23 protein-coding genes and 1 pseudogene are annotated in these 42501 nt (G+C 63.0%); 9 read left to right on the top strand and 15 right to left on the bottom strand.

Annotated elements, in window-relative coordinates; all coding sequences use genetic code 11:
* The 7 genes from AMD30_RS20055 to AMD30_RS20025 form a co-directional block, all read right to left on the bottom strand.
* Positions 1-2110: putative dsRNA-binding protein (locus AMD30_RS20055; RefSeq protein WP_055476854.1), on the bottom strand; the 2110-nt coding region annotated here is incomplete at its 3' end.
* 802 nt (positions 2111-2912) lie between these two features.
* Positions 2913-5021 (bottom strand): DEAD/DEAH box helicase, encoded by a 2109-nt coding sequence (locus AMD30_RS20050; protein ID WP_055476853.1) that lies wholly within the window; start codon positions 5019-5021, stop codon positions 2913-2915.
* 3 nt (positions 5022-5024) lie between these two features.
* A complete protein-coding gene (gene brxD / locus AMD30_RS20045) occupies positions 5025-6320 on the bottom strand; it encodes a BREX system ATP-binding protein BrxD (protein WP_055476852.1) in 1296 nt (431 codons plus the stop codon).
* Complete coding sequence (pglZ, locus tag AMD30_RS20040; protein ID WP_055476851.1) at positions 6317-9151, bottom strand: BREX-2 system phosphatase PglZ; 2835 nt, start codon at positions 9149-9151, stop codon at positions 6317-6319. The genes brxD and pglZ overlap by 4 nt, the downstream gene beginning before the upstream one ends.
* Positions 9148-12933, bottom strand: coding sequence for a DUF6079 family protein (locus AMD30_RS20035; protein WP_231632802.1), 3786 nt, complete (start codon positions 12931-12933; stop codon positions 9148-9150). The genes pglZ and AMD30_RS20035 overlap by 4 nt, the downstream gene beginning before the upstream one ends.
* Positions 12934-12951: 18 nt before the next feature.
* A complete protein-coding gene (gene pglX, locus AMD30_RS20030; protein WP_055476849.1) occupies positions 12952-16536 on the bottom strand; it encodes a BREX-2 system adenine-specific DNA-methyltransferase PglX in 3585 nt (1194 codons plus the stop codon).
* 40 nt (positions 16537-16576) lie between these two features.
* Positions 16577-20761: a protein kinase domain-containing protein gene (locus AMD30_RS20025; protein WP_055476848.1), complete on the bottom strand. Its 4185-nt coding sequence runs from the start codon at positions 20759-20761 to the stop codon at positions 16577-16579.
* Between the two features lie 180 nt (positions 20762-20941).
* On the opposite strand from AMD30_RS20025, the gene AMD30_RS20020 reads away from it, so the two are divergent.
* The 3 genes and pseudogenes from AMD30_RS20020 (at position 20942) to AMD30_RS25550 (ending at position 24182) form a co-directional block, all read left to right on the top strand.
* Positions 20942-21742, top strand: coding sequence for a hypothetical protein (locus AMD30_RS20020; RefSeq protein WP_055476847.1), 801 nt, complete (start codon positions 20942-20944; stop codon positions 21740-21742).
* A gap of 100 nt (positions 21743-21842) precedes the next feature.
* A pseudogene (locus AMD30_RS25840) lies at positions 21843-22604 on the top strand (LEM-3-like GIY-YIG domain-containing protein); the annotation flags it as partial.
* Between the two features lie 492 nt (positions 22605-23096).
* Positions 23097-24182: an ADP-ribosylglycohydrolase family protein gene (locus AMD30_RS25550; RefSeq protein WP_055476856.1), complete on the top strand. Its 1086-nt coding sequence runs from the start codon at positions 23097-23099 to the stop codon at positions 24180-24182.
* A 718-nt stretch (positions 24183-24900) separates the two neighbouring features.
* Here the strand turns inward: AMD30_RS25550 and AMD30_RS25115 are convergent.
* From AMD30_RS25115 to AMD30_RS19995, 5 genes are all read right to left on the bottom strand, one after another.
* Positions 24901-25956, bottom strand: coding sequence for a glycosyltransferase (locus AMD30_RS25115; protein ID WP_156354346.1), 1056 nt, complete (start codon positions 25954-25956; stop codon positions 24901-24903).
* A gap of 2 nt (positions 25957-25958) precedes the next feature.
* Positions 25959-26765, bottom strand: coding sequence for a sulfotransferase family protein (locus tag AMD30_RS24735; RefSeq protein WP_197282817.1), 807 nt, complete (start codon positions 26763-26765; stop codon positions 25959-25961).
* On the bottom strand, positions 26762-27859 hold the full coding sequence (locus AMD30_RS20005) for a glycosyltransferase family 2 protein (RefSeq protein ID WP_084817327.1): 1098 nt from the start codon (positions 27857-27859) through the stop codon (positions 26762-26764). The genes AMD30_RS24735 and AMD30_RS20005 overlap by 4 nt, the downstream gene beginning before the upstream one ends.
* Positions 27856-28596, bottom strand: coding sequence for a PIG-L deacetylase family protein (locus AMD30_RS20000; RefSeq protein ID WP_197282816.1), 741 nt, complete (start codon positions 28594-28596; stop codon positions 27856-27858). Before AMD30_RS20000 ends, AMD30_RS20005 begins: the two co-directional genes overlap by 4 nt.
* Before the next feature lie 416 nt (positions 28597-29012).
* Positions 29013-29678, bottom strand: coding sequence for a nitroreductase family protein (locus AMD30_RS19995; RefSeq protein WP_055476843.1), 666 nt, complete (start codon positions 29676-29678; stop codon positions 29013-29015).
* A gap of 64 nt (positions 29679-29742) precedes the next feature.
* On the opposite strand from AMD30_RS19995, the gene AMD30_RS19990 reads away from it, so the two are divergent.
* Positions 29743-30888, top strand: a complete 1146-nt coding sequence (locus AMD30_RS19990; RefSeq protein ID WP_231632801.1) for a radical SAM protein — start codon at positions 29743-29745, stop codon at positions 30886-30888.
* Positions 30885-31787 (top strand): hypothetical protein, encoded by a 903-nt coding sequence (locus AMD30_RS24730; protein WP_084817325.1) that lies wholly within the window; start codon positions 30885-30887, stop codon positions 31785-31787. The genes AMD30_RS19990 and AMD30_RS24730 overlap by 4 nt, the downstream gene beginning before the upstream one ends.
* Here AMD30_RS24730 and AMD30_RS19980 read toward each other — a convergent pair.
* Genes AMD30_RS19980 through AMD30_RS19970 form a run of 3 tightly spaced genes read right to left on the bottom strand, consistent with a single transcriptional unit; the run spans position 31775 to position 37769 of the window.
* Positions 31775-34336, bottom strand: a complete 2562-nt coding sequence (locus AMD30_RS19980; protein WP_156354342.1) for an nSTAND1 domain-containing NTPase — start codon at positions 34334-34336, stop codon at positions 31775-31777. The genes AMD30_RS24730 and AMD30_RS19980 overlap by 13 nt on opposite strands.
* The gene (locus tag AMD30_RS19975; protein WP_156354340.1) at positions 34333-36417 is read right to left on the bottom strand and encodes a hypothetical protein; all 2085 of its coding nucleotides are present in this window, start codon (positions 36415-36417) and stop codon (positions 34333-34335) included. The genes AMD30_RS19980 and AMD30_RS19975 overlap by 4 nt, the downstream gene beginning before the upstream one ends.
* Positions 36417-37769, bottom strand: coding sequence for an ATP-grasp domain-containing protein (locus AMD30_RS19970; protein ID WP_055476839.1), 1353 nt, complete (start codon positions 37767-37769; stop codon positions 36417-36419). The genes AMD30_RS19975 and AMD30_RS19970 overlap by 1 nt, the downstream gene beginning before the upstream one ends.
* A gap of 1419 nt (positions 37770-39188) precedes the next feature.
* On the opposite strand from AMD30_RS19970, the gene AMD30_RS25110 reads away from it, so the two are divergent.
* The 4 genes from AMD30_RS25110 to AMD30_RS19950 all read left to right on the top strand — a co-directional run.
* Positions 39189-39479, top strand: a complete 291-nt coding sequence (locus tag AMD30_RS25110; RefSeq protein ID WP_156354338.1) for a hypothetical protein — start codon at positions 39189-39191, stop codon at positions 39477-39479.
* On the top strand, positions 39476-40594 hold the full coding sequence (locus AMD30_RS19960) for a hypothetical protein (protein ID WP_055476837.1): 1119 nt from the start codon (positions 39476-39478) through the stop codon (positions 40592-40594). The genes AMD30_RS25110 and AMD30_RS19960 overlap by 4 nt, the downstream gene beginning before the upstream one ends.
* Positions 40595-40712: 118 nt before the next feature.
* The gene (locus tag AMD30_RS19955; protein WP_084817324.1) at positions 40713-41621 is read left to right on the top strand and encodes a vWA domain-containing protein; all 909 of its coding nucleotides are present in this window, start codon (positions 40713-40715) and stop codon (positions 41619-41621) included.
* Between the two features lie 255 nt (positions 41622-41876).
* Positions 41877-42501: hypothetical protein (locus AMD30_RS19950; protein WP_231632800.1), on the top strand; the 625-nt coding region annotated here is incomplete at its 3' end.

The following is a 42501-nucleotide window of genomic DNA, read 5'->3' as shown; positions in this document are numbered from 1 at the left end:
GGAAATCCCGGGAGGGATCACTGCGCCGTTGCGCGGTGAGGACAGTGGTGTAGTAGTCAGAAAGGTGGCCCGCGACCGCCGAACCCGAGGCCGGTAGCAAAGGCGATCGTAGTCGTGCCCAGTCGGCAAAGGCGCTGTAATCACCCGCGGCGAGATTGTCCACGCCCAGCCGTCCCGACGCAATCTCTTTGCCGTAGCTGAGGTTGTCTGTGTCGCTCGCGCGGAGTTCGGCCAGGAGCAGGCCGCGCAGTAGTGACCGTCTGACGTCGTCGGAATTGACCGTGTCGACCACCGGCGCGCCAAGTAGGAAGTCGAGCACACCGCTTGCCGCCGATTGCTTCGCGGGAGTGCCCCCACTGCGCCAGCTTCCACGCCACGTGGGCCTCCCATCGACGTCAAAGGTGAGGGTGGCACGAAACTCTGCCTGGTGGTCCGGTCCTCGCCGCTCGAACTCGGCAGCATACGTCGACTTGAGGTGACGGGCGCAGTACTCCTGCAGGAGCGTGGACGGGTCGCGGGGCGGGTTGAACGACTCCACCCATCGTGCGAGCGTGGCGGGCTGACGTTCCATCAGCAGGTCCCCGTTGGCGCGCCATGCCGCGCCCACGATGGCCTGTGTCACATCTTCTTTGATGTCCGCGCTGATCGCCGTCCCTCGCGAGCAGAGAATTCCCCCTGCCACCGGCATCTGGTCGAAGAGTCGGGTGATCACCTCGCCGGGAAGCGCCGGTGAGGTCACCGCCGAGGCCGGTACTCGCACATTCTGGTTGAGAATGTGAAGCACGTAATGATGCCTCACCACGTTCGACAGCGCTTCGGAACCTTCAGTCGCCAACACGCCGTAGTCGCGTTGATGCGCTCGTGCTATCACCTCACGGTTTTCGTGCACCCAGGATCTGTGCGTCAGCGCTTGGCTCATCAGGCCGCCGCCCGCGACCTCGAAGGCCTGTTGCGCCCACTGCCGTGCGCGATGGTGCTCGCGCTGAGTAGTGGGCAGCGCGACGGGCTGTGATGTCTGACGACGACCCGCGGCACGTGAGGGAACGGCAGCGGGCAGGAATCTTTGAACATACGCGCGTGCAGCCAGCCTGCGTGCAGCCTTGGCCGAGCTGGCCGTACCCGATGCCGAGCGTCCCCGCGCCTCGACGGTGACCGTGAACTGTTTGTCGTGGTCGGGCCCGACCTCGGTTCGTGTGTAGGTGGGCTCCACTTTCAGCTGCGATGCCAGGAGGTTGACCCACTCCGGCTCAGCCGTTTCCAGCTCGAAGTCGAGCCGCTCCAACAACCCGTCGGCGGGTACCTGGGACGCGGCCACCATCGACAGGGCGCCGAGAATCTGTAAGCCGACCACTTCTGGTGCGGTGCTGCGACTTCCGGCGGCGAGCAACTGCGCCTCACCGTGGCCGAAGAACGGCGCGCCGATGGCGGTGACCCACCGCGCGAGCGCCTGCCGGACCTGCTTGTCCGAGGCAAGGATGACGCTGACCTCGTTGTTCGATTCGAACTCGCCGCGTTGCACGCGCACCCGGTCGAGGAGCGCCATCCGCATCCAGCCCTTGCCGAGCGCCGCAAGGAGATCGAGGGTTTCGGCGGAGACCGGACTGTCCGGGACCGACTCGTAGACATAGCTGCGGTGCAAGCACGCCCATCGCACCCAGCGCCGGCCGTCGTCGTCGCATTCGAGGCCGATCGCCTTGAGCTCGGCGGAGAGAGCGTCGGGCATCGCGGGCAGCAGCGCCGACTCCGGTGCGCGTGGGCAGGACTCAGCCCAGTTGGTAGCGACGATCTCCTCCAGCGGCGGCGCGTCACGCCGGGCGGATGTGGGCGTCGCCGTCGTGGCTGGCGTCCGGCGGGTGGCGTCGGCGGGACGCTTCGGCGCGTGGATCGCCTGGATGTCGCGGCGCAACCACTGCCGCAGTTGGGGCTTTCGGCCCGATCGGATCGCTCGCTCGACGACCAGGCATTCGTTCGCACGTGTATCGAGTCCAGCTATCGACATACGCTGCCGGATGCGGATCAATGACTGCAGCAGTTCGTCGGCCCGCAACTGCAGCTGGGAATCGATGCGGATCGATCGTGACCGCGAACGCTGCTGTAGCCGCAGCGCCATCTTATGCAGTGGTTCGGGAGGCGGGGGTGTGCCCAATGCGACGATCCCGACCCAGCGATTGCCGAAACTAAATGCTGAAATGCTAGTTCTCCTCGCGACCGACGCGGGCGACGCATGTCCGAGCCCGACGTATCCGACACAACAGAAGACTAGCGCTCGAGTCTGACAACCGAGCCTGTCACTCCCGATCGCCCGGCTCACGGCGCGAGCAGCTCGTCGCGGTAGCGTCCGACCCTCTCTGTAGGTTCCAATCACAGCTGGAAAGGCGGAGCGCTCTGAGCTGGAGATTTCCTACCTCAGACCGCTGGCCATTCCGGCCAATCCGCATCTAATCCCACACTCGTAGGCGGCGTTTGAGAACCAGTTTTGCGAGTGCGGGCGTTTCACGCCACTACTTCTTTCCCCTCCTGTTCGGGCACACCACCGCGCTTGGCGGGCACCTTCCGAGGGCTCTTGTTGCAGCGGACTGCCCGGCTCGACCCCGAGAGTCGTAATGTGAACGCAACAGTCCATCGGAAGTCGAAAGTGATGACGACAGACCAACCAGTCGGCTAGGAAAACCCGGTATCTGAGAGTGATCCTTTGTCTCGGCTGAACAACTAAGCGCACAACGGGTTGGATCGAATTGCGACTCGAGATTCATCGAACCGCAGGCAGATGAGACGAGACAAAGCGATCCTTAGTCTTAGAGCGCCCACTCAACTGGCTCTTTCTGATTCAGAGTGCATGGGGGTTGAGCTCATGTTGGGAGCGACTGACTGACTACCAATCCACTACCGAAAGAACGAAGACACTCCCCGAGTCAGGGTTGGGTCGCAACCACGCTTCTGAACCGGACCAACTCATCGAGCACAGCTTCTGCATGTTCAGCGTCCATCATCCGCACCCCGAGGGTGCGACGAGCCAAGTCCTCTGGAAGTGCTGCGGAGAACTTCAGCCCGCTGATCGCGCCACGATCGACAGCAGGTGTGGGCCTATCGGAACCGGTACGCACAACAGCGAGTTTTCGCTTGATGTCATCAACACTCAGATCCGGATGCAGGCGAATCGATTCCGCCCCGATGCGCTGGCGCGCAGGCACCAGGTCACGCGCCCACGCAGCCAGCGTGCGATTTGCCTTGACACCGGCCCACGTCCACCAACGCCAGTCACCCCGCGAATCGCGCTCGACGACGAGTGACCCTTCGTGGACGTCGCCGGACCGCTGTGCGCAGTAGCCGTCGAGTGCCTCGACGGCACGACGTGACAGCGTCACCCCGGTTGGTGTGTCTCCGAGCAAGACGCTGCGGACGCCTCGGGTGATCTCGAACGACAAGCCATCCGGGATCGACTGCCAGCGTGCCATTCCCTGGATGTCGGTGGCTTCGACGTACACCTGGCGCCGCTTCCAGTCGATGTGGGTGACCAGCCACGAACGCCCCCCCAGCAGCAACACCCGGACATCCTCGACCTCCGCGGTGAGCATTCCGACGTCGACCATGCCGATGTCGTTGCGGCCCTGCAAAACCCGAAACTCGGGTGCCGCGGTGAAGACGGCGAGCAGCTCCATGAAGTGCCGGCGTCCGAAGTGCTTCTCTGCTTCCACACCGATGAAGGCGCTACCCGCGTCGTGGTCGAGGAAGCCGTTGTCGAGGAGGTGATCGAGGATCTCCTGCCCGTCGTCGCCGAACAACGGCAACGAACCCCACTGCTTTTCCCACCCGACAAGCGGAAGCCGCCTGGTCTGCAAGGCCGATGCCAGGATCTGCTGTGCCGCGATGTGTCTCGGTTCGGGGGTGGCTACCACCGGCTCGACCCACCCGGACGCCCAGCAGTGCAACATGCCGAGAGTTTGGGCGAGGGCGGCGTCGTCGAGCGCGAGGACCAGGCAGTTGCGGGTGGTTCCCGGTCGTCGGCCGGTGCGTCCGAGCCGCTGCAGGAACGACGAGACGGTCCGCGGAGCGTTGATCTGTATGACCCGGTCGAGGTCGCCGACATCGATGCCGAGTTCGAGGGTCGAGGTCGCGACGATGACGCAGTCGCGTGCCTCGGCGAACGCGGCCTCCGACTCCCGACGCTGTGCCGCCGACAGCGACGAATGGGAGATGAACGTCTCGATCCCACGAGTACGCAGGATTGTGCCGAGCTCTTCGGCCAGCCGGCGGGAATCAACAAACACCAGCCGCTTCTCGCCGTGGTGAAGCGCGGCGATCACCTTGGCAGCGTTCTCCACACTGCCGACCGCGTCGACCGTGATCTTTGGGACCACGGCGTTCTCGGCCATCGGCGACACCACTCGCCCACCGGTAACGGCTCCCCCGCGCAGCCACTCCATCAGCTCGTCAGGATTGCCGACCGTCGCCGACATGCCAATCCGCTGCAGCCGCCGCCCGATCAGCGACTCCAATCTCGCAACTACCGCCAGCAGGTGCCAGCCGCGGTCATCACCGGCAAATGCATGGACCTCATCCACCACGACAGTCTGCAGACCACCCAGAAACTGAACGGTGTCAACGCTTTCCGACACGAGCATCGATTCGATCGATTCGGGGGTGGTGAGCAAGATGTCGGGCCGGTCGCGCTTGATGTGTCCGCGAGCAGCTTGACCGACATCGCCATGCCACACCGCAGCGCTTCGTCCCACCCAGCCGGCATAGTCATCTAGTCGCGGCCCCAAGTTGTTCAGCAGCGCCTTGAGTGGACACACATACAGAACCGAGGTCCCGGCCCAGCGTTGCGCCTGCATACGAGTAAGCAACGGGAACATCGCGGCTTCTGTCTTGCCGCCGGCCGTGGGAGCGAGCAGGAGGGCGTCGTCGCCGTCGACGATGCCCGGAATCGACTCCTCCTGTAGCGGACGCAACCCGGGCCAACCGAGGGAGTTGACGATGTGATGTTGAATCGCCGGGTCGAGCTGCGCGAAACCGGTCATCGACTACAGCTCGACGTCGTCGGGGGTGGTGGCGGCCCGTTCGGTGTCGGTCAGTTCGTGGTCGGCCAACGTCAATGCATAATCCCGCCGGGGATCGAAACCCGGGTGCAGGTCGACCCGGTCGAGGACATCGAGCACCAACTTCTTCAGGAAGATGCGTGGTGCGACACCGACCTGCCCGCCGAGTTTGCCGCCCACCGCTTTCGCCAAGTCAGCTATGTAGGCGTCGTCGACGACCGAGCGGATACGTGCAGGGTCCGACGCACCATCGGCGAAGAGCCCTCGGACCCGCACACCAACCTCCACGAGACGGTCGAGGTCGAAGTTCTGCAACCGGATCTGGGGGGCGCGGGGGTTGTCGAAACGCGCATCAGTGGTGAAGTCCGTCGCCAGTCGCTGCGCCAGCGGCGGCAGAGACTGCACCCCCATCCGGCCGTCGAAGAACGCCGGCGTTCCGGTGATGAGCAGGTACAGACCCGGGTAGCGGCCCGAGTCGAGCTCATCGATCCACTGCCGCAACGCATTCAAGGCTTTGGAGCGGCTGTCGGAACGCATCCGCTGCAGCGTTTCCACCTCGTCGACCACCAGCAACAGACCCGGATGCCGGGCGCCCTTGAGGACCGCGAGCAACCCCTGGAGGAAACCCATGGCGAGGAAATGGTCGACGTCCTGTCGCACACCCGCGGCCCGCTTGGCCGATGCTGCGACGTGCGGTTGGCCACCGAGCCAGGCGATCAGGGCGTCAGCAGTCACGGCGTCACCGTTCTCCACTGCGGTGCGGTACGCGCGCAGCACCATTGGGTACACGGGTGTCGCGGTTGCCACCGCGGCCAGCCGCTGCTCCAGCAGCGCCCCGACCTCCTCGGCGGTCGGTTCGTCCCCGGCGGCCGACGCCGCGGCGTCCTCCTCGATCTCGAACAGCCACGCATCGATCACCGACCGAAACGCCGACGGCGGGAACGCAGACGTGCGCAGCGACTCGGTGGTCCGCCGATACACCGTCTCCAACTTGTGCAGCGGCGTTTCGAGCTCACTGATCTGTACCTCGGCGACGGCGAGACCCTTGCGCATTGCGCGCTGCTGGACCCAGCGTGCAAAGAAGGTCTTGCCGGAACCGTATTCACCGCGCACCGCCTTGAATGCCGACCCGCCCGCGGCCACCGCGTCGAGTTCGTCATCGATGGTCGGTGCAAATGTGTCGATCCCGACGGCGAGTACGTCGAGGTTGCCCGACGGGACGCTGCCTTGACGCAGGGCGGTCAAGATCTCGCGGCGGCGAACCGGGGAGAGTTCGCTCATCGGGCCACTCCGAACTGCTCGAACATCAGCGGGAGCGCGAAGGTGATGTCGTCGCCCTGCGCGCCGATCACCGCGACACCGTCGACGTTGAAGATCTGACTGATGTGCGCGATGGCCCCGCGTGCCTGAGACGGTCGCATGTGCAGGATCGCGGCCGCCTTCGCACGGGACACCACCCCGTTGGCGGCGTCAGCCTCACGGAGCAAGGCGCCCACACCCAGCTTGGTGACGTTGCGTCCGTAACGCCGGAACTGCGCAATGAACAGGTCGCTCTCCAGCAACCGGCCAACCGCATCGAACGCGGCATCGTCCGTCGTCGGGTCGTTGTCGGTTGTGGTGGTCGGCTCCCCCACGTCGAACAGCGATCCCTGGCTGCGCGACTGAACGGGCTTGGGAGGTCTGACCGTCGGTCGTGAGGTGGCCGGTGGCGCCGTCACCGCCAGCGTGTCCCCTTGTGCCACCTGCGTTCCGACGCCGTCGAGGTCCCACCACGCCGGCGGGGCGAAACCGGATGGCTCCAGGCCTTCGGGGATTGTCCCGTTGACGAGCACCGACACTGACACCGCCACTTCCGACAGGGCTGCGCCCCCGTGGTAGCCCGCCTTGATCCGCGTATAGCGCAGCTGCTCGTCGACCGCGAGCACCGCCCGATGATCGTCGGTGAGCACCCGTTCGCCGTCGACGAGCACCTCGTCGTCGCCGACGTCGCCAACCACAGCACGGTATCGAGCCGAGATCTGATCGCCACGTTGCACACTCGGCTGTTCGCGGCGCTCCACCACATGACCGTGGTCGCTGACGAGGACCACCGTGCGACCCACTGCCGCGGCCTCGGCGAGGAGGGCATCGAGGTGCTTGAACGACGACACCGACCACGAGGTCCCGATCGGGTCGGACCGATCGAGCGCGTCGTCGATGTCATTGAGAACACAGGCGACGACGCGGCGATGCCTGGTGTCCTGCACGGCCTGACGGACCTCGGCGGCCAGCGAGTGCCCCTTTGACACCGCTTCGAGGTCTGCCTTGTGAAACAGCACCGGACCACCGCCACGAAGTCCGTGCCGCTGCAGCCAGTCCGCGAAGCCGCTCCGTTCCCGATCCTGGCCACCGACGGCGAGCGCGCCGCTCAACAGTGAGCACCGGGAGAACTGGGTGACGCTCGGCAGCGCAGCCAAAGCGGTCAGCGGACCGTCGTCGTCAACGCGGATGCAGTTCTGCCACTGGGGCCGTCGGTTGCGGGTGGCGTCGGTGACGATGTCGTTGGCCGACGCCACATCCATACCGTCGGCGACAACGAGCAACACCGACGGCTTGACCTTGTCATCGGAGAGCCCGAGTCCACTGCCGGTGCCCTCGGCGTCAGTGATCGGGGCGACGACGCGATCGAGCACGTCCTCGATGTACAACGGTGCACCGGAGCCGGTTTCCCGATGCACGCCGGCCGATGCGAGAAGCGAGGCGAACTCGCGATCGAGCCGGGCCCGCCACACCCGAACCGCGTCGAGCAGCAGGTGGTTGGCGGCCGCCAGCTGCGGATCGTCCGCGCCGACGTAGGCACGGTTGATCGCGGAGTCGACCCACGACAGGTCGGCTCGATACGCGGTCAACCAGCCTGCCATTGACACCGCAGCAGGCGCGGGTGTGGCCACCAGTCGGTGCAGCAGGCGCAGCGCCGCCGCTCCCACCTGAACGTCGTTGGGCGCGTTGTACGTATCGAGGTGTGCGTCGCGGTGGGCGCGCACCGAGGCCCAGGCGTTGTCCACAGGCGACAGGTCGACAGACCGTGCCTGCTCGCCGTCGGCGATCACCTTTCCGGCTGCGGCGGCCAAGCGGACCGCAAAGGTGGTGATCCGTACCGGCAATGCGGACGGGAGAACATCGGACCGCGCGAGCAACGGACGGGCTTGCAGCTCAGGCACCAGCGCCTCTGCAGCGGTCAGCACCGGGCCGGGATCCGAGATGGTGGCAACCGCCACCGATGCGACAGCTCCCCATGCGCCGAGCTGGCGTTCGGTCACCGCGATGTCGTCGACCTGCATCTCCAGCCGGGCCCGTATCCGTGGGATCGCTTCTGCGGCATCTTCTCCGGGCTGCGGGGATGCGGCGAGCAGGCCGGCGACGAGGCCGAGCGGCACGATGCCGGCCGGGCCGCGTCGCCGCCAGGCCGACACCAGTACCGGGCCCAGCTCGCCGAGTTGTCGGCCCAGCCAGTCGAGGAACTCGTCGGCCAGCGCCGTGTCGGCGTGCGCCACCCAGGTGTCGTACTGCCGGGTGTGCAGCGGGTCGGCCGACCACACCGCGACGTGATGCGGTGTGACGTCGGTGCGTTGCCAGCCGAATCGGGAGACCGCGAGCTCGGTGAACACATGCTCGTTGGTGAGCACTCCGCCCGGGGCCGGCGTCGGATGCTCGCCGACCTCGCGCAGCACCGCCCGTGCGATCGCGGAGTTGTTGCCCAGCAGCCCGAACTCCTGTTGCGACGCGGCAAACGCACTGCGCAGCAGAGGGAACGGGTCGAGGTTCACCAGGCGCCCGGTTACCAAGTGCTCGGCGACCCCGCTCGGGATCTCGGTCGCCGGCCGGTCGGTGAGCATCACGAGCCAGTCGGTGTCGGTGCGGCGGCGGAGCACGTCGCGTAGCGCCAGTACGCTAGGCGCAGTCGCGATCGCCACCTTGTCGCCGCCGATGGTGAACTCGTGCGGCCCCGACCACGCCGGTTCGGCGGCCACCGCCACCGGACCAGGCTGGTAGGACTTTCTGTCCTTCAGCGCGGTGAGCAGACCTTTGATCGACGCCAGATCCGCTTCGGGTAGGCCCGTTGCCGCGGTCATCGCCCGGCTTCGGAAGTCGTCAACTCGGCGATCGTCACGCGATACGTCACACCGGGGTGCCGCTCGAGCAGGGCGGAGAGCGTTTGCTCCACCGTGGAAAGCCCGGTGTCGGCGGATACCTCGAGCTGCACCGACTCGGCGTGCGGCGGCTTGGGATCATCTCGTCTCGGTCCCGGAGGCGGCGTCGGTGGCTGCGGCGGGTTGACGATCTGGGCGTCGGCCCATCGTTCCCGACGTTCCCGGATGCGGTTCAGTGCCGCCACCAGCGGCACCACGAGTTCCTGGGCGACCAGTGCGTTGTCGAGCTCGCGGAGGATGCTCGCCGCATCAAGCCCAGCATCCGACTCGGGATCCGTTTCAGCGTGTTGGCGCAACGGGTCGAACCGCGCGAAAGGGAATCCCTCGATCGCGTCGGCGACGGCGGCCGAGTTGGTGAGGGCACGGCCGGCCTCGATGTCGGTTGCTCCGCCGAGGTCGGCGTCGGCGATCCGAGCGACGACGCCCAGATTGTCGAGGTTAAGCACGTCAGAAGCGATCACAGTGTCGAGCGCGGCGGCGGTCGTCAACCGGGCACCCCCGTCGATACCGCGTTGGGTATAGGCACGTTCCAGCGCGGCGGCCAGCCGGTTGCGCTGCCCTTGCCGTTCGCTCGTGTAGGCGCGGACCGCGTCGGCGAACGCAGCCACATTCGACGGCGTGAGGAAGTCGTTGAGATGTTGTCCGGTGAGCTTGGTCCACCGGGTGTTGGCATCGTGCCAGGTCTGTTGTGCCGGCAGTGGTTCGAGCCGCAAGGTGAGTCCGCGGCGCCGGAACTCACCGATGGCGGGTTCGGCGACGGCGGACCCGTGCAAGAACCACGACCGTCGGGTCTGCGCAGCCCAAGCACCGGTGATGAGGTCGACGATGTCGTCGGTCAGGCCACGTCGCGGGTTCGATGCGATGATCGCGGTCCTGATGGCCTCGACCGGGATCTCCGATTCGGCACCCGACCCCGACTCGTCACCGGCCCCGGCTCGGCTGAGTTCCTGGGTGATCCGGGAACGCCATCCGGCAAACTGATCGGCGGAAAAGATCAGGTGGGTCTCACTGGTCTTGGCCAGGGCGAGCGGGGTGACGATGCGCCGCACCGTCTGGATTTCGCCGCGGTCCAACGCCAGCCGCCCTTCCGGGTCGGATTGGGCGTCGCGCAGCCGGTCCAGGGTGAGCGTCAGATCGCGGCGGACGATGAGCTTGTCGGCCGGGGTGAAGTCCGGATGGTCGGGGTAGAGGGCGTTGAACGCGTCGGCGATCAAACGGTCGACCGCCTCGCCGAGGGTGGTACCGATCGGCGGCTGCGCGACGAAACTGGCGTGCAGCGACCGCAGCGGCGGCTGGTCGGCAAATAGTCCGGTACTGCCGGAACCGGCTGCCGATGCCACCCCGTAGTACACCTGGATGGCCGAACCGATCTGGCTCCGCAACTGTGTTTGTTGCTGCTGCAGAATCGATCTCGCCGCGGCGCGGTCGGCTTCGGCGAGTTCGTTGGCGAAGCTCGCCCACCGGTCACCGGCGAGTACGTAATTGAGGATCACCAGGCGGCCGAGCTGCCGAGTCATCTTCTCCGGGAAGAACTCCGGCAACCAGCACACGGTGAAGCGATCGTTGGCCGTGCGCAGCAGTGCATCGACGCGGTCGTGGTCCTCGGCTGTGGTGTGCCCGGCCTCGTCGAAGGGCAGGTCGACGATCATCCGCAAGACGCCGTCGCGCGAGGGCCGGAACGCGGTGTCGGAGAGGTAACCGTGGTCGCGAATGTTGCCGAACACCACCTCAACATCGCGTGCGGTGGCTCGCCAGGTGACGGTCCGCAGATAGGCGCCGTCGACGGTTTGCTCCGCGGTGGCCACGCCGAAGAACTCGCTGAGCATCTCGCGCATCAGTTTGCGGCGTTCACCGTCGGTGTCGTTCTCGCGGCCGCGTTCGATGATCCGTTCGTAGTCGACCGACTCCAGGGTCACCGAGAAGATCGGATTGGCGTCGCCGGAGACGGTAATCTCCGGGGCGTCGGCCGACCACCGACGGACCTTGGTGACGATCTGCCCGACCTGGTCGCCGGGCACCAGGCTGATCACGCTGCCGTGGTTGAGGGAGGCCAGCCGGGAGGCATCGATCTGTTTGAGCGCGGGCACGTTCGGCGCCAACGCCGACATCAGCAGCGTCTTGGCGATCCGGATGTCGGCACGCAGTCCGGCAGGCACCTGCCCGTCGTCGATCTCCAGGTCGACGCCCGCCTGCTGGAACAGCAGGGGCCGCAGCTTCTCCACCCACAGCGTTCGGGCGGTCTTGAAGGTCTGGGCCACCGAGTCGTTGATGGGGGTGTTGCCGGCGCTGTCGATGATGTAGTCGAACGCTTCGCCCACCGGGATCACGTTCTCCACGGTGAGACGGTCGGCGTTGTCCTCGAGCATCTGCTTCATCACCTTGAGCGCGGTGCGCTCGCGTTGCATCACGCCGGACAGGCTGCGCAGTGTGGCGATGAGTGCCGGGGAGAACGGGTAGGTGAGTTTGAAGGCGTCGGAATCGGAGCCGCGGTGCTGATCGTCGGTGTTGATGCCGTCGAGCAGCACATCCCACACCTTGGGGTTGCGATCAATGGCGGCGAATGCGTCCTCGAGCCACTGGTGGGCCTGGTCGTCACGCACTTTCAGCAGCCGCTTGTGCGCGATGTAGGGCAAATTCTCGTCGCCCAGGGTGACGTTCTCGAAGCGTCCGGCCTGGTGCCGGATCGCTTGTTCGGCGGCTTGCTGGGTGGCACCCGAGTCGGTGCCGGTGGCGACCCACCGGGTGAGGTCGAACTGTCGCGCCACAAAAGAGATCACCGGCAGCGCCAGGCGCCCCCGGGCGGTTTCGACGAGCTTGGTCAGTTTTTGCACTTCGGCGTTGAAGCGTTCGCGTTCGGTGATGATGAACGAGAGCCACAGCATCAGTTCGTCGAGCAGCAACACGATGCCGTCGTAGCCGAGGCCCTTGGCGTGGTCGGCGATGACGGCGAGACCGTCTTCGAGCGGCAACCAGTCGGTGTTGCGTGAGTAGCTGGTGAAGTAGGTCGCGACCAGTGCCTGCTGAAGTCGTGCGCGGATCTCGGTGCTCGCGTCGGGCGCGGTGGCCTCGGCGTACGATGCGGCGTCCCACGCACCGACCGACACACTGGCCTTACCCCAGTCGACAGTGGTGCCGCTGCTGGTCGACGACCCGTTGAGAGTGGCGAAGAACTTCTCGTCGCCTTCAGCGTCGCGGCGACGATCGGCGTCGGCGAACAATCCGCCGGCGGAATGCAGCACCGGCCCAGCGGTGCCGGGATGGACCTGACTGATCTGGTGCAGGTACTGGCCGAACAGCGCCGATTCGACGGTGTCGGCGCCGAGGAAGTGAAAGGTCAACCGCAGCAGCTTCTTCTGCTCGATCGCAGTGTGCTTGGCTATGATCGGTTGCAGTTCGCGCACTGACAGCGCCTGCGGTGCGTGACCGAGGATCGCGTACAGCACGGCCATGAAGTGCGACTTACCGGACCCGAACGAGCCGTCGAGGAAGGCCGCCTTGTTCTCACCTGTGCGCAGGCCCGCGTCGACCACGCCGAGCGCCGTGTCGAACTGTTCGGCCAGTGCCGGTGTCACGACGTAGGAGTCGACGGTCTGGGTGAGCTGGGTGTCCTCGACCGAGTCAGACAGGCGCAGAACATAATCGTTACCGCCCGTCGACTCGGAGATGTCGAAGACCTCGCGCAGTGTGTGTGCAGAGCCCGCCACTGTTCCCGGAAACATCGCTTATCCCCTCTTCTTTCGTCCGCGCACCGGGGCCGGTGGCCGCCACTGCCCCAGTTCGCTGACCGGAATCCCGATTGCCTGCGCCTTCTCCTGCAACTGGCCGCGAAGGTACTCGTGCATGTCCACACCGAGGTTCGGGTCGAGGCCGCTGTGCCACTGCTTGACCCACGGCAACACCTCGGCGATACCGGCCACCACCGGTACCAGTTTCTCGCGGTCGACACCCTCGGATTCGCGCATCGCGTAGATGGTCGCCAATGCGAGGCCTTGCTGTGCGTGATCCCAGCCGGCCCAGCCGAGGAGTGGCGTGGGGTCGGTTTCGCGTCCTGCGTCGGGGTACAGAACGAACCGCTCCTTGGGTACGTCGAGCTTGCCGCGATGCGACCAATAGGAGGTCTTGCGGAAGTCGGCGGTGGTGTACTTCGGCGGCACGGGAATGTCTGTGGCGGCGATCAGCCCGGCATCCTCGTCGCGCTGCATGTCCCACACCCGTTCCCACTCCGCACGTTTGCGTAATCCAGAATCCTTGTACCGGTGGGCGGCCAGGTACGGCACGGTCTGGTCGGCGAGTAGCTTCTCCAGCGTCGCAGTGACCGAAGCGTCTTTGTGCCCGGCCCACATATCCAGGGCATCGACGAATTCGGCATCACGCCCGAGGACGCCGGCGATCTCACCGACCGACTTCGGCTGCGGCAACCCCTGCGGGTTGGTCCACAGCGTCGGGTTCTCGATCTTGTCGAGCAGCCAATCTCGCAGTGCGCGCTGCAGTTTGGTGTCCCACGACTCCCCCGCCCAGCGACGCTTGTACTCCGGTCGCTCCAGCAGCCGGATGTACGGGTTGTTCTCGATTGCATCCAGCCGGCGCTGCACCAGGTCGCGGTAGTCCGAAGGCCAGTGTGACGGGATCTCGGTGATCGGCGTGGAGCCGTGTCGGTTGAACCATTCGGTCTCCGCCTCGCCGGCCGCCACCCGGCGAGCCAGCGCGATCTCGAAGGCCCGCTCACCGAGCGCAAGGCCTGGTCCCGAACTGTGCTGCGGCAGGTTCAGGTCCACATCAATCAGCCCGTAGAGCTGGTACACCTCCCAATCGAGGTTCTCCTGATCGCGGATCATGGTGGCGTGCAGTGTGTTTCTCGCGGCCTGGGCGTCCCGCAGCGCCGACGACGAAGGACCATGCGTTGCAAGCACTGAGTCGGGTTCTACCGACCGCGCCTCGTATGAACCGTTGTCGATAGCGCGCGCGTAGTCGAGCGATAGCGTGCGAGGGAGCGGGAAGTCCTTCAGCGTCGTGCCGGTGAACTCGAAGAAATTCTCCCACTCTGACAACGTCGTCCGAGCACCCTTTGAGTCGACTGTGCTGCCTTTGTTGTGACTGTTCTGCTTCAGCCAGAAACACGCGGTCGAGCTGTTCAGCACACCCAGCAACCGGAAATGGTCGTCCTCGGTTGCGCCTTCCGGCAACTTGATCACCGGCGCCGACCTGTTGAACACCTTGCCGCCGCGGTCGAGGACGAAGTGGTTGTGGGTGGCGACGAAGGCGAAGGTAATGGAGAGGGGGGTCGAGTAGGCACTCGCTGTGTGCTGCATAAACGACCACCACGTGAGCCCCGCCGCCTCCATGTTTCCCTGGAACGTTCGGCGTTCCTGCAGAAGCCGCCGCACAAACCACAAAGTGTCAGGCGGATCTATGACAGCAAGATCGCTCGAGCCGTAGGCGTACGGGTAGTAGATCGAGTTGCGGGGTTGCGACCTCCAGTCGCGCACTTCTTCTCCGAGGAGAAGCGGTCTGAAGTTGTTGTCAGACTGCGCGATCACAATTGGTCGCATGAACGCTTCATCTGCACCCGCGCGAATAGACCGGCCGATAGGCGCTGTGATGACGTCCACAAGAACTGACGCCATAGCTCCGTCTATAGCGGCCAACAGATCCACGGCCCCACCACCAGCGAGGCTCCACGGGTGGGTTTCGAGGTTTCCACGTGGCAGGTCCACTACCGAGATCCATTGGTCTTCGAAGCCCGGCTCGTCGACGTGTTCGACGATCGAGGACCACACTTTTCCCTTGGCTGCGTTGTCCGGCGCACCCGGCTCGCCTTGAATGCCAAGCACCGACCGAACAGTGTCGCTGCTCTCGCGGTTGCGGCCGACGAGAATGACGGTCGGCGTGCCATGCCCGGGTATGTAGGCACCGGAGGTGTCGGCGACAAGCTTCAGGTCCTTCTTGGCCAAGAACTCTTCGATGATCGGAACACCGAACTCGCGCTTCATGAACGAGTTCGAGGTGATCTGCCCTACCCAGCCGGGCCGGTCGCCGCGCTTGGCGAGCGTGAAGAATCGTTCCATAAAGGGGACGGTGAGGGCGTAGGTGCCTTTGCAGTAGTGGAACCGTTCCCGGTAACGGGCGTTGAGGGCTTTATCGCTGACGGTGATATAGGGCGGGTTACCCACCACCGCGTCGTACTGTCCAAGCGTGAGGAGTTCGGCGAGTTTCGCGCGATCCTCGGTGGTGTAGACGAATCCGCTTGCGACAGCGTCCTTGTCGACGTTCTGGTCGCCGTAATCGAGGGCCTGCGTACCGTCGCGTTCGGGCCCGTGCAGCAAGGAGTCGCCGGTCGCGAGGTTAAGCGTGTACCGCGGCACGTGCACCAGGTCGGTGTCGCCGGACGCTTTCATCGCTGCGACGATCAGCCGGAACTTGGCGATCGCCACCGCGAAGGGATTGATGTCCACGCCGTGCACCGATGCTAGGGCTTTGTCGACGCGCGCCCGGCGTTCCATGCCGGGTGCGGCCTCTTCCCAGAGGCGGACCAGCCGGCCGAAGGCGCCCAACAGGAAGTGCCCGGACCCGCAGGTGGGGTCGATCAGGGTGAACCCATCCAGCGGTCGTTCGGCCAGTGCGGGTTCCATCGTGCGGTCGAGGATGAACTCCTCCACGAACTCCGGGGTCTGCAGGAGTGCGTACTTCTTCTTGGCGTAGTCGGAGAGGTCCTGATAGAGGTCGCCAAGGAAGCGCGTGGAGAGTGCCGGATCGTCGAAACGCCAGACCAGGTCGCCGTTCTCGTCGGTGCGTCGCCAGTACGCGAGCAGTTGCTCGACGACGTAGGACGAGGGTGCAATCAGGTCGATCGCGGCATGGTCGTCGACCAGTGATGCCGTTCCCGGGTTGGCGCGGAGGGCCGCGAACGATTGTTCCAGCCATTCGCGGTAGGAGCGGGTGCCCTGCTGCTCGCCGCGTTCGGCGCGGTAGAAGTGGTCCTCGGCGTCAAGGGCTTTCGCGCGCAGCGTGGGGGTGGGCCCCGAGATCCACACCGACGTGGGACCCAACAGCAGGTTGTCCTCACAGAACCGCACGAACACCGAAGTCAACAGCCAGCCGACGGCGGCCTGCACCAGACGATCTTCGACGTAGTCGGTCCACGATGCCGCGGTACGTTCCTGCCGGCGGGCCTCGTGATGTTCGGCCTTCCACGCCGCGGTGCGCTCGGCATCGCCCGTCAGTTCGGCACGCATGTCCTCGACCATCAGCGCCAGCTGCGGCTTGAGATCAGCCGTGAGCTGCGATCCGGCGATGGTGGCCAGCGACATGGCAGTGGACTCCTTCAGTGGTGAGGGGCGTGGTGGCGGGTTATGGCGACTCGTGGCCGGCGGCCACCGTGTCGGGAAGTTCACGACGTGCCGTCAGTGCGGCGACATCGGCGTCGGTGAGCGGGACGAACTGCTCCGGACTGTTGAGCGGCAGGGCGACCCCATCGACGAGCGGACCGGCGGGGCCGCCGGTGTTGGGTTGCGGAACAATGGACCACACCGAGTGCGGCGGTGGCGCAGCCAGATCCGTCCACGCGCTCACCACCGACAGCTGCCCGTAGGCGGCCAGGGTGGACAGGTCGGTGAGCACCACCGGCCCGTTCACATCTGCCACCGCCTCGATCACCGCGGGGACGGCCTGGGCCACAAACCCTTTCAAGCCCTCGCGGTCGGCGGCCGCGCCGGCGTCGGCGGCCAAAATCAAGTCCCAGTCGAGGCCGACCTCGGCGGCGCGGGCGCGCATCGCTTCCAACAGCACGTCGGTGACATCGATCCGGGTGGCCGAGTAACTCTCACAGAGGGCCTCGGCCACCGCATCGGACTTCCCCAGCGGCACGCCGAGTGCACGGAACCTGCGTTCACCCCTGCCGAGCGCGTGCAGCGCCACCGACCTGAGCGCATCCGACTGCCGTGTCTCCCAGTCCCGGCCCGCCGTGGTCGAGCTGCGGGTGCGATAGGTCGGGATGGTCGACCCTCGGCGCTCCTCACTGGCCGGAAACCGGTACCGCATGCTGCTGTCGTCCCACGCCATGCCGGGTGCCACCGTCGCCACCACGATGTCGAGTGCGGGACGTCGCGGCAACGTGGCACGCACGGCGGGGAACCGGGCGCGTAGACGGGCGTCGAGTTCGGCACGGCCGAACGAATCCGACGTCGACAGCCCTTGTAACACTACGTGTAGCGCCGACTCCACCGGCGTCGTAGCGGAGTGCAGTTCGTTGCGGGCCGTCAATCCGATCTCCGTCGATGATTTGGCGGCGATTCCCAACAGCACGTGCGCAGGAATTTCCAACTCGGCCGGCGACGCGAGACCCAGCATCGTCGCGGCGTCAGCGCGGAGCGCCGGCCCGGCGTCTTCCGCGGTGACCAGCGCGGTGCCCTGTTCCTGCGCCTGCGCGACGAGTCGTTCAGCTCGATGCGCCAAAATGGCGGGCAGCTTGCGGTCGACGGCCGAGGTGGCCAGCATTGCCACGGTTCCGGCGCCGTGGCGGCGCACCGTTTCGATCGCGGTGGGATCGGTCTGGCCGGACTGGTCTGAGGGTGTGGCGGTTTTCGGCGAGCACGCCAGCACGAACCGCAGCACGCCCAAAGCGGATCGCTGCACATCGGGCACGTCGCCGATCTGCATCTCCCCCACCAACTCTCGGGCCAGCAACTCCGGAGTGGACGCGCCGCCGGAGGACGCCAGCAGCGTCATCGCGCGGGTGTGGAGTTCCTCGATGGTGGCCTTGGCACGCTGCGTCGGGACGGCGCGGACCCGATCGTCGGTGAGCAGCAGCGACGGGAACTCTCCGAAGATCTGCGAGATGCGTCCCGGGGTCACGTGTACGCGCAGGGCCAGATCGTTGTAGGTGACAAACGGGTCGTCGGGTGCGTCCTCGTGGGTACCGAGTAGCAGTTCGAGCACCTGGCGGCGCATCACCGTAGGGCGGCGGCCGGCGAGAGTCCTCAGCGCCTCGATCAGGTCGGCCAGCGAGGTATACCCGGCCGTGACCGTGTTGCCGGTCTCTGTGGCGATCGTAACGGGCGGATAGGTCGGTGCTCGTTCGGCCTCGTCGCGTCGGGTGGCGGGGCGGGTGTCGGTGGCCTTCGGTGCGGCGAACACCGCCTGCCAGGCATCGCGCATGGCGGTGGCGGTGTCGTGGCGTCGGCGCGCGTCGCGGGCCAGCGCGGTGCGGAAGAAGTCGGCGAGTGCGGTGGCCAGTGTCTGGTTGAGGTCGGTGAAGGCGTCGACGTCGATGGTGACGTCGTCGGTGATGGCGGTTGGGTCCGACTGGCCGTCGCCGTACACCGGAGGTGTGCCGGTGGCCATCTCGAAGAGCACGACCGCCGCCGAGTACCGTTCGGCGGCCGAGTCGAAGGCGGTTCTTGTGCCCATACCGACGAACGGGTCGCGGTAGGTCGGTGTGCCGGCCTCTGTTTCGGTGACCCCGGCGCGCGACAACGAGAAGTCGAACAACGCCAGCCGGCTGGTGGCGCGGCCCCTACCTTTACCGGGCACCTTCGCCATCCCGAGATTGGAGGGCTTGATGTCGCGGTGGGCGATGCCGGCGGCATCGAGGGCAACCACGGTGTCGAGGAGTTGTGTTCCCCACCGTTTCAACTGCGATTCGCTGACCGGGGTGTGGCGGACGATGTCGGAGAGTGTCTGCTCACCGCAGTCACTGAGCAGCAGTGCTGTGCGATCACCGATGTGCAGGGGCGGCTCGATCAGCTCCACCACGCCCGGCACCTTCGGTGTGGCCTGCTTTAGCTTGGCGAGCACGGCGGCTTCTTCGTAGAGCCGTTCGGTTTTGGAGTCGTCGAGGCCCACCTTGAGCACCCGGCGTTCACCGTCGGCGTCGCGGTCGTGCACCAGGACACCACGTGCCGTGGAGCCGGCACCGAGCACCTTGATCACGGTGAAGCGGCCGTCGGCGAGAACGTCGTCGGGCAAGGGGTTGAGCGGGTCGGGTTCGGGATCGGTATCGAGGTGGCGGACCACCTTGTATTCCTGTAACGCGGTCCGGAACTCGGCGGCTCCGAACTGCGGCTGCCCGGTCGCATCGGCTTTGACGCGTTCGGACACCGACGGGCAAGTGGCCTGCAGGACGAGCGTGCGCAGTTTCTCGTCGACAAACCGTCCGCTCGACGCGGCGAGGTCGAGTCCGCCCTGTGCGCGCAACCGGGTCCGCAGATCCGTGCGGTCGCGAGCGGGTGGCTCTCCCGCGAACAGGAAGTAGGCCAGCGCGCCGAGGGAGAAGACATCGACCGCGATCCGGTCGGCGCTGGCCGACCAGCGATCTTCCGGCGCCTGATAGACGTCGTCGTCGCTGGTGGGGTTGGCGATCTGGGACCCGACCAGGGTTGGCGACGCGGACGTGACCGCGTGGATGCGCCCGGCCCACGACCAGTCGGCGAGCCTCACCTGCACCTCGCCGGCGCCGTCGAGTGCCGAGGTGTCGATCAGCACCGTGCTCGGCGACAGTCCGCGGTTGGACACCTGGTTGCGGTGGGCGTAGGCCACTGCGTCGGCGACCTGGGAGAGGATCTGGATCTGCTGGTCGGCGTTGAGGGTGCGGGTGAGCAATGCGAGATCGAGCGGTTCGAAGCCGTCGAGCTTCTCGTAAATGAGGACGGCGTTGCCGTCGTCATCCTGGGCCAGGTCGAGCGGAGGAACGATCGATTCCTGACGGAACGAGCGGATGAGCTCGTACTCGCGCTGGATACGTCGGCGAGCGGCGGCGCGGGCCTGCGCCGGTGCGCCCCGACGAGTCGTCACGATGCGGCCGCGGCCGTGCGCACCGGTCACCTTGTGGACGACGTCGAAGTCTTGCCAGTCGTCCCCACTGTCGAGGGTGTTGCCGGTCAGTGTCCACGACCCGGCGTCACGTTCGGCGCGGCGCGCGGCACCGAGCTCCCGCAGGGCCAGAGCCAGAATGACGCTCATGTCCTCGCCGTAGGCGTCGCGCCCACCGACCGGCGGCTCCAGCAGTCGCGCGGCGATCCCGGGCAGACCGGTCTGTGTGTCCCGGCCGTCGATGCCGAACAGGTTCGACTTGGCGAGATCGGACAGCGTCACGTGGAAACGGTCGCCGTGGAAGAACACCTCTTCCTGGATGAACGGGAACTGCCGCATCACTTTGTCGGCGTCGAGGTTGTGCTCGTAGGCGACCTTGCGAACCTCGTCTTTGAGCCGCGACGCCAGCTTCTGGGCTTTGTGCCGGGTGGTGAGCAGCGCCGACCGCTGGGTGCGGCTGCGCCCGTTGCTCCCGGTGAGAATCCAGTTCTTCTCGTTGCCGCCGAGCTCGCCGTTCCAGCTCTTGAGCTCCACCATGTGCAGCCGACGTCGGCCCAGGATCAGGGCGTCGATCTCGTTCCAGCCGCCGTGGTTGTCCATGAACTCGAAGTTCGTCCACGCCCGGTACGGCGACGCATCCGGGACGATCTGGCGCAGCAGTGTCAAACCCTCGGTTTCATGGGCAAACGCCGACTTGGAGACCTCGATCCACCGGTCGTCTGCCACGCCTCACCCACTTGTCGGACTCGTCATCATTTGCGAACCCTGAGGCTATCAACCGGCGCCGACGTGCGGATGGGCGTCGGGGGGTTGGGGGGGCGGGGTTGAGCACCACTCGCCAAGTCAGACGATCGAAGGCTCCGACATAAAGCAACCGGTGTCGGATGGTTGCTATAGGTTGCACGCATGGCCAAAGCCAATCAGGTCGCACCGGCGACCAAGTTCGATCAGACACTGCGCGCATCTGCTCAGCTACCAGGTGTTGAGATTGACCGCGGAACGTTCCTACGCAGGGAGTTGAAGCGATTCTGCTCCGACGACCAGGTTGATCGGGCAGTCGCCACCACGCCGGCTGAGGCCGGCGTGGCCCCCGAGGTGATCGACAAGATCGCCAACAGCGTCATCAAGTACGAAACCGGCAAGGTCACAGCGCTTTCGACAGCAGCCGGTATCCCTGGCGGTCTGGCGGCGTTTGGCACGATACCGGCCGATATCGCGCAGTATTACGGCCACGTTCTTCGCGTCGTCCAGAAGCTCGCCTACCTCTACAGCTGGCCAGAACTCTTCGACGGCGACAGCGACGGACTGGACTCGGCGACGGAGAGCATGCTCACGTTGTTTGTCGGCGTGATGTTCGGCGTAAATGCGGCCCAGGCCGGCGTGGCGCAAGTGTCGGCGTTGATGGCAAAAGAAATGGCCAGGAAGCTTCCGCAGAAAGCGCTGACGAAGGGTGCAATCTACCCTGTCGTCAAGAAGGTTGCGGGGCTGCTTGGCATTCAGATGACCAAGCAGGTCTTCGCGAAAAGCGCAGCCAAAGTGGTTCCTCTGGTAGGTGCCGTTGTCTCGGGAAGCCTGACTTTCGCCACCTTCATGCCAATGTCGAAGCGGCTTCAGAAGCACCTCGCCACCCTTCCGCTGACCAAACCTGGCCACGGAGTCCCTCCGCAAGCATTCACACCGACAACCACCAACTCGACCGCGGGGTAGCAGTCGGCGGACTCTCGATCGGGTGATCTACGTCTAGCTTCCTCGGTGATCATCACAGAGTCCCGATTCCGGAAGTTTTCCCGACCCAACCGACCGATGGATGCCGACGGGCTCCCGTTGCGTCCCAGGCAGCCGTCTGGTGGGTGCCAGCAAGAATGCCGGTGGCCACCACACCGCAGACCCACTGCGCTCAAGGAGAAGACCTGTGACGGGAATAGATGTTGTACGGTTGCCGGCCGACGCGGCCGAGCAGTTCATACTGACGTCCTCTGGCCAGACGCCACCAACTGACCAGAATGGCCAGACACTCCACCGCATACTGATCTGGCTTACTCGCAACTCCGGCCGACGGTTTCTGACGGCCATCGACGTGGTCCAGGCGCTCAGGGCTGAGATCGGCGCCGAGGGGCGTGAGTTCGAGGAGCTGAGCGCTCACGTCACTTCTCTGTTGCAGGTAAGCCAGGCAACGGCCGCCGTAGTGCCGACGTCCATTCCACCCGAGGTTCGCACCAAACTCGGGGTGTATGTGTACGCACTGGTGGATCCGCGGACGGGCGACGTCTTCTATGTGGGTAAGGGCAAGGGCGACCGCGTCTACCAGCACGTCTGGGCAGCTATCGCCGGCCACAGGATCGACCGATCCGATCTGCTCGGTCCCAATGACTCGGCAGCAACACAATCGGCCAAGAACGCTCGCATCGGGGAGATCTTCCAGGACGGGTTCGGGGTGGAGCACTGGATCCTGCGGCACGCCATTGACGCCGGTGCGGCGGTTGATGCCCAGGCCTTTGCCATCGAGCAGTCGCTGATCGATCTGGCGACAGTCTCTGGGTCGCCCCTCACAAATATTCAGGGCGGCCACGTGTCCACAGAGCACGGCCTACACCGCGCCGAAGAACTCGTGACCCTGTACTCGGCGGAGCCGGTACCACCGCTTCCGGACATCTGCGCACTGATCAAGGTCAACGCGTCGTCACGACCTGATGCGACCCCGGACAACATATACGCCTGCGCGCGCGGCGACTGGCGGGTGGGCGCACACCGAAACGTGCCAGACCTTCCCGTCATCGTCTTCGCCGACGACGTCGTTCGCGCTGTCCACCGGGCAGAGCGGTGGGAACAGGCTCGAGACCCCCAGGGCCGCGCCAGGCCAAACCTGTGGCGATACACCGGTGCGCCAGATCCTGAACTCGAGGCCAAGTACGTCGGCAAGAGCCTGCGAGATGTAAAGGCACAACGACCGAGCGGTGTATGGCGCCAACACGGTTGGCACCCATACCCTTTAGCCAGCAGCCCACCCGCGCAGAAGGCGTCGGCGGGACCAAGCGATCCGCGGGACCGCTATCTCGGTTGTCTGCTTGGTGGAGCTGTCGGCGATGCGCTCGGCGCACCAGTTGAGTTCATGTCGCGGGCGGATATTCTCAGGGGCTTCGGTCCGGCGGGGATCACGCGGTATTCGGCTCTGGATGAGGGGATCGGGCAGATCACCGACGACACCCAGATGACGCTCTTCACTGCGGAAGGACTACTGCGGTCATGGGTACGCGGGAGCCTCAAAGGCATCACCAACATCGACAGCGTGACTGCCCATTCATACCTCCGGTGGCTTCAGACGCAAGGGGAACAACCCCGGCAATCGTTGATGATCGAGGGCGAGCCAGGCTGGCTCGTCGGACATCAGGAACTCCACCGTCGACGTGCTCCGGGGAACACATGCTTGTCCGCGCTGGGTGCAATGAGGATGCTAGGCGAACCTGCTCGTAACAACAGCAAAGGATGCGGCGGGGTGATGAGAGTCGCTCCAGCCGGATTGTTCACCGCAACATTGGCCGACCGAGACGGCCGTGCGCCCCGGTGCTGGTGGGCACAGGATGTCGACAATGCGCCTGCTGCAGCATTCGAACTTGGCAAGAGACTGGCGGCAATCACCCACGGACATCCAACCGGCCACCTGACCGCTGGAGTGTTCGCCTCGATGGTGACATCGCTCGTGAGTGGAACAGAGCTGCGCGAGGCCATCGACGTTGCGTGCGGCATCCTGCGGCAGCGACCCGATCACGCAGAAACGTTGAGAGCGATCACACTGGCGGTCGAACTGGCAGAGACTGACGTACATCACGCAGAAGCGATCGCGCAGATCGGCCAAGGTTGGATTGCTGAAGAAGCACTTGCTATCGGAATTTACGCCGCCCTTGTCGCAGCCGAGTTCGAGGAGGGCGTGATCCTAGCCGTGAACCACGGCGGCGATTCAGACTCGACAGGCGCGATCGCAGGGAACCTACTGGGAGCGCGATTCGGCAAAGCCGCCATTCCGGCACACCTACTTGAACCTTTGGAATTGAGTGAGGTCGTCAGCGAAATTGCAGGCGATCTCTTCGAGTTCGACCAGTGGGACGTGCCGAGCAATCGCGCGATCTGGCGTAAGTACCCGGGCTTCTAACCCCTCGGCAACATAGGTTGCCAGGTGCATCGCCACTAGAGCGCGTGGCTTCGACGCACGTTACACCTGCTGAAATGCGCGCATACTCTATGGCCTCACATCAGAATTCGCAACCGTTGCGACTAGATCCTTGCTTCAATGTCTGAAACCCACATCCTAGTTAGGCAATTAGCGCGCCGTCACCGGCTCACACAAGCCACGGGCCTTCGACACAATGGGAGGCGACGGACTGCCGCTATCGACGGATGTTCAGACTGGTCTCCTGGGACGACAGCCGTGTTGAGACTCGAGTTCCGGCTAGAGTTGAGACTCAGCGAGTTAGGACTAGCTAAGACTTGCGCGAAAGTCCTGACGCACCATCCACATCCAGGCCCGGCCAGCACACCGCCACCGCCGACACCATCCGCCGGGGAACTCCAGCAAGACACTCAACGCGATCCGCGATGTACGCACTGGCTATAAGGGTCGGGTCACAGCCACATCGGCAACAAAAGCCAGCCCTGACCATTCGAGCCCTCCAGGCCTCCACCCGACCCTTCCAAGTCCATTGACCCGATTGCCAAGGCGCCGGACACACGTCAACCGACCGATTCACAGGAACATGCCATCAGCTTCATGCCCAAACCAAGGCACGTGGGTTCCGAATTTGGCTCTGCAGCCTCTGACCCTCACTGACACGACACCGTTGCGATCAAGCGACGCTCATACGCCTAAGCATTCATCCCATCACACCTATCAACTCGGGCAGGATCGGCCTGACGAATTGATTCGCGTGGGTCATCGCACTACGGAGCGCAGCCAAGTTCGGATGATTCAGCTCGTCACGGACTGATTTCTCCCACATAACTGGATCTAGACAGTCCAGCAAGTTTCGGTCTTCTCCGCTCGACTCCGGCAGTGCACCGCTGCGGTGGCAGAACGCACGTCGTTGATGTAGCGCGGCCTCGACTGGCACGCGCCCGAATCCTTCCGCGACCACCGATGGAACGATGACGACAGATGCTTCGGCGTAGGCCGATGCGGGTGACTCCATCCGCGGAAGGCAGATGACATTGCCGGCGTGCGGTTGGTTGGCCCATTCTGGTCGACGCCAGCCCGTCAGACCCAAGAACCTAACTTCAGGCAACATCTCAGCGAGTTGCAAGAAGAGGGTAGAGCCCTTCTCCTTAATCGGGTTGACCATCAGGACAGTTGGAACGGTGGGCAAGGCAGCCACTGGCCTGTCAGGGGCCTCGAAGGACGGATGTACTACATGCCTGGCAGGCGCCGACGATCGGAAGTATTGGCGTAGGTACTCCGAGGCGTAGATTGTTCGATCGGCGCCCGCGTTGTGTGTCTCGGCGCCATCTTCGCCTGAATCCTGCACCCACGCTAGCGTCGGGACTGCCATTTTGCGGGCGATGTCGATCACGCGCATCGCTCCCGCGCATGAAGTCAGGACCAGATCCGGGCGGAAGCTATCGATGACGGAAGTAAGGTTTTGTCCAAAATTGGACATGGTTACCATCAACGCGCGCCCGGCGTGTGCGTGATATGCGACGGCAACGATATGGCCGTCCTGGTAGGTCAATCCGAAATCATGCGACTCGTCTAAGTGACCCAGTACCCGACCGAGTTCGCGATCGTCGCCCCACCGCGGATGAGTGAAGGAGCCGAAAAGGAATACTTCATGCCCCGATGCCGACGCCTCGTCTGCGACGAGGCGATTGTTGATCTCTACGCCGCCGAGAAAGAATGGCGGTGTCAGCCGGGTGCACGCTATGAGTATACGCACGTTCAGAAGTCATATCCATACGAAGTTGCGATCGCCAAAACCTCGTCAGTGCAGGCGAGAGCCTGCAAATCACTCGCCAACTCAGACCAATTCTTAATTCGGCGCGGCGCCGCTCGGTTCGGACCGTCCGTGTGGATCTTCCTCGCGAATACTTGGCCGTCTAGCTGTGCCGAATCCAAGCCGCAGTGTTTGGCAATGACAGTAGTCCAGTGACTCGGGGCCGCGATAAAGTCCTCATAGCGGATGTTCAGTATGGCGTCCGAGTGCGTATCTGCGCCAAGAAAACTATAGGCGATCCGAGTCCAGTCAGCGATGGCCGCTTCAGTGTCTCTACGCCGCCACTCCCCGTCTGCGCGCTCCCACACATCAAGGCTGCGGAGAACATCTCTAGGGTCGCGCAGTATGTGTATAACCTTCAGTTCCGGAAACCATCTTTGGAGAGCCTTCGCCTCGGGAAGTCCATAGCGGACCTCTTTGAATCCCCATACTGTCCGACCCAGATTCGTAGCCGGATCTGCAAATAGTGACCTGACGTATAGTCTTGCAGCTACGTCGATCTGATGTGGCCCGGGCATTACGTTTGCGATGAAACCCTGGTAGCCAGCTTCCTCTAGTTCCATTCGTCCGCGATGACCGTCTTGATCGGACCAAATCCTGGTTCTGGTGTTGGAGGCTATGAATGGACGCAATTGTCCCGCGTGCTCACCCCAGATCATGACATCCGGGTGTGAACACAGCAGTCGCTGCAATAGCGTGCTTCCACAGCGTTGTCCGGCACCGAGCACAAGCAGTGGCGCAGTGGAACTCATAGCGAAACCTCCATCAAGGGTACGGAAGGATCTACCTCGACCGGTTCTTCGGACCCGTGCAGTTGCGCTGATGCGTTTAGAAGCCATTGCACCGCAATCGGCGTTAGTGAACACCGATTGAGTTCGGCGGTATTCACTAGTAGGGCCGGCGGCAGATAGAGTTGGACGCGCGGGTGCCACGGTTCCGCCTCAATGGTCGACAGCAGCCTGACCCATGTGCTCGGTCGCATCGAGAGTGCGTTGGCGCAGAGGTCGCGCACGAGGTCGCCAGTGTCTTGATTCAGGACGCCAAGGAGCAATTGTGACTCGTACTTGGGATAGGGTTCGCGTCCGAACAGTTCCGTCGCGACGCCGAGTTGAGTTCTCCATGAATCGATCCCGCTGTCGTCGGCAAGATGATCGTTCGATGGCGTCACATTGTAGACGGACATCTCTCGGTCGTAGAAGTATCTGCACTGGGGAGGTGTCATTTCGACCAACGGCGCAAAATATGCAACGTCCGATGCGGCATGGACCCACTCGCCGCGAAACTTGAGATCCTCACTGCAGATCTTTCTAAAGGCCCAAACCTTGAACGAGCGGAGATGGCCTGGATGCCAGGACCGTGACCACTTCAAACGTGGCATTGGACCGGATCGATGCGCGGCCGGGATGTCGGTCGACGCCCAGTGGTCCCAGTACATGCCGTCGGCGATCTCCACCTTGTGGTTAGTCCACACAAGATCGCGCGTCGCGTGTAAGCGCGCGAATTCGGCGGCCGCCTCATGTGTGTTCAAATGGTCGTCGCCATCGAGTTCGACGACAACGTCATGGTCATCAAGACTCTGGATACAGTCGAACAAAGCTGCCATCTTGCCTCGTCGTACCTCGGCCGCTCGTAGCTCGAACAACTGTGGGTACAAGCGCTTCCAGTGCAGAGCGACAGAGACCGTATCGTCGTCGGATGCATCGTCCATGATCAAACAACGAGTTCTCGAATAAGTCTGCTGAGCAACAGATTTCAAACATTTGTCGAGTAGCTCGGCATTGTTTCGCACCGCTACGGCGAATACGACATTCGGCTGGAAACTGAGTGTGCTACATGCATCTGTCATAGAGATTCCTGGTCGGAATGTTCCATTCTGTAGATAATCTCCGAGAGAGTCGAACCGCCTTCGTTGGCGCTCGCGCGGGTCCGGAGTCGCTGGCGCATCAAGGTTTCGGATCCGAATAGGACTCCAATTTGGCTGCGATAGCAGGAACAGGCTCGCAACTTCGATTCCAAATGCGATGGCTCGAACTCGGAACGGCTGGCATTTCTCACGTTCCTGACATTTCTTCGCGGGTACGGAATGTCCTCGTACCCGAAGGTTGGTGTGGGCTTGAAGAACGCTGCTGATTTCGATACAAGAACATGGTCAGGGTGAGTTGCTTCGACCCAGGGGACATACAAGATATCGCACGCCTGGACATAGTCGGCAACCGCCGACGCAATTTGCTCGACAATCCTTGCGTCATCTTCCGGCGACTCGACGGAACTGAGTAGTTGATCGACCGACGTCGCTATTGAGTTTCGCTGCAACAACTCGGGGAAGTCGAGGTGGATAGGAGTTGCACCCAAGACGTCCATGGCCGCGGAGTCTTCGGACCGCCGACTTTTGTACGAGTCGATACCCCACAGCCCGAGCAGCTTTGTCAACAGGGCGTTCTCGGCATCGGTTGATTGCTCTGAACCACCAAACACGGTGAGAACGGTCACCCGATCTCCCTGGGCTGTCCACCGTGCGATCGAACCGCCCAGTGAGAGGGCAGCGTCATCGAGATGTGGCGAAAGTATGAGATGACGTGTCAATGGTTGCCGCAATCCGACAACTCACAGGCGTGGCCAAAGTGGTCTTTGTACCCAGTCGAGACACTATGGGCACTGACGCAGGTACTCATCGATACGATGATCAGTGCTTCGATGAGTCTCGGCAAGCGCTCAATCGAATGAATCATCGTCGCGTCCCACACCTTCGAGGCAGTAGAGCTGCCCGATCGCCTCATCCTCGGTTGCAACCGAAACCCCTCTGCGACATGCGACATGCACCCACAAATCTTCAGGCGTCAAGAGCAACCTCCGGATCACATCGCTCATATCGCGAGGTCAGACGAACGAGTTCAAGTTTCTGGCGCGCTAGCTGGCCGCAACCTCCTTCCATACGCGATAGTCTGAACTCCTGCAAAGCCGGAAATGGTGGTCAGCCACCAGGTTTCTCGGGAATCTGGTCAGATTATCCCGTGCCAAGTGACTCGGGGCGAGTCCGAGAACGATCGGACATCAATAGGTGGCTGTGGAAAGGCTGAACTATATCCGAAGGCAATTACTCCAACCAGATCGTTCTGCAGTCCGAGCACCGCAGTAATGTCTGATTCGGCGATCACAACATCGCCTAGGAACGAAACTGCCAGCCCAAGAGCGTTGCCCGCAATCCACATGTTCTCGATCGCAGCACCGATCCCCATCAGTTCGAGGCCGTAGCCAACCAAAGCACCCGCGAACGCCTGCTGCTGGGCTACGAGCAACGTACGACGCCCGGCACTGAACGCCCCGAGATTCTCGATCCAGATAGTCGCCGGTACATCGCGGAGTACCTGGGCGGACTCCAGGACGGTCGACCGGTACTGCGGGTACGGCTCGCCTGTTCGCGGATCGTGAGGGACGTAGCTGTCGACGCCAGATGCGTCCGCCACCGCATCAGCGAGCAAGTCCAGTGTCATGCGCTCAGTTACGATGTGGAAGCGCCAGGGTTGTGCGTTCTTGGACGAAGGCGCTGCGAGGCCGCACGCGACGATACGTTCGATAGTCTCGCGGCCAACGGGACGGTCCTCAAATCCGTACCTGATGCTCCGTCGGTTCATCAGCGCAGCCAGGATCGCGTCGGTCTCGCTCATTGTAGGTACGATACGACCAGGAACCTCCCGCAGCAGTGCCGGAGTAAGGCAAAGGCTAAGAGTGGTGTCGCAATATCTCACGGAAGCCCAGCTTCTGAAGTTCGAGCTCATGGACAAGGGCATCGTTCTGTCCGACGCTGCCATCGCCGCACTCACCGATCTGAACCGCAACCGCTCGTTGAGCCCCCACGACTACGCCTCGACGTCTGGTGTCATTCTCAACTTGGACGATGATGTCTGGGTAAATGCTCCGATAGAGCTCTACAACCCGAACTTTGTGTCGAGGACACCATATGTGCTGGACTTTGACGGCGGGTTTTCGGTCGAGGGCGCCGGCCTGGCGAGCGCAGCAGGCTTCTGGCCGCAGCCCGAATATCACGGATCGTCGCTCGACTTCGGACCGCTCAACAACTACGTAGTCACGCATGGAGACCGAGCTCGACTCTCGCCGGTGCGCAGTTGCTCGATGACATGCACGTTTTGCAACATCCCGTACGACGACCCGATTTCCGACTACGCCCTCAAACCGGTGGATGCCATTGTGTCGGCAGCCAAGATCGCAGTGGACGATCCCTTGCAGCCGGCACGACACATGCTGATCTCTGGGGGAACGCCGAAGCCCAAAGATATCCCCTGGATGCAAGAGTTGTACGCGACAGTCTTGGAGGCGTTTCCTGGCACCCAAGTGGACTTGATGATGGTGCCGCTGCCTGGGCTTTTCGACCTCCCGCGACTCGCTTCACTTGGACTGCATGAGTTATCGATCAACATCGAGTTGTTCAACCGAGATAGAGCCCGAGATTACATGCGGAACAAGTTCAATCAGGGCCTGGACTTCTATCTGGACTTCATTGAATCTGCAACCGACGAACTTGGCCCTGGCCGCGCGCGATCGATGCTGATGGTCGGGTTGGAGACTATGGAGGACACGCTGGCGGGGGTCCGCGCAATTGCCGAACGCGGCGGCACTCCGGTGCTCAGCCCGTTCCGACCCGACATGTCTACACCGCTCAAGAACGAGAAGCCGCCGTCTGCCGAGTTCATGCGAGAAACATTTGAACGTGCAAGAGAGATCGTCTCCGAGTTCGGAGTGTTCCTCGGGCCAGATTGTCCGCCGTGCAGTCACAACACCCTCAACTTCGCGACTGGAGTGGATGGGCACGTCATCTACCCTCATGATCGACCGCTCATGCTGGGAGCGGCAGGGTGACCCTGTACCGTTCCGTTGCGGATTTCCGGCCGGATCAAGTCGACCAGATCCTCGACCGAGCGGCTCAGATCAAGTCCGGCGAAGCACCTATCGCATCCACCCACCAGACCATTGTCGGACTCGCATTTCTGCAGGCATCGCTAAGGACCCGTACAGGATTCGCTGCAGCGGCGATTCGGCTTGGTGCGACGCCGATCGAGGTACTTGGGCTGCGAGCGAGCGACGCATCGATGCCAGAATCAGTTGAGAGCACCATCCGCATACTCGCGGGCTATACCGATATCGTTGTCGCTCGAGTGGATCAACCACTGGTCGTCCCCGACAGTGTCAAAGTCCCGGTCCTGAGTGGCGGTGACGGAGGGCCGGCCGCCGAACATCCGTCACAGGCCCTGATCGATCTATTCGCTCTAAGCCAGCTTCCAGTGCCTATCAGCCAGCAGACGATCGCGATGTGCGGCGACCTCCGCATGCGCGCTGCGCGTAGCCTCCTTCGCCTTCTCACCGAACGACGACCCCACCGACTGGTGTTCATCACCGATCCGACGCTCCGTGAAGGTCTCGAGTGGCCGTCGGAGCTGAATAAGTTGATTGAGTACAGACCTCTCGACGACATTGCCGACGTTGACGCGCTCTATGTGGTCGGAATCCCGCATGGCGCAATTCACGAGGAAGGCCGTGCCCGGTTGCGAGTTAGGACTGATCACTTGGAATCGATGCCCGCACACGCGGGAGTATTCTCGCCGCTCCCTCTCATTGATGAAATGGAGCGTGAAGCCTTCAATCACCCTAGGGTTCGCATATTCGATCAGAGCGACGACGGACTATTTGTCCGGGCTGCGATTCTCGAGTTCTTACTTGACGTACCTGAGCGTCATTTCGCTGAAGATCATCGTCTATAGTCCATCTTTTGGCTCGCGGCACGCACAGCCAGCCGCCCGTCCCACGCCGGAGCGTTCTCGGTCGCGTCCTCATTGCCGAGCGACGTCTCTGACATCGACAGGCGTTGCCAGTCCTGAAGCGGCTCGATGTTCACCACTCCGTACTGGCGCCCTTTGGGCATTCTCACTTTGAAATCCTCGCGGTCGGCGGCATTCAGGACCTGCCACACCACGCACCAGTCGAAGGTCGCCGAACCTCGCAACCCGACGCCAAACCAGGTGTTGATGAGGTGGGACTCAGTGAATTCGAGGACAAAGTCACGCGGTTTGGACTGCAACTCATACCCGACGGGTCGGGTGATGGTTAGTCCTCTCAGCGCCACATCGAACATACTGAGCCGCACCTGCTTCTGCTCGGCGAGCTCCACAGAGGTGCCGGCCGCATGTCGAAGTGAGATCTGTCCCTTACGGGCAAAATTGCAGTTTCGGATCTTCAGCGAGCTTAGGCGCCCACCAAACATGGTGAGGCCGCCAGGCTGCGGTTCAAAAGGCAGTTCGCTCATAGATGTCGACTCGGCAGACGCAACCGCCGCGACACCGGGCATGGAGTAGATACGGTGTGGCGTGCCGCCAGGCAGTCGGGGTTCGGCGTACCAAAGCAAGGACCCTACTGCGGGCGTGTCTGCCTCTCCGATGAAAAAGGACGGCTCGGCACCGAGCTTTGCCCTGATGTCTGCCGGGATGTCGTCTGACGCGGGCGTGGGGATCGGAGCCCCGTGTACCGTACAGTCGAGCAACTCCACATCGTCGAGGGTGCAATTAACGAACTGAACGCCGTCGAACGTGCAGTCCCTGAACACGGTCCCTTGGAAGTCACAATTCGCAAAAGTGACACCTCGAAAGTCTCCGGATACGTCGCAGTACTTCCAACGCTGGTTGACGAGAAGCCTTCCTTCTAGGAAGCTCTTGTCGCGCAGGTTCTTCCACGACATACGCACGCCGCGCAGTACAGAGAACTGGTGAGTGGCGTTCTCGGCTGTCAGCCCCCCGAAAGCCCCTCCCTGAGTTGAACTCCACTGAATCAATCCCGCGCCAAACAGGTCGTGAATCAAGCTGACCATGGTCTTGTTCTCTTCCGGAGTCGTGATCCGGATAAGCTCACATAGCCGTAACCACTCGATGGCGAAATAGAAGGCTCGATACTCTTCCAGCAGACTTTCGACAGGAGAACGCCCGAGGAGGACTCCGGCAGTTAGGTCGCCGAGGTCAGCCGGCAACTCCACTTCGGCGCCGAGCAGTGACTCGCGTTGAATCGCCACCCAGTCGTTATTCAGGGTCAGCGGTGCTATCGAGCTTTCGGCCATGGATTCGTCAACAAGAGTCGCCAGGCGGTGCCGCGCTTGTTCTCCAAGGTTCCTGGCTTCGGCGGAGAGTTCGTGGAGACTCTCCCGGAATACCACTAGCTGGGCGAGGTCCTCGCGCGAGTGGTCGACCTTGAAGCCTCCGCTGGAGAGGTGGACGCTCATTGCTCGCACATAGTGCTTGGCGCGTGCGGCAAGCACGTCGGGAATTCCCGTCGAGATGCAGGCTTCACTACACTTGTCGACGGAAACCTCAACCGCTTCCGCAAGCGCAGCCTTAAACAGAGCAGCTCCATTCAGCTTCGGGAAGTGTTTCGTTACGTCACTAGCCTCGATACAGCGTCCACCGCCACGCATCCAAAGGGCGAATAGCAGTGCCTGGAGGTGCAGGAGTCCTCGATCCTGCGGAGCCCCCTCCTCGCCTGCCTTCGTCCAGGCACTCTCAATCCGCTTGCTCGCACTGGCGCTAATGACCGGCAGCGAGAGATCACCAAGGGCCTCTGCTCGAGAGCTATTGGGACTTTCGACAATCTCTCGGACGTGCTCGGGTTTCGTTATCGGAGGAAGTTCATACCTCTTCTGGCTGAACGGACCTAGCCGAAGTCCCGAACTTCCATTCAACTGATGCTCGTGCTCGACGCGGAGCGAGACAACGATCCGGATTTTGGTGAGCGATGCGGCATTCTCAATCCATCGCAGCAGCCATTGGAATGCATCCGGCTGGTAGCGCATGAGTTCCTCGAACTGGTCCAACACAACGACACACTTATCGCGGTAATAGGTGTCGAGCGCCGACAGGAGGCTTTCACCGTCGCTGAGACCGAGTCGAGCCCGTACTGGAATCCTGGCGGACAGCAGCGCCTGGAGTAGCTGGTCAGCCTTCGCAGTGTGATCGGAGTGGTCTCCGGTGATGGCCGCAATCTCGTCTGAACGACGACTCCATTTGTTGCAGACGATCACGGTGTAGCCAGACTCCCGCAGGTCAGGTACCAGCCCAACTTGCAGCATCGAGGTCTTACCGACACCTGATGCGCCCGTGAAGACCACAACATCTGTGTCGAATAACAGCCGCTTGAACTTCTTTATGTCGGTGTCTCGTCCGATCAGTTGACGGGCTGCGTAGCGGTCCTCCTTCATCGGCCGCGGGCCTGGCCATGGCGATTTCGTTGCGTCAAGAACACTCTCGCGCCATTCGTTGAGCAGACTCACACAGGACCCCCTTCCATCTCGCACACGCCTCCTTTGAGACGTCGCAGTTTCGGAGTCGACGTGTGTGCGGCCATATGCCGGATCGCAGGGACCACGCGATCGTACGTGGCCGCGACAACGTCCAAGCCTTGCCACAGAAAGACGTCTCGCTCGTTCGGGGTTGTGCGGCGATTAACCACAACACCCGCGCGCAGCGTGCTGCGAGGCCCCCTGCTGACATGGCTTCGCAAATCGGCTGTACCCACGACTGCTGCGGTCCGTTGTCGCACTGCTTCGTCGCTAAGCTGAACTCCGAGTACGAACCAGAAGCGTGCGTCATCGTCAGTACCCCCTTTGAAGAGCCGCTCCGGAAGGCCGAGTCGCTCGTCGTGCTTCTCATTGTCGATAATCGGTGGCTGCGCGAGTTCTGCTGCCCATTGGTGCAGGGCCGTGTACTCGTCTAACAGGACCGTGCCGGCGAGCGTCATCGCTGGCCCGCCGAGGCTCTCCTTCAGTGACATGACCCAGGAAGCGGTGGTACCGGCCTTGCTGGCAAAGGGTTTCTCGTCGTCGTCGAGGTCGTCGATTGCGTCGACTTTGATCAGCGGCGAACCCGCCACTCGCACGACAATCGGCATGGAGAAGTCATCGAGATTTGGGTCCGGCTGACTCGTGAGCAGGACCCAATCTCTGGTGACACGCAGCCGATAGAGATCCTCGTGAGTCAGTTGATCCTTGGCCGAAGGCACAGAAATGATCGTCTGGAGCCAGACGAAGGCTCTCGCGTTTGGAGTGTCGCTGGGCCCGACGTAGAACGGCACGACAAGCCGGAAAGGCACACGCGCCGCCATCAGCGCCATCTCAAGCTCCAGGTCGAATGATGTTACAAACGCGACGGCTGGGGGAAGCTGGTCCACCCGCTCGCTCGCGGTCTGACTGTGCAACTTCGCCTGAGCGATCAGCAGTTCCGCCACCGCGTCGTAGAGATCGTCCCGAACGCTGGGCGCATCTACACCACTCGTTGGTGTCCCGGTACCGCAAGGCCGGACACTCCCCACGCGGGATGCCCAAGAGTCGATCGTCGTTTGGATTATTTGGGCGTGGAGGCGCTCGCGGGCGGCAGACAAGTTGTCCAAGTGTGGCCATCGGTGCGATCGTTCAGCTGATTCACTTGCGAGCGTCAGTTGGGTGAGCAGATCGGACCACCCCGGATACTGCGACGTTCCTTCCGTCATGAAATGCCATGCAACCTCGGCCATGAGAATGGCGTCAGATCCGGTCACACTGGCCTTACCTTCCGCCCCGGAAAGGTCCTTCAAAACAGCCGCGGCGAAGTCGGCGACAAACGCGAGTTCCTCGTCGCGACTGCCGATTTCCTTTTGGAGGATCCTGAGTTGTTGACTCAAGGGCACGACCAGAAGGTCTGCAAGTTCGGCTCCACACGGCGTCGGGCCGAGTAACTCCGTCGAAAATTCAAGGGTGCCATTGTAATTCGTGACAGCGCCCTCAGTTAACGTTCCAGCCTCGAAGTAAAGGCGTGTGAGAAGTCGAGCACAGAGGATAGCCCTCGCCGCAATCTCTGTGGTTTCTGTCTCGGCTACTTCGATTTCCGAGTCGAACTTGGCCGCGCGATCTGCTGCGGCGCGACCGAGTTTTGAGTCGACGAGAGACAGAGCAAAGCGTTCAACTGCGTCCGGGACCGCAGTCCCGTCAGGCAGGTAGCCCCACTCTCTCGATACACCGGCCAGCAACGTTGGTACGGCTTCGATCGTCGGCGCGGCACTGGTCTCCGCCAAGCTCAGGCATCCGCTGCCCAGAACCGGCGTTATCCAGGGAAAGCCTAGTCGGGTCTTGGCCTTCTCACGATCTGCCACGAACCCAGCACGCAACTCGTCCCGTTCAGCTTCAGACGCGTCCACGGTGCTGACCTTCGTGATTTTCTGTGTAAGCGAGTCGAATCCCGCACGAACGACTGGATCGTAGATAGCGGCGATCGCACGGCAGAAAGTCTCATCCGTGCCGCCTCTCCATCGCTTGATGTATTCCGCCCAACTTGGGAAGAAAGCAGGCGGGTCGTCCGGCCGAGAAGTTGTGAGCGCCACTACGAATCCTCTGCCGTTGCTCCGCGGGAAGCGGCTTGCCACTGGCTAATGACTTCATCGAGGGGTTCGACGAGGTCGAATCCGCTCCGCGTGACTTGCCTACGGAGGGTGAACCGAGCGACTGCCGAGCCTGGGTCGTTGGCCACTTCGTCTGGAGTGAGGACATCGCTGCGGATGCTGTCATCGACTTCCCGCAACCGGTCGGCTAGTTCGTACGCATCTACAGACTGCGCCGATGGCCCGGTCCAGTGCACAACAACATTGGCAAAGTCCGGTGTCGCGGAAACAATCTCACGGAGAGGCCTTCTCTCGGGGCTGGGTAGGCCGAGCATGGCAGCGAGGTGTTCAAGCATCAGGCATGCCTCACCTGCTTCGATCGACAATCTGCACGAGGCGTGGGTAGATCCCTGAAACCGCGGATTGACCTCTGTAAATAGGGGCGTACCTTCATGTTCGAGGAAGTCCACACCGAAGGTGCCAAGGTAGCCATGCTGGTGTAACCACTCGCCGATCGCAATGGTGGTTTCTTCGATCTGGGCGACAGATTCATCGCCAAGATCTCGTGCTCGCCCGAAATCGTTACCACAGTAGCCGAACTCGCGAGTTACACAGCTTTCGATGCCAATCAGCTGTACCGACGGATGATGGACGGTGATTTTGCCGTCCCGCCACACCGTGGCTCCAACGTTGATGGGAACACCACCCCCGATGAACGGAGATACGCTGACAAACGCTTCGTCCAGTGTTGGCCACGCTGATGCCAGGTCGTCGGGTGATTCAACATGGACAAAGCCTTGACCGCCTGAGGTACGGCTTCTCCGCAGCACCACAGAACCATGCCGAATGACGTCCCGAGCTTTCAACTGCTCCTCGTCGGCGACGTAGGTCCACGGGATACGTGGCAGACCCAACTTACGGACTGCGGACTCCACCCATGGCTTGTGCTCGAAGGCAGACTGCTGAGCCCCAAACAGACCGAGGTTCAGACAGTCGTCGTCCAAGCGAGCGAAGTGGACGGCGGACAGGAATTCTGACGGCCGGTACGGTAATAGAGCGCCGTCCGATGACAGTGCCCGCAAGAGACCATGCCGGAACTCTTTGGTTGCAGGTTCGTGCGGGTAATCGTCGATGTCCCAGATCTCTGGGTCCACCCGCATACCGGTCATATCCTCGTAGGCGACGGACTGAACCCCCCCACGGCTTGTGAAGTTGCCGGCAAGCGAGAACGACGCGTAGAGCTGCGACAGATCCGCGAGCGGCTCGATATCATCCCCGCGAATGCCAGCCCAAACCAGTCGCCGGTCGCCAAGTCGGCGTTCGACATCGGCCAGCAGGGGACCGCGCTCGACCATGCCCAACCTCTCGAAGCTACGACAATTCAATGGACCCCAGAAGCCCGTTTTCGTGAGTCTACGCAATCGCAGCTTGCCCGACGAGGTGTGGGGATACCCAGTGCTCAAAGGGCATCGTCGCCCGCCGCGCCGGTGACAGCTCAACCGGAGCGCCATCGGAGGCTACCAATCTCGGGGTAGTGAGGGTGCCGAGGTGTAGTTCGAGGGCCACTTCAGAGTCCATTTCCTGACGATGTCGGCCGTTGACCTCGACCCAAGCTGAGCTCCGCCCGTCACGGTCCATCCCGACCGCAAGCACTATGAGCTGACCCTGCGCGAGGGCGGCTTGCAAGGACGTCACACCCAGTTCCGGAAAAGCGGCGCAATCGCCACCGGCGCGGTCTGAGTCAGGGAATGACAGCATCGCTCGAACTCGATTTAGGACTGCAGCTGAAGCCCGGTCGGTTGAAAGTCGCTGTACTACGTCCACAATTGAGCCATCGCGGCGACCGCGATAGATTGCAGTTCCGCTCTCGCCAGCCCATATGAAGGCGATGTCAGCTCGGCCCAAGCTGTCAATCGCCAGCAAGTCGCCGTCGCCGAGTTCGGCAAGGTCGAGTGGTTGCTGCCATTCCGCAGTCCTACCGCTAGCTCGGTTCAACCGAGCGACGCGAAGCGTCACGCCATCCCTCGCAGCGATGAAGGCTCCGTCAGTCGAGACGAGTCCGTACTCAGAACGTGTCGCCGTGTCGGTGAGTTGTAGCTTACGTCGTACCACTCGTGGATAGACGCACCTCCCGTGGCGGTACAACAGCCCGCGGGAGTCCGGAATGCTCGCGCGCGACAACTCGAAGCGGTCTGTCACCGGCATGGGCCATTGCCCAGCCTCCTGCAATCGGTGCTGCAAGATCTCTACGGCTGATAGCTCCGTACCGTCACCGCCCACTCCGACCTTGTACATCTTGCCGTTTAGCGCGTTATTCAGTAACTGGGACAGCGCATTAGCGGCGGCCTTCGGCGGGGCGGTGCCGCGACTTCCCCAGTTTCTGATCAGCTTCGCCGTGCCGTCGCGACGGTCCTTTGCGTCTGGGACCAACTGCGCGGTCACGCCCTTATCCAGGGTCTCTATGGCGTCAACTACGCCAGTCCATTTTCCACCGCATGCGTTACGAAGATCCGACACCACCTCAGCCCACGGCCCGCTCCACTGATCCTTGCGTCTTCCCACGTCCTTGAGCCTGCCAGATTTGAGCCTGGCCTGCCTGCAATGGCATCGGTCACAGCGAAAGACAGGTCAAACGACAAAGCCCACAACCACAACGTTTCCCACACTTTCACGCGCTTAACCCAAGTTCACACACGTACTGGCCCCACATTTTGTGTCGCTGTGATGTGGCTCCCAGATGCGAGTAACCCGCTCGCACCGAACGAGGAGCGACCTTGAGGAACCACACCAAGTACCAACCGACGGCCGCGTCTGCGAAGAAGGTCAGCCGCAAGCGCAGCAATCTCAACGGCCACGCTTTGCCAGTCTGCACGACCGGCAAAATCCGCTACCGCGATCGCACCCAGGCACAAGATGCGCTGACAGTCGCCAAACACCGCGGTGCCGCGGCGCGCGCGTTGGGCGAGGAAACCCACCGCAACGAGCTCAGGGCTTACTCCTGCTCGGCCTGCAACAGTGGGTGGCACCTGACCAGCCAGCCCCGACGCGACAAGGCGTGTGCGTGATGTCGGCCGAGCCCGAGTCCGGGAACGCTGGCCTTCCGGAACACGAGGGCGGCGACCTGCCCGAAGCGCTCCGGGCAGGTCTGCCCGCGCTGCACGAGGCGGCGGCGGGCGCTGGCATCGATGCGGCTGTTGTCGACGCGGTGATCAGTGCCGCGTGGGACGCGTTGAGGGGGTTCAGGGCTCACGGTGTGACCGGGTACCGCGAGGTTGTGGACCTCGCCATCCGTACGAACGGGCGGACATGGGCCACGGTCATGTTGGTCGACCGCGTACCTCGCGACGCGTCGTTTCGATCGGTGACGGATCGGGCGCGGCGGTACGGCCACTGGCAGTTTTCTCGGCTGCCGGATGCCGAGCGCGAGGCTGCGGCTGACGACGCCATGGTCCAACTCAGCAGCCAGATGACGAATGTGCAGCCGGGTGAGCACCGCGTTCCGACGTGGACGGTATGGCCAATCGTCCGAAAATACGCCAACTGGCGCCTCCTTGATGCTGCCAAAGTGTTCGATCGGCAGCGTCAGGGAGGAGCGGGCAACCTGGCCTGCGTGTCACTGGATGCGTACTTCGAAGCATGCGGCGAGCACGGTGTGACCAGCATCTCCGGCTGCGTCGGCAGTACCGATGAGCACGGTGTCGAGGCAGTCGTTTGGGCAGGTGCCCACGCCATGTTGGAGCGTCGAAAGCCAGCGATGATCAGCGGAACGCGCGCCGGTTCCGCATTGGACAAGCTGACCCTTACCATCGATGCTGCAAAGTGGGTTCTGGCAGCGGGTTCGCAGGACCGTCTCCAGCAAGGAGCGGCAATCGGCGGCACCAGCGCCGAGGAGGTCCGACAGCAGTTCGCACAGGATGCCATCCTCGTGTGCTTCCACGGGTTGCGCGCTGCCGCACCTCTGACGTGGGGCTCCTACCCGACGGGCAAGGTCCCCACGCGTGAGGTGATCGAACGGATCGCGAAAGATGCCGAAGCATGCGGCGATGTCAATGCTGCGTGGTTCGCGCGATTGGAGGCCCGCAGGGTCGACGTCGCCAAGTCCAACCGCGTCCTGCACGGCGTTCGAGGTCTGGTCGAATCCCTGATCAAGGAAGCAGCACAGGAGAACGACGACCAGTAGGCGCCGCCTGGTGATGCGTTGATCAGCCGCACATCTGCACAGAGCCCGGAAGACTTCCGACAGAGTCCTCCGGGCTCTTGCTGTCACCGGGTCCGCCTTCGATGTCGCCGATGATTGCATGACAGTTAATATGAATGGTGGCGTCCCCGTGAGTGGCGCAGTCGCAGGTGGTCAGGTTTCAGGCCAGGGTGCTGGTCGCGGTCCACAGGTCTCTCCTTTCGCAGGAGCTTTCGAGGGTCCCGCCGGCGGGTTCGGCGGCCCGGCCGGATCGGACGCCGTCTTGGAGGGGCCGGCTCAGGTCGGCGAAGTCGGGATCGCGGTACCCGGTTTGATTGTGCTCGACGTCTCCTGGTCTATGGCCGGCGACCTCGACCGCGCATCCGCTGCACTGGAGCGGTTCCGTTCGAAACTCCGCCAGAACGGGATGACGAGTTCGAACGCGTACCTCGGTATTGTCACGTTCGCCGACACGGCACGCACGGATCTCGGTCTGACACTCGTCGCCGACCCGTCGGTCGAGATGCCACCCATCACGGCGCGCGGCAATGGTACGAACTTCCACGCGGCCTTCAATGAAGCCCTGGCGTCATACCGGGCCGGGTTGCCACAACTGGCGACAACCGCAGACGGCCGCAAGCGCCAGACTTTCCGACCCTCGGTGTACTTCGTCTCCGACGGAGAGCACAACACCGGCGGCGACTGGACCGCCGCCCTCGCTGAACTCAAGTCGAGATCGTGGAAGCCGAACATCTTCGCGTTCGGATACCGCGACGCCGACCCCGACACGATCCGCACGATCGCGGATGAAGGGTTGGCCTATTTCGCCAAGCACGGCGAGGACCCAGACACCATGTTCGAGAAGATCCTTGAGGTCATCCTCCGCAGCATGGTGTCGGCGACCGTCACCGCCAACGGCCAGGCCGCCAATCCGATGGCACCCACGACAGTGCCGGTGGTCGATCCCAGCAACGATCCGGCCACGGCCGGTCTCGCATTGATCGACCCCATCGGCTCGGTCATCGACTGAGTTCCTGGCTCGGTCATCGACAGAGTTCCTCCTGTCCACGAGTCCGTGGGGCTGGCTGGGTTGCGCCAGCCCCACGGCTCTCCTCCGAGCGCATGTCGGATTGAAAGGTGACTTCCCGTGAACCTCGACCTGAGGTGGCTCGATGCTGGCTGTACCTGTTCGCCGACTGTTATGCCGGACCGGGACCCGCCGACCGCAATCGAGCCACCGGGCCGCACCGGTCCGGTCCACGGTATTCGGATAGGCGATGGTCGGGTGACCATCGACCTGTGGTCGGGGGTCGGGTTCGAGCACAACATCGATCGTGGAAAGTTACGCCGACTGACCTGTGCTGAATCGCGTTTGATGTTGCTGGACTGGACTCGCCGCCATATGCCGGTCCCGTCGCCGCCGGCCTTCTGGGTCATCGAGGCTGCCTCACTTGCCGCTTGCAGCGAGCAGCACTGGCGTGAATGGGCATCGGTCGATCTCCTGGCATCTCTGAACGCACTCCTGCACGCGCCCATCGAATGGACCGACGCTTGGCGAACTCACCTCTCCAAAACTGCGAAATTGGCGGCGGTTGCCCCCGCCCACGTCGACGGCAACGCACTGAGATCCATCGTTCTTGAGCTCGAGAAGGTCGTCACTGCCAAGTGGAAGAGCAAGATCGAGTCTGTGCCGGCACCTGCGGTGGTGTCCAGTTGCAGCGAGGTCGAGTGGGATCGTATCCGCTCCGCGGGCGTCGACCTCGGGGAACTCGGGGTGCGGTCTCGGATCTTCGGCACGGTATGGACAGCATCCATTGCGGGTAGCCGTCCCATCAGTCGAGTAGACACGACAAACAGACTCTGGGCGCAACTCGTCGACGATGAGACCGGGGTCAAGCCCCTGGTAGTGG

Source organism: Gordonia sp. HS-NH1 (assembly GCF_001418765.1).
GTDB lineage: Bacteria > Actinomycetota > Actinomycetes > Mycobacteriales > Mycobacteriaceae > Gordonia.
This window is presented reverse-complemented; position numbering and strand designations above follow the sequence as displayed.

What these genes read in the sequence shown, in the direction of transcription:
- AMD30_RS20050 (WP_055476853.1), bottom strand. Translation starts at nt 5,021, where the DNA reads ATGACCGGTTTCGCGCAGCTCGACCCGGCGATTCAACATCACATCGTC.
- brxD (WP_055476852.1), bottom strand. Translation starts at nt 6,320, where the DNA reads ATGAGCGAACTCTCCCCGGTTCGCCGCCGCGAGATCTTGACCGCCCTG.
- pglZ (WP_055476851.1), bottom strand. Translation starts at nt 9,151, where the DNA reads ATGACCGCGGCAACGGGCCTACCCGAAGCGGATCTGGCGTCGATCAAA.
- pglX (WP_055476849.1), bottom strand. Translation starts at nt 16,536, where the DNA reads ATGTCGCTGGCCACCATCGCCGGATCGCAGCTCACGGCTGATCTCAAG.
- AMD30_RS20020 (WP_055476847.1), top strand. Translation starts at nt 20,942, where the DNA reads ATGGCCAAAGCCAATCAGGTCGCACCGGCGACCAAGTTCGATCAGACA.
- AMD30_RS24735 (WP_197282817.1), bottom strand. Translation starts at nt 26,765, where the DNA reads ATGAGTTCCACTGCGCCACTGCTTGTGCTCGGTGCCGGACAACGCTGT.
- AMD30_RS20005 (WP_084817327.1), bottom strand. Translation starts at nt 27,859, where the DNA reads ATGACAGATGCATGTAGCACACTCAGTTTCCAGCCGAATGTCGTATTC.
- AMD30_RS19995 (WP_055476843.1), bottom strand. Translation starts at nt 29,678, where the DNA reads ATGAGCGAGACCGACGCGATCCTGGCTGCGCTGATGAACCGACGGAGC.
- AMD30_RS19970 (WP_055476839.1), bottom strand. Translation starts at nt 37,769, where the DNA reads ATGGTCGAGCGCGGTCCCCTGCTGGCCGATGTCGAACGCCGACTTGGC.
- AMD30_RS19955 (WP_084817324.1), top strand. Translation starts at nt 40,713, where the DNA reads ATGACAGTTAATATGAATGGTGGCGTCCCCGTGAGTGGCGCAGTCGCA.